The organism is Kitasatospora sp. NPDC093679 (assembly GCF_040683455.1).
Lineage (GTDB): Bacteria > Actinomycetota > Actinomycetes > Streptomycetales > Streptomycetaceae > Kitasatospora > Kitasatospora arboriphila.
Map to the genome: position 1 here is coordinate 179,923 of NZ_JBFBDW010000005.1, position 54,367 is coordinate 234,289.

General features: G+C 73.9%; 58 protein-coding genes. 23 read left to right on the forward strand and 35 right to left on the reverse strand.

What is annotated here, in order from left to right:
• Window positions 1-65: 65 nt before the first annotated feature.
• The 6 genes from AB0O09_RS06855 to AB0O09_RS06880 all read right to left on the reverse strand — a co-directional run bounded on the left by AB0O09_RS06855 (window position 66) and on the right by AB0O09_RS06880 (window position 5,828).
• On the reverse strand, window positions 66-1,010 hold the full coding sequence (locus AB0O09_RS06855; RefSeq protein WP_344621390.1) for a beta-ketoacyl-ACP synthase III: 945 nt from the start codon (window positions 1,008-1,010) through the stop codon (window positions 66-68).
• A 104-nt stretch (window positions 1,011-1,114) separates the two neighbouring features.
• Window positions 1,115-2,050, reverse strand: a complete 936-nt coding sequence (locus AB0O09_RS06860; protein WP_363540520.1) for a hypothetical protein — start codon at window positions 2,048-2,050, stop codon at window positions 1,115-1,117.
• A 236-nt stretch (window positions 2,051-2,286) separates the two neighbouring features.
• Complete coding sequence (gene mqnE / locus AB0O09_RS06865; RefSeq protein WP_363540521.1) at window positions 2,287-3,450, reverse strand: aminofutalosine synthase MqnE; 1,164 nt, start codon at window positions 3,448-3,450, stop codon at window positions 2,287-2,289.
• A 165-nt stretch (window positions 3,451-3,615) separates the two neighbouring features.
• Window positions 3,616-4,578 carry a threonine/serine dehydratase gene (locus AB0O09_RS06870; RefSeq protein ID WP_363540522.1) on the reverse strand — a complete coding sequence of 321 codons (963 nt, stop codon included), beginning with the start codon at window positions 4,576-4,578 and terminating at the stop codon, window positions 3,616-3,618.
• A gap of 27 nt (window positions 4,579-4,605) precedes the next feature.
• On the reverse strand, window positions 4,606-5,067 hold the full coding sequence (locus tag AB0O09_RS06875; protein WP_344621386.1) for an Lrp/AsnC family transcriptional regulator: 462 nt from the start codon (window positions 5,065-5,067) through the stop codon (window positions 4,606-4,608).
• Between the two features lie 119 nt (window positions 5,068-5,186).
• A complete protein-coding gene (locus AB0O09_RS06880; RefSeq protein ID WP_344621385.1) occupies window positions 5,187-5,828 on the reverse strand; it encodes a UbiX family flavin prenyltransferase in 642 nt (213 codons plus the stop codon).
• An 89-nt stretch (window positions 5,829-5,917) separates the two neighbouring features.
• Between AB0O09_RS06880 and AB0O09_RS06885 the strand changes: the two genes are divergently transcribed.
• Window positions 5,918-6,658, forward strand: coding sequence for a cyclase family protein (locus AB0O09_RS06885; protein WP_363540523.1), 741 nt, complete (start codon window positions 5,918-5,920; stop codon window positions 6,656-6,658).
• Window positions 6,659-6,711: 53 nt separating this feature from the next.
• Complete coding sequence (locus AB0O09_RS06890; RefSeq protein WP_363540524.1) at window positions 6,712-7,428, forward strand: MOSC N-terminal beta barrel domain-containing protein; 717 nt, start codon at window positions 6,712-6,714, stop codon at window positions 7,426-7,428.
• 28 nt (window positions 7,429-7,456) lie between these two features.
• Here the strand turns inward: AB0O09_RS06890 and AB0O09_RS06895 are convergent, their stop codons facing one another.
• Both AB0O09_RS06895 and AB0O09_RS06900 read right to left on the reverse strand, forming a co-directional pair.
• Window positions 7,457-8,404: a glycoside hydrolase domain-containing protein gene (locus tag AB0O09_RS06895; RefSeq protein ID WP_363540525.1), complete on the reverse strand. Its 948-nt coding sequence runs from the start codon at window positions 8,402-8,404 to the stop codon at window positions 7,457-7,459.
• An 88-nt stretch (window positions 8,405-8,492) separates the two neighbouring features.
• A complete protein-coding gene (locus tag AB0O09_RS06900; RefSeq protein ID WP_363540526.1) occupies window positions 8,493-8,876 on the reverse strand; it encodes a VOC family protein in 384 nt (127 codons plus the stop codon).
• A gap of 261 nt (window positions 8,877-9,137) precedes the next feature.
• Here AB0O09_RS06900 and AB0O09_RS06905 point away from each other — a divergent pair, with 261 nt between their 5' ends.
• The 6 genes from AB0O09_RS06905 (at window position 9,138) to AB0O09_RS06930 (ending at window position 15,865) form a co-directional block, all read left to right on the forward strand.
• Complete coding sequence (locus AB0O09_RS06905) at window positions 9,138-9,890, forward strand: GntR family transcriptional regulator (RefSeq protein WP_363540527.1); 753 nt, start codon at window positions 9,138-9,140, stop codon at window positions 9,888-9,890.
• 11 nt (window positions 9,891-9,901) lie between these two features.
• The gene (locus AB0O09_RS06910; protein ID WP_363540528.1) at window positions 9,902-10,129 is read left to right on the forward strand and encodes a ferredoxin family protein; all 228 of its coding nucleotides are present in this window, start codon (window positions 9,902-9,904) and stop codon (window positions 10,127-10,129) included.
• A 14-nt stretch (window positions 10,130-10,143) separates the two neighbouring features.
• Window positions 10,144-11,535, forward strand: a complete 1,392-nt coding sequence (locus tag AB0O09_RS06915) for an ABC transporter substrate-binding protein (RefSeq protein ID WP_363540529.1) — start codon at window positions 10,144-10,146, stop codon at window positions 11,533-11,535.
• An 8-nt stretch (window positions 11,536-11,543) separates the two neighbouring features.
• Window positions 11,544-12,395 carry an ABC transporter permease gene (locus AB0O09_RS06920; protein WP_363540573.1) on the forward strand — a complete coding sequence of 284 codons (852 nt, stop codon included), beginning with the start codon at window positions 11,544-11,546 and terminating at the stop codon, window positions 12,393-12,395.
• Complete coding sequence (locus AB0O09_RS06925) at window positions 12,392-13,117, forward strand: ABC transporter ATP-binding protein (protein WP_363540530.1); 726 nt, start codon at window positions 12,392-12,394, stop codon at window positions 13,115-13,117. Before AB0O09_RS06920 ends, AB0O09_RS06925 begins: the two co-directional genes overlap by 4 nt.
• Before the next feature lie 66 nt (window positions 13,118-13,183).
• A complete protein-coding gene (locus tag AB0O09_RS06930) occupies window positions 13,184-15,865 on the forward strand; it encodes a fumarate reductase/succinate dehydrogenase flavoprotein subunit (RefSeq protein ID WP_363540531.1) in 2,682 nt (893 codons plus the stop codon).
• A gap of 44 nt (window positions 15,866-15,909) precedes the next feature.
• Here the strand turns inward: AB0O09_RS06930 and mqnP are convergent, their stop codons facing one another.
• On the reverse strand, window positions 15,910-16,809 hold the full coding sequence (gene mqnP / locus AB0O09_RS06935) for a menaquinone biosynthesis prenyltransferase MqnP (RefSeq protein ID WP_363540532.1): 900 nt from the start codon (window positions 16,807-16,809) through the stop codon (window positions 15,910-15,912).
• Window positions 16,806-18,263: a menaquinone biosynthesis decarboxylase gene (locus AB0O09_RS06940; protein WP_363540533.1), complete on the reverse strand. Its 1,458-nt coding sequence runs from the start codon at window positions 18,261-18,263 to the stop codon at window positions 16,806-16,808. The genes mqnP and AB0O09_RS06940 overlap by 4 nt, the downstream gene beginning before the upstream one ends.
• Before the next feature lie 78 nt (window positions 18,264-18,341).
• On the opposite strand from AB0O09_RS06940, the gene AB0O09_RS06945 reads away from it, so the two are divergent.
• From AB0O09_RS06945 to AB0O09_RS06955, 3 genes are all read left to right on the forward strand, one after another.
• A complete protein-coding gene (locus tag AB0O09_RS06945) occupies window positions 18,342-18,755 on the forward strand; it encodes a PLD nuclease N-terminal domain-containing protein (RefSeq protein ID WP_363540534.1) in 414 nt (137 codons plus the stop codon).
• Window positions 18,756-19,143: 388 nt separating this feature from the next.
• On the forward strand, window positions 19,144-20,745 hold the full coding sequence (locus tag AB0O09_RS06950; protein WP_363540535.1) for an acyl-CoA carboxylase subunit beta: 1,602 nt from the start codon (window positions 19,144-19,146) through the stop codon (window positions 20,743-20,745).
• A gap of 58 nt (window positions 20,746-20,803) precedes the next feature.
• Entirely contained in the window at window positions 20,804-21,010 is a 207-nt protein-coding gene (locus AB0O09_RS06955) for an acyl-CoA carboxylase epsilon subunit (RefSeq protein ID WP_363540536.1), read from the forward strand.
• A 56-nt stretch (window positions 21,011-21,066) separates the two neighbouring features.
• Here the strand turns inward: AB0O09_RS06955 and AB0O09_RS06960 are convergent, their stop codons facing one another.
• From AB0O09_RS06960 to hemL, 7 genes are all read right to left on the reverse strand, one after another.
• Entirely contained in the window at window positions 21,067-21,471 is a 405-nt protein-coding gene (locus tag AB0O09_RS06960) for a hypothetical protein (protein ID WP_344621376.1), read from the reverse strand.
• A gap of 139 nt (window positions 21,472-21,610) precedes the next feature.
• Window positions 21,611-22,744 (reverse strand): c-type cytochrome biogenesis protein CcsB, encoded by a 1,134-nt coding sequence (gene ccsB, locus AB0O09_RS06965; RefSeq protein ID WP_363540537.1) that lies wholly within the window; start codon window positions 22,742-22,744, stop codon window positions 21,611-21,613.
• A gap of 3 nt (window positions 22,745-22,747) precedes the next feature.
• Window positions 22,748-24,487 carry a cytochrome c biogenesis protein ResB gene (locus tag AB0O09_RS06970; protein ID WP_363540538.1) on the reverse strand — a complete coding sequence of 580 codons (1,740 nt, stop codon included), beginning with the start codon at window positions 24,485-24,487 and terminating at the stop codon, window positions 22,748-22,750.
• 2 nt (window positions 24,488-24,489) lie between these two features.
• Window positions 24,490-25,260 carry a cytochrome c biogenesis protein CcdA gene (locus AB0O09_RS06975; RefSeq protein ID WP_363540539.1) on the reverse strand — a complete coding sequence of 257 codons (771 nt, stop codon included), beginning with the start codon at window positions 25,258-25,260 and terminating at the stop codon, window positions 24,490-24,492.
• Window positions 25,257-25,853: a TlpA disulfide reductase family protein gene (locus AB0O09_RS06980; RefSeq protein WP_344621372.1), complete on the reverse strand. Its 597-nt coding sequence runs from the start codon at window positions 25,851-25,853 to the stop codon at window positions 25,257-25,259. The genes AB0O09_RS06975 and AB0O09_RS06980 overlap by 4 nt, the downstream gene beginning before the upstream one ends.
• 199 nt (window positions 25,854-26,052) lie before the next feature.
• Entirely contained in the window at window positions 26,053-26,700 is a 648-nt protein-coding gene (locus AB0O09_RS06985) for a histidine phosphatase family protein (RefSeq protein WP_344621516.1), read from the reverse strand.
• Between the two features lie 23 nt (window positions 26,701-26,723).
• Window positions 26,724-28,100 (reverse strand): glutamate-1-semialdehyde 2,1-aminomutase, encoded by a 1,377-nt coding sequence (gene hemL / locus AB0O09_RS06990; protein WP_363540574.1) that lies wholly within the window; start codon window positions 28,098-28,100, stop codon window positions 26,724-26,726.
• Between the two features lie 493 nt (window positions 28,101-28,593).
• Between hemL and AB0O09_RS06995 the strand changes: the two genes are divergently transcribed.
• A complete protein-coding gene (locus tag AB0O09_RS06995) occupies window positions 28,594-29,082 on the forward strand; it encodes a hypothetical protein (RefSeq protein WP_030267869.1) in 489 nt (162 codons plus the stop codon).
• Between the two features lie 188 nt (window positions 29,083-29,270).
• Here the strand turns inward: AB0O09_RS06995 and AB0O09_RS07000 are convergent, their stop codons facing one another.
• The 3 genes from AB0O09_RS07000 to AB0O09_RS07010 form a co-directional block, all read right to left on the reverse strand.
• On the reverse strand, window positions 29,271-30,017 hold the full coding sequence (locus AB0O09_RS07000) for a Clp protease N-terminal domain-containing protein (RefSeq protein WP_363540540.1): 747 nt from the start codon (window positions 30,015-30,017) through the stop codon (window positions 29,271-29,273).
• Between the two features lie 68 nt (window positions 30,018-30,085).
• Complete coding sequence (locus AB0O09_RS07005) at window positions 30,086-30,283, reverse strand: hypothetical protein (RefSeq protein WP_363540541.1); 198 nt, start codon at window positions 30,281-30,283, stop codon at window positions 30,086-30,088.
• On the reverse strand, window positions 30,280-31,476 hold the full coding sequence (locus AB0O09_RS07010) for a serpin family protein (RefSeq protein WP_363540542.1): 1,197 nt from the start codon (window positions 31,474-31,476) through the stop codon (window positions 30,280-30,282). The genes AB0O09_RS07005 and AB0O09_RS07010 overlap by 4 nt, the downstream gene beginning before the upstream one ends.
• 146 nt (window positions 31,477-31,622) lie before the next feature.
• Between AB0O09_RS07010 and AB0O09_RS07015 the strand changes: the two genes are divergently transcribed.
• Window positions 31,623-32,135: a hypothetical protein gene (locus AB0O09_RS07015; protein ID WP_363540543.1), complete on the forward strand. Its 513-nt coding sequence runs from the start codon at window positions 31,623-31,625 to the stop codon at window positions 32,133-32,135.
• 51 nt (window positions 32,136-32,186) lie between these two features.
• On the opposite strand, the gene AB0O09_RS07020 is transcribed toward AB0O09_RS07015, so the two are convergent.
• Together AB0O09_RS07020 and AB0O09_RS07025 are read right to left on the reverse strand one after the other, a co-directional pair.
• Window positions 32,187-33,842 (reverse strand): RICIN domain-containing protein, encoded by a 1,656-nt coding sequence (locus tag AB0O09_RS07020; RefSeq protein ID WP_363540544.1) that lies wholly within the window; start codon window positions 33,840-33,842, stop codon window positions 32,187-32,189.
• A 318-nt stretch (window positions 33,843-34,160) separates the two neighbouring features.
• Window positions 34,161-34,400, reverse strand: coding sequence for a chaplin (locus AB0O09_RS07025; protein WP_263108057.1), 240 nt, complete (start codon window positions 34,398-34,400; stop codon window positions 34,161-34,163).
• Window positions 34,401-34,743: 343 nt separating this feature from the next.
• Between AB0O09_RS07025 and AB0O09_RS07030 the strand changes: the two genes are divergently transcribed.
• From AB0O09_RS07030 to AB0O09_RS07045, 4 genes are all read left to right on the forward strand, one after another.
• Entirely contained in the window at window positions 34,744-34,986 is a 243-nt protein-coding gene (locus tag AB0O09_RS07030; RefSeq protein ID WP_363540545.1) for a chaplin, read from the forward strand.
• A 300-nt stretch (window positions 34,987-35,286) separates the two neighbouring features.
• Window positions 35,287-35,529, forward strand: a complete 243-nt coding sequence (locus AB0O09_RS07035) for a chaplin (protein WP_363540546.1) — start codon at window positions 35,287-35,289, stop codon at window positions 35,527-35,529.
• Between the two features lie 90 nt (window positions 35,530-35,619).
• Window positions 35,620-35,889, forward strand: a complete 270-nt coding sequence (locus AB0O09_RS07040; RefSeq protein WP_344621364.1) for a chaplin — start codon at window positions 35,620-35,622, stop codon at window positions 35,887-35,889.
• A gap of 116 nt (window positions 35,890-36,005) precedes the next feature.
• The gene (locus AB0O09_RS07045; RefSeq protein ID WP_344621363.1) at window positions 36,006-36,395 is read left to right on the forward strand and encodes a hypothetical protein; all 390 of its coding nucleotides are present in this window, start codon (window positions 36,006-36,008) and stop codon (window positions 36,393-36,395) included.
• An 85-nt stretch (window positions 36,396-36,480) separates the two neighbouring features.
• On the opposite strand, the gene AB0O09_RS07050 is transcribed toward AB0O09_RS07045, so the two are convergent.
• Entirely contained in the window at window positions 36,481-37,131 is a 651-nt protein-coding gene (locus AB0O09_RS07050; RefSeq protein ID WP_363540547.1) for a hypothetical protein, read from the reverse strand.
• 309 nt (window positions 37,132-37,440) lie between these two features.
• Between AB0O09_RS07050 and AB0O09_RS07055 the strand changes: the two genes are divergently transcribed.
• The 3 genes from AB0O09_RS07055 (at window position 37,441) to AB0O09_RS07065 (ending at window position 38,806) form a co-directional block, all read left to right on the forward strand.
• On the forward strand, window positions 37,441-37,785 hold the full coding sequence (locus AB0O09_RS07055; RefSeq protein WP_363540548.1) for a rodlet layer protein: 345 nt from the start codon (window positions 37,441-37,443) through the stop codon (window positions 37,783-37,785).
• A gap of 159 nt (window positions 37,786-37,944) precedes the next feature.
• Window positions 37,945-38,292, forward strand: a complete 348-nt coding sequence (locus tag AB0O09_RS07060) for a hypothetical protein (protein ID WP_030267856.1) — start codon at window positions 37,945-37,947, stop codon at window positions 38,290-38,292.
• A gap of 256 nt (window positions 38,293-38,548) precedes the next feature.
• Window positions 38,549-38,806: a hypothetical protein gene (locus AB0O09_RS07065; RefSeq protein WP_344621361.1), complete on the forward strand. Its 258-nt coding sequence runs from the start codon at window positions 38,549-38,551 to the stop codon at window positions 38,804-38,806.
• Window positions 38,807-38,896: 90 nt separating this feature from the next.
• Here AB0O09_RS07065 and hemB read toward each other — a convergent pair whose 3' ends face one another.
• From hemB to AB0O09_RS07100, 7 genes are all read right to left on the reverse strand, one after another.
• Window positions 38,897-39,895: a porphobilinogen synthase gene (gene hemB / locus AB0O09_RS07070; protein WP_359978109.1), complete on the reverse strand. Its 999-nt coding sequence runs from the start codon at window positions 39,893-39,895 to the stop codon at window positions 38,897-38,899.
• Window positions 39,896-39,941: 46 nt separating this feature from the next.
• Entirely contained in the window at window positions 39,942-41,588 is a 1,647-nt protein-coding gene (locus AB0O09_RS07075) for a bifunctional uroporphyrinogen-III C-methyltransferase/uroporphyrinogen-III synthase (RefSeq protein ID WP_363540549.1), read from the reverse strand.
• Window positions 41,585-42,583: a hydroxymethylbilane synthase gene (gene hemC / locus AB0O09_RS07080; protein WP_363540575.1), complete on the reverse strand. Its 999-nt coding sequence runs from the start codon at window positions 42,581-42,583 to the stop codon at window positions 41,585-41,587. Before hemC ends, AB0O09_RS07075 begins: the two co-directional genes overlap by 4 nt.
• Before the next feature lie 41 nt (window positions 42,584-42,624).
• Complete coding sequence (locus AB0O09_RS07085) at window positions 42,625-43,971, reverse strand: glutamyl-tRNA reductase (RefSeq protein ID WP_363540550.1); 1,347 nt, start codon at window positions 43,969-43,971, stop codon at window positions 42,625-42,627.
• The gene (locus AB0O09_RS07090) at window positions 43,968-44,885 is read right to left on the reverse strand and encodes a redox-sensing transcriptional repressor Rex (protein ID WP_363540551.1); all 918 of its coding nucleotides are present in this window, start codon (window positions 44,883-44,885) and stop codon (window positions 43,968-43,970) included. Before AB0O09_RS07090 ends, AB0O09_RS07085 begins: the two co-directional genes overlap by 4 nt.
• Window positions 44,886-44,986: 101 nt before the next feature.
• Window positions 44,987-45,700, reverse strand: coding sequence for a 3'-5' exonuclease (locus tag AB0O09_RS07095; RefSeq protein WP_363540552.1), 714 nt, complete (start codon window positions 45,698-45,700; stop codon window positions 44,987-44,989).
• A 195-nt stretch (window positions 45,701-45,895) separates the two neighbouring features.
• The gene (locus AB0O09_RS07100) at window positions 45,896-46,171 is read right to left on the reverse strand and encodes a glutaredoxin family protein (protein WP_344621355.1); all 276 of its coding nucleotides are present in this window, start codon (window positions 46,169-46,171) and stop codon (window positions 45,896-45,898) included.
• Window positions 46,172-46,279: 108 nt separating this feature from the next.
• On the opposite strand from AB0O09_RS07100, the gene AB0O09_RS07105 reads away from it, so the two are divergent.
• From AB0O09_RS07105 to AB0O09_RS07115, 3 genes are all read left to right on the forward strand, one after another.
• The gene (locus AB0O09_RS07105; protein ID WP_363540553.1) at window positions 46,280-47,293 is read left to right on the forward strand and encodes an HAD-IB family hydrolase; all 1,014 of its coding nucleotides are present in this window, start codon (window positions 46,280-46,282) and stop codon (window positions 47,291-47,293) included.
• A gap of 550 nt (window positions 47,294-47,843) precedes the next feature.
• Window positions 47,844-48,641 (forward strand): ECF subfamily RNA polymerase sigma factor, BldN family, encoded by a 798-nt coding sequence (locus AB0O09_RS07110; protein WP_363540576.1) that lies wholly within the window; start codon window positions 47,844-47,846, stop codon window positions 48,639-48,641.
• Between the two features lie 255 nt (window positions 48,642-48,896).
• Window positions 48,897-50,102: a DUF5667 domain-containing protein gene (locus AB0O09_RS07115; RefSeq protein ID WP_363540554.1), complete on the forward strand. Its 1,206-nt coding sequence runs from the start codon at window positions 48,897-48,899 to the stop codon at window positions 50,100-50,102.
• 69 nt (window positions 50,103-50,171) lie between these two features.
• On the opposite strand, the gene AB0O09_RS07120 is transcribed toward AB0O09_RS07115, so the two are convergent.
• From AB0O09_RS07120 to AB0O09_RS07140, 5 genes are all read right to left on the reverse strand, one after another.
• On the reverse strand, window positions 50,172-51,185 hold the full coding sequence (locus tag AB0O09_RS07120; protein WP_363540555.1) for a lysophospholipid acyltransferase family protein: 1,014 nt from the start codon (window positions 51,183-51,185) through the stop codon (window positions 50,172-50,174).
• Window positions 51,182-52,240 (reverse strand): NAD-dependent epimerase/dehydratase family protein, encoded by a 1,059-nt coding sequence (locus tag AB0O09_RS07125; protein WP_363540556.1) that lies wholly within the window; start codon window positions 52,238-52,240, stop codon window positions 51,182-51,184. The genes AB0O09_RS07120 and AB0O09_RS07125 overlap by 4 nt, the downstream gene beginning before the upstream one ends.
• Window positions 52,241-52,448: 208 nt before the next feature.
• On the reverse strand, window positions 52,449-52,547 hold the full coding sequence (locus AB0O09_RS07130; protein ID WP_003948845.1) for an AURKAIP1/COX24 domain-containing protein: 99 nt from the start codon (window positions 52,545-52,547) through the stop codon (window positions 52,449-52,451).
• A 119-nt stretch (window positions 52,548-52,666) separates the two neighbouring features.
• On the reverse strand, window positions 52,667-52,876 hold the full coding sequence (locus AB0O09_RS07135; protein ID WP_052390398.1) for a helix-turn-helix domain-containing protein: 210 nt from the start codon (window positions 52,874-52,876) through the stop codon (window positions 52,667-52,669).
• A 269-nt stretch (window positions 52,877-53,145) separates the two neighbouring features.
• A complete protein-coding gene (locus AB0O09_RS07140; protein WP_363540557.1) occupies window positions 53,146-54,345 on the reverse strand; it encodes an acetoin utilization protein AcuC in 1,200 nt (399 codons plus the stop codon).
• Window positions 54,346-54,367 lie beyond the last annotated feature (22 nt).

Sequence of the window (54,367 nt, forward strand, 5' to 3'; positions counted from 1 at the left end):
CGCCGGAATCCGCGGATTCCGGCGCCCCACTGCTGTCCGTCCGGGTCGGACGCGCGCCCGGCGCGCTACGGGCAGCGCACCACCTGGCCGGCGTACGCCAGACCGCCGCCGAAGCCGAACAGCAGCACCGGGTCGCCCGAGCGCAGTTCCCCGCGCTCGACGAGCTTGCTGAGGGCGAGCGGGATCGAGGCGGCCGAGGTGTTGCCGGAGTCCACCACGTCGCGGGCGATCACCGCGTCCGGGGCGGTGCCGAGCTTGGCCGCGATGGCGTCGATGATCCTCAGGTTGGCCTGGTGCGCGACGAAGCCGCGCAGCTCCGACGGGTCCAGCCCGGCCTTGAGGCAGGTCTCGCGGGCCAGCGGGGCGATCCGGGTGGTGGCCCAGCGGAACACCGCCTGGCCCTGCTGGCTGATGGTCGGGTCCCAGCCGGTGATGACCACCGCGTCGCCCTTCGCGGGCTCCGAGCCCCACACGACCGGGCCGATGCCGGCCTGCTCGTCGGGGACGGCCTCCACCACCGCCGCGCCGGCCCCGTCGCCGAAGATCACGCAGGTGGAGCGGTCCGTCCAGTCGATGGTGTCGGACATCCGCTCGGCGCCGATCACCAGGGCCCGGGTGGCCGCGCCGGCCCGCAGCGCGTGGTCGGCGGTGGCCAGCGCGTACGAGAAGCCCGAGCAGACGGTGTTGATGTCGTACGCGGCCGGGGCGGTGATGCCGAGCCGGGCGGCGACCGCGGCGGCGGTGTTGGGGCTGCGCTCGACCGCCGTGCAGGTGGCGACCACCACGAGGTCGACCTCGTGGGCCTGGCGCCCGCTCGCGGCGAGCGCCTTCTGCGCGGCCTCGGCGGCGAGGTCGACGAGCGTCTCGTCGACCGCGATGTGCCTGGTGCGGATGCCCACCCTGGAGCGGATCCACTCGTCGTCGGTGTCGACCAGCTTCGCCAGGTCGTCGTTGGTGAGGACCTTGGGCGGCTGGTAGTGGCCGAGCGCCACGATGCGGGAGGCGGTCATACATCAACTCAACCGGGTTACCCATCAGTCGCCCGGTGACGCACCGGAACAGTATCCGGGGAGTTTGGCTGTAGAAGGGTGACAAATCCCCGCAAACCGCAGGGTCAGACGGCCAGTGCCGCGGCGTCGCCCATCGCGATGACGGGGTGGGCGGCCGGGTCGAGGGCGCGGATCAGCTCGATCATGTTCGCCTCGGGCAGCGAGACGCAGGCGTGCGTGGGGCCGCCGTGGTCGACGTGCAGCCAGACGCCGCCGCCCTTGGCCTTGCCCTCGGGCGACGCGGTGTCCAGCGGGGAGCGGCCGGCCACCCGGTTGTAGTTGATCGCCACCACGTAGTCGAAGGAGCCGGCCAGCGGCTCGCCGTTGAAGCCCTTGCCGCCGACCACGAAGTTCGGGTCCTTGTCGTAGGGCAGCTTGCTGCCCGGGTCGGCCTTGCGGCCGCCGGCGTCGGTGAGGCCGAAGACGCCGATCGGGCTGTGCAGGTCGCCGGACCGCTTCTCCGCGGACCAGCCCTTGTAGCCGTTGTGGGCCGCCCACGCCTGACCGGCCCGCCAGCGGCCGTCCGGGGTGCGCGTCCAGAGCGTGACGACGGTGTCCGCGGAGTCCTTGTCCTTGCCGGAGGCGACCACGACCTGCTTGGTCTCGGCCGGGATCCTGGCGAGGAAGGACGGGCCGAGACCGGGGATCGCCGCGACCGTCCCGTCGGTGCGGTCGGAGCGGTCCGCGGTGGACGGGCCCTCGGTGTGGCCGCCGGCCGACAGCGGGGCGATGTCGGCGTGCGTGGTGTCGGCCTCGGGCCGCTCGGCCGCGCCGGCACTGGTGAACGAGGGGAGGGACCGGCCCTGGCCGACCGTGAACCAGCCGGCCGTGGCGGCCAGCAGCACCGCCGTACCGCCCATCAGGGCCTTGCCGCCGCGGCGCTTCGGCTTGGCCTTCCGCCGGTGTCCGCGCGGCCGTGGTGCCTGACCGTCCGCACTGCTGCGGGGACCCGGCACGTCGGCCGGGTGGACGTGGCTGGTGGCGCGATGGGAACCGGACATGGGGACGATCCTCCCAAAGTCCCGGGCCTGGACGAAACCCGGGGCGTGTGGTGAGCCTGTGAGCATACGCGGTCGGCGGGGCGCCAGTGGAAAGGCTGCGCCGATCGGACAAACCCCGTAGGGGTGTTGTCGCGGCCGGGGCGCGCGGGCGCCGGACACGCGCCGGGGCCCGTCGGCGCGGTGCCGACGGGCCCCGGTGCGGCGGCGCGGCACGGCCGCCCGCGACTGGCGGGGTGTCAGAGGCGCATCGCCTGCGGCGTCTCCCGGCGGGACGGGTCCGGGCCGTCGTACTCGCGGATGACCTCGTAGCGGGTGTTCCGCTCGACCGGGCGGAAGCCCGCGTCGCGGATCAGGTCGAGCAGGTCGTCACGGCCGAGCTTGTTCGGCGTGCCGAAGTTGTCCGCGTCGTGGGTGATCTTGTACTCGACGACCGAGCCGTCCATGTCGTCGGCGCCGTGGCTGAGCGCCAGCTGCGCGGTGGTGACGCCGTGCATCACCCAGAACACCTTGACGTGCTGGACGTTGTCGAAGAGCAGCCGGGAGACCGCGAAGGTCTTCAGCGCCTCGGCCCCGGTGGCCATCTCGGTGCGGTCCATCAGCCGGTTGCGCACGACGCCGTCCTTGGAGTCGTGGAAGTCGTGCTGGTAGCGCAGCGGGATGAAGACCTGGAAGCCGCCCGTCTCGTCCTGCAGCTCGCGCAGCCGCAGCACGTGGTCGACCCGGTGCCGGGGCTCCTCGATGTGGCCGTACAGCATGGTGCACGGGGTCTTGAGACCCTTCTCGTGCGCCAGGCGGTGGATCCGCGACCAGTCCTCCCAATGGGTGGCGTGGTCCACGATGTGCTGACGGACCTCCCAGTCGAAGATCTCCGCGCCGCCGCCGGTGAGCGACTCCAGACCGGCGTCGATCAGTTCGTCGAGGATCTCGCTCGCCGTCAGGCCGCTGATCTTCTCGAACCAGTGGATCTCGGTGGCGGTGAAGGCCTTCAGCGAGACGTTCGGCAGCGCGGCCTTCAGCTCGCGCAGCGAGCGCGGGTAGTAGCGCCAGGGCAGCGTCGGGTGCAGGCCGTTGACGATGTGCAGCTCGGTGAGGGACTCGACCTCCATGGCCTTGGCCAGGCGGACGGCCTCCTCGATGCGCATGGTGTACGCGTCCTTCTCGCCCGGCTTGCGCTGGAAGGAGCAGTACGCGCAGGAGGCGCTGCACACGTTGGTCATGTTGAGGTGGCGGTTGACGTTGAAGTGGACGACGTCGCCGTTCTTCTGCGTCCGCACGTGGTGGGCGAGACCGCCCAGCCAGGCCAGGTCGTCGCTCTCGTAGAGCGCGATGCCGTCCTCGCGGGTGAGCCGCTCGCCCGCGTAGACCTTCGCCTCCAGCTCGCGCTTCAGCCCTGCGTCCATGCGGTGACCCCGCCTCTCGTACCTGCCGAAACAATGCCGGAACCGAGCCTACGCCTCGGTATGCGGGGCCCGGCCACAGGGGCGCGGGAAGCCCGCGGCGCGGCGGCGACCAGTCCGGGGGGCGGGGACATCGGTCCAGGGGCGTCCTGCCCCCTGGGGGACCGCTCAGCGGGCGAGCAGCTCGCCGAGGAGGGCCGGGTCGAGGTTGCCGCCGCTGACCACGGCCGCGGCGACCCGGCCGCCGACCTCGGAGGCGCGGTGGAACCAGGCGGCGGGGGCGACCGCGCCGGACGGCTCGGCGACCAGCCGGCCGCGGCGGGCCAGCAGGGCGACGGTGTCGCGGATCTCGTCCTCGGTGACGGTGACGATGTCGTCCACGTACGCCTGCAGGTGCCGGAAGGGGAGCTTGCCGACCGAGGGGGTACGCAGGCCGTCCGCGACGGTGCGGTAGGTGTCGGCGACCGGCCAGGCGAGGTGCTCGCCGGCCCGCAGGCTGGCCTGCGCGTCGGCGGCGAGTTCGGGTTCGACGCCGACGATCCGCACGCCCGGGCAGGCGAGCTTGAGCGCGGCGGCGGTGCCGGAGATCAGGCCGCCGCCGCTGACCGGCACCAGCACGGTGTCCAGCTCGTCGGGGGCGTCCTCGGCGATCTCCAGGCCGACGGTGCCCTGGCCGGCGATGATGTGGCGGTCGTCGTACGGGGGCACCCAGACGTAGCCGTGCTTCTCGACCAGCTCGGCGGGCAGGGTGTCGCGCTCGTGCGGCGGGACGAGGACGACCTCGGCGCCGAAGCCGCGGGTGTTCTCGACCTTCACCGCCGGGGAGGTGTCCGGCATCACGATGACGGCCTTGATGCCGAGCAGGCCGGCCGCGTAGGCGACCGCCTGCGCGTGGTTGCCGCTGGACTGGGCGACCACGCCGCGCGCCCGCTCCTCGGCGGTCAGCGCCGCGAGCCGGTTGTAGGCGCCGCGGATCTTGAACGCGCCGGTCGGCTGGAGGCTCTCCGGCTTGAGCCAGAGGCGGCGCTCGCCGTCCGCCGCCCACGGGCAGGGCAGCAGGGGGGTCCGTACGGCCACCCCGGCGATCCGCTGCTGCGCGGCGCGCAGCTCCTCCAGTCCGACCAGCGTCATCGTGTCACTCCTCCGTCGTCCGCGGGGTCACTCGCCGGAGCCCAGCGGCAGGTCGCTGACCCGGCTCTCCCACTTGGTGGACAGTACGACGGTCGTACGGGTGCGGGCCACGCCCTTGGTGCCGGAGATCCGCTTGACGACCGATTCCAGCCCCTCCACGTCCGGGACGCGCACCTTGAGCATGTACGAGTCGTCGCCGGCGATGAACCAGCAGTCCTCGACCTCGGAGAGGTCCTTGAGGCGGTGGGCGACGTCCTCGTGGTCGGCGGCGTCGGTGAGCTGAAGACCGATCAGGGCGGTCACGCCGAAGCCCAGCGACGCCGGGTTGACGGTGGCGCGGTAGCCGGTGATCACCCCGGCCTGCTCCAGCCGGTTGATGCGGTCGGTGACGCTCGGACCCGACAGGCCGACCAGTCGGCCGAGCTCCGCGTACGAGGCGCGGCCGTTCTCCCGCAGTGCCTGGATGAGCTGTCTGTCCACTGTGTCCATATACCTGCCAGCGCCCTTCCGAACCTCACCGGACCCGAGATCATTATCCGGATTCGAAGGCGGCGTACGCCCGTCAACCCGGATATCGCAATGAACATACTCTCCCGATCCGCACGGTCTCACTCTGCCTTGGCCGCAGCGCCCAGTTCGCCGTCCCAGCGGCGGTAGAGCGCGTGCGGCACGCCGACCGCGTCGAGCACCCGGCCGGCCACGAAGTCGACCAGTTCGCGGGCGGTGGAGCCGCCCGCGTAAAAGCCGGGCGAGGCGGGCAGCACCACGGCGCCCTGCGCGTCCAGCTCGACCAGGTGCTTCAACGTCACCCCATTGAGGGGTGTCTCGCGCAGGCACACCACCAGCGGGCGACGCTCCTTCAGGGTGACGGCGGCGGCCCGCTGCAGCAGGTCCTTGCTGAGGCCGAGCGCGATGCCGGCCACCGCGCCGGTGGTCGCCGGGACGACCAGCATGCCCTTGGCCGGGTAGGAGCCGGAGGACGGGCCGGCCGCGAAGTCGCCGGCCGACCAGTGGCGGACGCCGTCGAGGTCGTCGGTGCCGATCCAGCGGGCCAGGTCCTCGCGCCAGTGGGCGTCCCGGTAGGCGATGCCGGTCTCGTCGAGGATGGTCAGCCGGGCGGCGCGGGAGACCACCAGGTCGACCGCCTCGCCGGCGGCGAGGAGCGCCCGGATCACCGACGCCGCGTACGGCGTCCCGGACGCGCCGGACACCCCCACCACCCACGGCCTGCGCACCTGCGAATCGTTCATGCTCCGACCCTAGGCCGTGGGGCACCGGGGGCGGGGCAGTGGCCCGGGAGCGCTGCGCCGGGCGGGCCGGGCGGGGCAGGATGGACGGCATGGCGCCGACGCTGATCGACCTCACCCATCCGCTCACCACCGGCATGCCGGTCTACCCCGGCGACCCGGAGGTGGAGCTTCGGCCCGCCCTCACCACCGACACCGCCGGGGTCAACGTGCTGGCGCTGCACCTGGGTTCGCAGGCGGGCACGCACGTGGACGCCCCGTACCACGTGGACGTGACCTGGCCGACGCTGGACGGGCTGCCGCTGGAGCTGTTCACCGGCCCGGCGGTGGTCGCGGACCTGCGCGGGCTGGCCCCGCGCAGCGCGGTGACGGCGGATCAGCTCGCCCCGGCGCTGGCCGAGTGCACGCCGGGCGCGGTGCTGCTGCTGGCCACCGGCTGGCCGCGGCACTGGGGCAGCGAACTGTACCTGGCGCACCCCTACCTGTCCCGGGAGGCCGCGGAGGCGATCGTGGCGGCGGGGGTGCGCACCGTCGGGGTGGACGCGCTGTCGGTGGACCCGACGCCGGAGCAGGGACCGGCCGATCCGGCGGTGGCGGCGCTGCTCGCGGAGCTGGCGGACGAGCACGACCCGGCGGGCCAGGAGCCCTCGCTGGCCGCGCACCGGGTGCTGCTGGGCCGGGACGGCGGCGGGGTGATCGCCGAGAACCTCACCGACCTGACCCCGCTGCTGGCGGCCCGGGAGGCGGGTGCGCCGGTGGAGGTGTCGCTGTTCCCGCTGCGGCTGGCGGCGGCGGACGGCGCGCCCGTCCGGGCGGTCGCGCGGGTGGGCTGACGGTCCGCCAATAGGTCTAGACCACGATCGGGAGGGCCGGATAGGCTCCCGCCATGGCAGAGATCTCCGGTGTCGTGGAGCGCATCTGGCGCTACCCGGTGAAGTCCACCGGCGGCGAACTCCTCGACGCGGTCGAGGTGGACGGGCGCGGCCTGGCCGGCGACCGGCTCTACGCGGTGCGGGACGGCTCCGGCAGGTTCGGTTCCGGCAAGAACACCCGCCGCTTCCGGCGGATGGACGGCCTGCTGCGGCTCTCCTCCCGGCTCGGCCACCGGCTCGACGCCCCGGAGCTCCTCGACCCGCTCGGCAGCCCGGTCGAGGACCCGGACGCCTTCCTCCGCGCCTACCTGGAGCGCGAGGACGTCGCGCTCGCCCGCGAGGACGCCGTCTCGCACTTCGACCAGCTGCCCGTCTCGGTGCTCACCACCGCCACCCTGGACTGGGTGCGCGCCGAGGTCCCGGACGCCGTCGTCGACGAACGGCGCTTGCGCCCCAACGTCCTGTTGCGCACCCCGCCCGGCACCCCGCCGTTCACCGAGGACGGCTGGTTCGGCCGTGAGGGCCGGTTCGGCGACGGCGTCCGGCTGGCCTTCGTCCGGGCCAGCGAGCGGTGCGCGATGGTCGGCGCGCCGCAGCCCGGGCTGCCGCACGCACCGGAGATCCTCCGCGCCGTCGCCCGCGGCCACGACAACCGGCTGGACGCCCTGGCCACCGTGGTCTCCCCCGGCCGGCTGAGGGTCGGCGACCCGTTGGTCCTCACCGCCGGGTAGCGCGGCCGTACGCCGCCGGCGGCACGCTTCAGCCGACGACGGCGACCGGGGCGTCCCAGGCGTTGCGGTCGACGGTCAGCGTGACACCGCCGTGGGTCTCCCTCCGGTCGACCCGGTACTGGTGGCCGCGGCGGTGGCCGGTGAAGAGCCCGGCGGCGAAGGGGAAGCCCGTCACGGTGTCCTCCACGTCGTCGTACTCCGCGTACCAGAGCGCCGTCGGCAGGTCCGGGACGCCGTCCGCCGCCGCCCGGGCGATGCCCGCGGCACCGGAGGCGGCGAAACCGTAGAAGCCCGGCCGGTAGCCGCGCGCCTCCACTGCCCGGTCGAAGGAGCGGGTGTACGCGAGGACGGCCGCCGCGCACGCGGTGTCGGCGGCGTCGTAGGACTCCACGTCCAGGTAGAGGGTGCTGCCGGGCCTCATGCCGAGGGCCCCGGCCGCGGCCACCGCGTCCGCGCCGTCCGCGGACCCGAGGTCGACCGCCGTGCCGGCGGTGAGCTTCTCCGGGTCGCTGCCGCTCCGGCAGGGCGGCTGCGCGCCGACGTACAGCGGGATCAGCCGCCAGCCGGTGGCCGTCACCGAGGCCACCCAGGACAAGGTCAGCTGCGGCTGGGCGCAGCCGCGGTTCCTGCCGCCGATGTAGACCGCCGCCGCGCCGTACGGCGAGGTGCCGTGCCAGGCGTTCATCGCCGACGGTGCGGGGGCGGTGCAGGTGTCGAAGGCGAGGCCGGTGAAGACCGCCGGGTCACCCGTCGGGGCCGCGGCGGAGGCCGACCCCGGCGGGGCCGCGGCGGAGGCGGTGGGCGGGGTCCGTGCGGGCGGCGGCGCGGAGGTCCCGCCGGCGGGGGCGGCCGCGGCCGTCCGGTCGGCCGGTCCGACGACCCCGGCCCGGGCGGTCAGCGCCGCACCGCCGAGCACGGCCACGGCCGCGACGGACAGCGCGGCGGTACGGCGGCGCGGGGATCGTTCCTTCGGCACGCGGGCCCCTCCGGGACGGACGACAGGTGGCACGAAGACCTATCACCCGCCGCCGCGGGGCGCCGCGGCAGGGCCGCTCAGGCGCCGCTCAGGCCGCGCCGCCGCCCGGACCGACCAGGCAGAACGGGTGGCCCGCCGGGTCCACGTACACCCGCCAGCCGGGCTCGGCGGCCTTGCGCACCGCGCCGAGCGCCAGCACCTTCTCCTCGGCGACGTCGAGGTCCTCGACGTCGACGTCCAGGTGCAGCTGCTGCGGGTGGGCCGGGTCCGGCCACATCGGCGGACGGTAGTCGTCGACCCGCTGGAAGCCCAGCACCATGCCGTCGGGGGTGTGGACGGTCGACCACTCGGCGTCCAGCGACCAGCGCGGGTCGGGGCGGTCGATCTCGCCGCCGAGCACGGCCGCGTAGAAGTGGGCCAGCCCGGCCGGGTAGTGGCAGTCCAGGACGACGCACTGCAGCTTGCCGATCATCGGTGACCACTCCTCGGGATAGCGGCGGCTCCTGCCGTCCTCCATGGTCCCCCGCCACTGCCCGCGGCGCCCGGAGCGCGCGGCGGGCGCGGCGGGCGCGGTGGCACTTCGCCCGGGCGCGGCACCGTCATCGCAGGTCGCGGCGGTCACCGACGGTCCGTCAGGTGGCGTAATGCTGCGGCAACCCGGACGCCATCGGGGCGGCCCTATGGTCGTGGCCGACCCCGGCCGTACCACCACCCCGACCCCGGAGCAGCAGCGATGACCAGCGAGAACACCGTCCGCCCCGGTGTGCGGCGGCCGCGCGCCGACCGTGCCCGGCAGGTCGCGGACGTGCTACGGCGCCAGGTGCTGGCCGGTGTGTTCACCGGCGGTGCGCTGCCCCACGAGGAACGGCTGGCCGAGGAGTTCGGCGAGTCCCGGAACACCGTCCGGGAGGCGCTGGACCTGCTGCGCACCGAGGGGCTCGTCCGCCGGGTGCCCGGGTCGGGGACGCTGGTGCTCGCCGACAAGGTGCCGCACGGCCTGAACCGGCTGCAGGGCCTCGCCGAGACGCTGCACGAGCACGGCGAGGTGGTGAACGAGGTCCGCTCCCTCGGCCCCGTCCGGGCGCCGGGTCCGGTCGCCCGGCGGCTCGGCCTGCCGGAGGGCGCCGACGTCGTCTACGTCGAGCGGCTGCGCCGGCTGAACGGGCTGCCGCTCTCGCTCGACCTGACCTATCTGGTGCCGGACCTCGGTGCCGGGCTGGACGCCGCCGACCTGGCGCACACCGACGTCTTCCGGCTGATCGAGGAGGCCGCCGGGCAACCGCTCGGCAGCGCCGAGATCACCCTGGAGGCGGTCAGCGCCGACGCGCACTCCGCGAGCGTCCTGGAAGTCCCGCGCGGAGCCGCCCTGCTGATGCTGGAGCGGCTCACCACGCTCGCCGACGGGCGTCCCGTCGACCTCGAATACGTCCGCTTCCGCGGCGACCGGCTCACCATGCAGGGCCGGCTGCTGCGCGACATCCCGTAGGGAGCCCGCCGATGGCGCTCGCCGACCACCGTTCCGACGTGCCCGTGACGATCGACGCCTCGCTCTGCATCGACGGCTGCACGCTCTGCGTCGAGATGTGCCCGCTGGACTCGCTGGCCGTCGACCCGGACACCCACAAGGCCTACATGCACGTCGACGAGTGCTGGTACTGCGGCCCGTGCGCCGCCCGCTGCCCCACCGGGGCCGTCACCGTCAACATGCCCTACCTGCTGCGCTGAGGAGAGAGCCCGCCATGCCCCGCCCAGGACGCGTCACCCGGCCGCTGCTGGCCGCCGCCCTGTTCGCCGCCGCGACCGCCTGTTCCTCCGCCTCCGCCACCGGCGACGGCACCGTGCAGGTCGTCGTCGGCTACCAGTCGAAGACCATCAACACCGTCACCGCGGGCACCCTGCTGCGCGCCCGGGGCTGGTTCGAGCAGCGGCTGGCCGAGCAGGGGAAGAAGGACGGGAAGAGCTACGAGGTCGTCTGGCAGGACTACGACTCCGGCGCGCCGATCACCGCGCAGATGCTCGCGGACAAGATCGACATCGGTTCGATGGGCGACTACCCGCTGCTGATCAACGGCTCCCGCGCGCAGGAGGCCGGCGGTCCCGGCACCCGGCTGGTCTCGATCACCGGCTACAACCCGCTCGGCGCGCTCAACGGCGTCGTGGTGCCGAACGGCTCGCCCGCGCACACGCTGGCCGATCTCAAGGGCAAGCGGGTCTCCACCTCGGTCGGCTCGGCCGCCGACGGCACCCTCGTCCAGGCGCTGCGGAAGGCCGGCGTCCCCGACGGTGCGATCCAGAAGCAGAACCAGCAGCCGGCCGTCGGCGCCTCCGCGCTGAAGGCCGGCAGCGTGGACGCGCTCGCCCAGTTCGTCGCCTGGCCCGGCGCGGTGGTCTTCGCCGGCGACGGCCGCCTGCTGTACGACGGCGCCGCGCTCGGCCGCCCCACCCTGCACGGCGTGGTGGTCCGGCAGAAGTACGGCGCCGCGCACCCGGAGGTCGTCCGGGCCTTCCTGACCGCCCAGGCCGACGCCACCGCGTACCTCAACGCGCACCCGCTGGAGGCCAGCCGCACCGTCGCCGGGGCGACCGGACTGCCGGCCGAGGTCGTCCACCTCTACAACGGCCCGAACGGGATCGCGACCTTCGCCACCCCGCTGCGGCCCGAGCTGGTCGACGCACTCCGCCAGGACGTGCCCTTCCTGAAGTCGGTGGGCGTGCTCAAGGCCCTCGACGTCGAGAGGTTCGTCGACCCGTCCTACCTGGCGGCCGCCGCCCTGCCGGAGACCGCCCCCGCCCGGATCACCGGCACCGACCCGGTCTGCGGCCGACCGGTCACCGACCCGCGGCAGGCCGGCGAGCTCTGGCTCCAGGGCGAGGAGACCACCCGGCCGGCCGCCGGCCCGGTCTGCCTGCTGCGCGCCGTGAAGGCGGCGGCCGCCGCCGGGAAGAAGCTCCGCGCCGCCTACGTGCCGGACGCCGCCACCGGCACCCGCTGGTTCGCCGACCGGGACCACTGGGTGCAGGACGGCGCCGCCCTGCTGCCCTTCACCACCGAGGACGGCTCCGCCGCCTACCTCGCCGCCCACCCCGGCGCCCGCGCCGTGGGCTGGGACGAAGCCCTGGCGGCGGCGTGAGCACCGCGGTGCGGCCCGCGCCGCCCGCGACCGCCCGCGGGGGCACCGCCCGGCCGCTCCCCCGGCAGGCCGGACGCCGCGCCGTGCGGGCGGCCGCCCTGCTCGGCTTCGTCGGGCTGTGGCAGCTGTTGACGTCCCACCAGGTGCAGCTGTGGGTGCGCTTCGACCACCTGCCGACGGCCCTGCAGGTCGGGCAGGCCTTCGGCCGGCAGCTCGGCACCGGTCAGTACTGGCAGGACCTCGCGGACAGCCTGCGGCGGATCGGCCTCGGCTTCCTGCTCGCCGCCGTCCTCGGCACCGCGGTCGGCGTGCTCACCGCCCGTTCGCGGTGGGCCGCCGACCTGCTCGGACCGGTGCTGGAACTGATCCGGCCGATCCCGGCGATCGCCCTCGTACCGGTCGCGATCATGCTCTTCCCGGAGAACGAGCAGGGCATCGTCTTCATCACCTGCACCGCCGCGTTCTTCCCGATCACGGTGTCCACCCGGCACGCCGTGCGCGCCGTTCCGCCGCGCTGGGAGGAGGCCGTGCGGACCATGGGCGGCGGCCGCGCCCGGGTGTTGGCCTCGGTGGTGCTGCCGGGCGCCCTGCCGGGCGTGGTCGGCGGCCTGTCGGTCGGCATCGGGGTGTCCTGGATCTGCGTGATCTCCGCCGAGATGGTCTCCGGGCAGTACGGGGTCGGCTACCGCACCTGGCAGGCCTACACGGTGCTCGACTACCCCGGCGTCTTCGTCGGGATGGCCACCATCGGCCTGCTCGGGTGGCTCACCTCCGGTGCCGTCGAGCTGACCGGCCGCCGGCTGACCGCCTGGCTGCCGCCGCGTGCCGGCGGCGACGACCCGAGAGGAGGCCGGGGATGACCCTCCGGCTGACCGCCCGGAACCTCGGCCTCGGCCACCCGGGCCACCCGGTGCTGCACGGCGTCGACCTCGACGTCGGCCCCGGCGAGGTGCTCACCGTCGTCGGCCCGTCCGGCGGCGGCAAGTCCACCCTGCTGCGGGCGCTCGCCGGGCTGCTGCGGCCCGACGCCGGCGAACTGCTCGCCGACGGCGAGCCCGTCCTCGGCCCGGGCGCCGACCGCGCCCTGGTCTTCCAGGACGACGGCCTGCTGCCCTGGCGGACGGTGCGGCGCAACGTCGAACTGCCCCTCGCCGTCCGCAGGGTGCCGCGGTCCCTGCGCGGCGCGCCCGCCGCCGAATGGATCGGCCGCGTCGGGCTGGACGGCCTCGCCGACCGGCTGCCGCGGGAGCTCTCCGGCGGGCAGCGGCAGCGCGTCCAGCTGGCCCGGGCCCTGGTCGGCGAGCCGCGGGCCGTCCTGATGGACGAGCCGTTCGGGGCGCTCGACGCCCAGACCCGCGCCGCCATGCAGCGGCTCCTGCTCGCCGTGTGGGAACGGCAGCGCTGCACCGTCGTCTTCGTCACCCACGACGTCGACGAGGCCCTGCTCCTCGGCGACCGGATCGCCGTCCTCGGCGGCGGCACCGTGGCCGCCGTCCACGAGGTGCCGTACCCGCGGGACGGTGCGCGCCGCACCGACACCGCGGTGCTCGCCCTGCGCGAGCGGATCCTCGCCGCGCTGTAGGACGCGGCCGCCACGACCGCACGGGTGCCCCGGACCGACCACCCGGGGCGATCGAAAGGAGAACCGATGGAGATCCCCGACCTCGCGGATGCGCGGCTGCTGGAGTGCGACGTGCTGGTCGTCGGCGGCGGGACCGCCGGCACCATGGCCGCGATCAGTGCCGCCGAGGCCGGCGCGGACGTGCTGCTGCTGGAGAAGGCGCACGTCCGGCACTCCGGCGCCCTCGCCATGGGCATGGACGGCGTCAACAACGCCGTCGTCCCCGGCCGCGCCGACCCGGACGACTACGTCGCCGAGATCACCCTGGCCAACGACGGCATCGTCGACCAACGCACCGTCCGGCAGACCGCGACCCGTGGCTTCGCCATGGTGCAGCGCCTGGAGCGGTACGGCGTGAAGTTCGAGAAGGACGAGTACGGCGAGTACCAGGTCCGCCAGGTGCACCGCTCCGGCAGCTACGTGCTGCCGATGCCGGAGGGCAAGGACGTCAAGAAGGTGCTCTACCGGGTGCTGCGGCAGAAGCACATGCGGGAGCGGATCACGATCGAGAACCGGGTGATGCCCGTCCGGGTGCTCACCTCCGGCGGCCGGGCGGTCGGCGCCGCCGCCTTCGACACCCGCAGCGGGGAGTTCGTCGCCGTCCGGGCGGGCGCGGTCGTCCTTGCCACCGGGCCCTGCGGACGGCTCGGCCTGCCCGCCAGCGGCTACCTGTACGGCACCTACGAGAACCCGACCAACGCGGGCGACGGCTACGCCATGGCCTACCACGCCGGCGCCGAACTCAGCGGCATCGAGTGCTTCCAGATCAACCCGCTGATCAAGGACTACAACGGCCCGGCCTGCGCCTACGTGGCCAACCCCTTCGGCGGGTACCAGGTCAACCGGCACGGCGAGCGCTTCGTCGACTCCGACTACTGGTCCGGGCAGATGATGTCCGAGTTCGCCGCCGAACTGGCCTCCGACCGCGGCCCGGTCTACCTGCGCACAACCCATCTGCCGGAGGAAACCGTCCGGGCCCTGGAAGGCATCCTGCACACCACCGAGCGTCCCAGCCGCGGCACCTTCCACGCCGGACGCGGCCACGACTACCGCACCCACGACGTGGAGATGCACATCTCCGAGATCGGCCTGTGCGGCGGGCACTCGGCCGCCGGGGTCCGGGTGGACGAGAACGCCGCCACCACCGTGCCCGGCCTGTACGCGGCCGGCGACCTCGCCTGCGTCCCGCACAACTACATGATCGGCGCCTTCGTCTTCGGCGACCTCGCCGGCACCCACGCCGCCGCCCACCTGCCGGCCGAACGGGCCGAACTCCCCGAGGACCAGCTGAAGGCCGCCCACGAGCTGGTCTACCGCCCGCTGCGGAACCCGGACGGCCCGCCGCAGCCCCAGGTCGAGTACAAGCTGCGCCGCTTCGTCAACGACTACGTCGCCCCGCCGAAGACCGGCGCACGGCTCTCCGTCGCCCTGGAGCACTTCGAGCGGATGCGCGGCGAGATCGCCGCCATGGGCGCCCGCACCCCGCACGAGCTGATGCGGGCGGTCGAGGTCGACTTCATCCGGGACTGCGCCGAGATGGCCGCCCGCTCCTCGCTCGCCCGCGAGGAGAGCCGCTGGGGGCTCTACCACGAACGCACCGACCACCCCGGGCGGGACGACCGGCGCTGGTTCCGCCACCTCGACCTGCGGAAGAACGCCGACGGCGCGATGGAGTTCCTCACCCGGCCGGTCGCGCCCTACCTCGTCCCGGTGGAGGGGCTGGAGCCGCCGGGCGGTGAGAGCGAACTGATCGGCGAGGTCCACCCGCTCGTCGTCGGCCGCACCGGGACCACCACCGGCGCCTCGGCGGCACCGGCCTCCCCGGGCCCGGCCGCCGCCTCGCCCCGGCTGCTCGACCTGCTCCGGCTCGCCGAGGACGGGCCCGACCCCGCGGCCCTCGCGCCCTACCTCCGGGACGGCTCCGCCGACGTGCGGCGCACCGCCGTCACCGTCCTCACCGAGCACGCCGGCGAAGGGACGGGCCGGGCCCTGGCCGCTGCCCTCCACGACCCCGACGGACGCGTCCGGGCCGCCGCCGTGGCCGGCCTGCGGGAGCTCGCCGACGTGCTCGACCCCGCGCTCGGCCCCGCCCTGGCCTCCGCGGCCGCCTCGGCGGACCCCGTCGTCCGGTCCGGGGTGCTGGAGCTCTCCCGGGTGCTGCGGACGGGCTCGCGCGCCCTGTTCGCCGCCGGGGCGGCCGACGAGGAGGTTCCCGTGCGGCTGCAGGCCGTCCGGGGACTCGTCTCGCTGAACGCCGCGTCGGCCCTGGTCGGTGTCGCCGCGGACCCGGCCCGGGAGGTCCGGGTGGCCGTCGGCGAGGGCCTGGGGACGATCGGCGACCCGATGGCCGAGGGGGCGCTGCTGCGGCTGGCCCGGGACGGCGATCCGCTGGTGCGGGCCGCGGCCCTCGACGGAGCTGCCGGGATCGGCTGCCCGCCGGCCCTCGCCGGGCTGGCCGCCGCCGCCGACCCGGCCTGGCAGGTCCGCAAGGCCGCCGCCGGGGCCCTCGCCGCCGCCGGGCGGACGGCACCGCTGCTCGCCCTGCTGGCCGACGGGAACGCGGACGTCCGCAAGGCGGCCGTCCGCGCCCTCACCCCGACAGCCGCCGAACCCGCCGTCGGGTCGGCCCTCCGCGAGCGCCTCGCCGACCCGGACGCCGACGTCCGCGCCTACACCCGCCTGGCCCTTCGGAACGCTCCCGGCACGTAGGGGCGCCCTCACCGGGACGGCGGAGCGACATCGGGGCCGCCCTGTCAGACGGTCAGGCCCCGGAGGACCAGGTCGAGCAGGGCGAAGCCGAAGAGGGAGATGCCGACGAAGCCGTTCGTGGTGAAGAAGGCCCGGTTGAGGCGGGAGAGGTCGCCGGGCTTGACGATGCTGTGCTCGTAGAGGAAGGCGCCGACGACCACCGCGAGGCCGACCCAGAAGGCGGGGCCGGCGTCGGTGAGGACGGCGTACCAGGCGAGCAGCGCGACGGTGACGGCGTGGCAGGCGCGGGCGCCGTACAGCGCCGCCGCGATCCCGTACCGGGCCGGCACCGAGCGGACGCCCTCGGCGCGGTCCGCGGCGACGTCCTGGCATCCGAAGATCAGGTCGAAGCCGCCGATCCAGACGCCGACGGCGAGGCCGAGCACCACGGCGTCCCAGGACCAGGTACCGGTGACGGCCAGCCAGGCGCCGATCGGGCCGGCGGCCTGGGCGAGGCCGAGGATGGCGTGCGGGAAGTCGGTGAACCGCTTGCCGTACGGGTAGACGACCATCGGCACGACGGCGACGGGGGCGAGCGCCAGGCAGAGCGGGTTGAGCAGGGCGGCCGCGCCGAGGAAGACGACGAGGGCGACGGCGGAGCCGACGTAGGCGGTGCGCAGCGACACCGCGCCGGTGACGAGTTCGCGGCCGGCGGTGCGCGGGTTCCGGGCGTCGATCTCGCGGTCGATGATCCGGTTGGCGGCCATCGCGAAGGTCCGCAGGCCGACCATGCAGACGGTGACGACGAAGAGTTCGCCCCAGTGCACCCGGCCGTCGGCGAGGAACATCGCGGTGAGCGCGGCGATGTACGCGAAGGGCAGCGCGAACACCGAGTGCTCGATCATCACCAGCCGCAGGAAGGACTTGACCTTGCCGGGCGGGACCTCGAAGGCGGCCGTGGTCACAGTCCGTACTCCTTCCAGCGCTTGGTGACGAGGGCGGCGGTCTCCGGGTCGGAGGCGACCATCTCGGGCCAGCCGCCGTCGCGGGTGTAGCCCTCCTCGGGCAGCTTGCGGGTGGCGTCGATGCCGGCCTTGCCGCCCCAGAACTGCTGGTAGGAGGCGTGGTCGAGGTGGTCGACCGGGCCCTCGACGACGGTCAGGTCGCGGCTGTAGTCGACGTTGCCGAGCGCCCGCCAGGCGACCTCCTGGTAGTCGTGCACGTCGCAGTCGGCGTCCACCACGACGATCAGCTTGGTGAGCGACATCATGTGGGCGCCCCAGATGGCGTGCATGACCTTCTGGGCGTGCTTCGGGTACTTCTTGTCGATCGAGACGATCACGCAGTTGTGGAAGCCGCCGGCCTCGGGCAGGTCGTAGTCGACGATGTCCGGGATGATGATCTTCAGCAGCGGCAGGAAGAAGCGCTCGGTGAACTTGCCGAGCGGCCCGTCCTCGGTCGGCGGCCGGCCGACCACGATGGACTGCAGCAGCGGGCGGCGGCGCATCGTGACGCAGTCGATGGTGAGCGCCGGGAAGGGCTCCTGCGGCGTGTAGAAGCCGGTGTGGTCGCCGAACGGGCCCTCGGGGAGCATCTCGCCGGGCTCCAGCCAGCCCTCCAGCACCACCTCGGCGTCGGCGGGCACCTGCAGCGGGACGGTCTTGCAGTCGACCATCTTCACCCGCTCGCCCTGCACGAAGCCGGCGAACAGGTACTCGTCGATGTCGCCGGGCAGCGGCGCGGTCGCGGCGTAGGTGACGGCGGGCGGGCAGCCGAAGGCGATCGCGACCGGCAGCCGCTCGCCGCGCTTGGCGGCGACGGCGGCGTGGTTGCGGCTGTCCTTGTGGATCTGCCAGTGCATGCCGATGGTGCGCCGGTCGTGCCGCTGCAGGCGGTACAGGCCGAGGTTGCGGACGCCGGTGTCCGGGTCCTTGGTGTGGGTGAGGCCCAGGTTGAAGAAGGAGCCGCCGTCCAGCGGCCAGGTGAAGAGGGCGGGCAGCTGCTCCAGGTCGACGTCGTCGCCGGTGAGGACGACCTCGTGGACGGGCGCGTCGGTGGTCTTCACGTTCTTCGGCGGCACGTGGGCCATCGAGGCGAGCTTGCCGAAGGCGTCCCGGAAGCCGGTGAAGCCCTGCGGCAGCTCGGGCCGGAGCAGGCCGGCGATCTTCTCCGAGATGTCGTCGGGGGACTTCAGGCCGAGGGCCTTGGCGAGCCGGCGCTCGGTGCCGAAGACGTTCATCGCCAGCGGCATGGACGCGCCCTTGACGTTCTCGAAGAGCAGCGCCGGGCCCTTGGCCTTCTGCACCCGGTCGACGATCTCCCCGATCTCCAGGTACGGGTCCACTTCGGTCTTGATCCGCTTGAGGTCGCCCTCGCGCTCCAGGGCGCGGAGGAAGGAGCGGAGATCGTCGTATGCCATGCCTGTCAGTATCCGACACCGGTTACCCTGGCCCCGCCAAGAGGGGCCCTGTTCGCCGTTCCGGGGGAGACCGACGCCGTGTTGAGAGTTGTGCCGCCGCTGCTTCTGCTCGCGCTCTGGGTGTGGGCGTTCATCGACTGCCTGACCACGCCGGAGGAGGAGGTCCGCTACCTCCCCAAGGTCGCCTGGGTGATCATCGTGCTGCTCTTCCCGCTGGTGGGGTCGGTCGCCTGGCTGGTGGCCGGGCGCAACCGCGCGCGGTCCCGCGGCCGGGCCGTGCCCTGGCCGGCCGGCGCCACGGCGGGCTTCCCCGAGTACGAGCGGCCCGCGGAGCGCTACGTGGCCCCGGACGACAACCCGGAGTTCCTGGCCTCGTTGAAGAAGGACAACGCGCGGCACGAGGACATGCTCAAGCAGTGGGAGTCCGACCTCCGCCGGCGCGAGGAGGAACTGCGCCGAAAGGACGAGCCGGAGGACGATCCGCGCGGCTGAACCGAATTTGGCGCTTCCCTACCATCCGGGAGCCCGACGGCCGCCGCGCGCCGTAGGAACCGCACGCCCCAGGCCCGCCCCGCGGACCGGGGGCGAGCCGTGCGCGAACGCTCCCCGACACCCGTCCTGACCTGGACGATCGGGGGTCCGGCCACCCCCTGTGACGGGCCCCGCGGACCCCCCGGCCGCACCCTGCGGGACGGTCGGCGCGGTGTGCCCCACTGTGTGCCCTGTACAGCTTCTGGGGCCCGACCTTGTACGGAATCGACGCCGAGCGGCGGCGGCCCTCCCTCGTAGTGTCGTAGGTGAAGAAGTGTTCGCCGGAGCAGCAGCCGCGTACCGCAGGCCGCCTGCCGGGACAGTTCCCTCACACTTGGAGTGGTTCGAGATGACGGTTCTGCACGATGCGCCGGTCGGCGGAGAGATCCCCGCGATCCCGGCCGACGCGCGCGGGCGGGTGGCCGAGCTGCACGAGCTCCGGGAGCAGGTCCGGCGGGGTCCCAGCGAGAAGGCCACCGAGGCCCAGCACGCCAAGGGCAAGCTGACCGCCCGCGAGCGGATCGACCTGCTGCTCGACGAGGGCTCCTTCCACGAGGTGGAGCCGCTGCGCCGGCACCGCGCCCAGGGCTTCGGCCTGGAGGCGAAGAAGCCGCACACCGACGGTGTGGTGGTCGGCTGGGGCACCGTGCACGGCCGGACGGTCTTCGTCTACGCGCACGACTTCCGGATCTTCGGCGGCGCGCTGGGCGAGGCCCACGCGCAGAAGATCCACAAGATCATGGACATGGCCATCGCGGCCGGTGCGCCGCTGGTGTCGCTGAACGACGGCGCCGGCGCCCGCATCCAGGAGGGCGTCACCGCCCTCGCCGGCTACGGCGGCATCTTCCAGCGCAACACCAAGGCCTCGGGCGTGATCCCGCAGATCTCGGTCATGCTCGGCCCCTGCGCCGGCGGCGCCGCCTACTCCCCCGCGCTCACGGACTTCGTGTTCATGGTCCGGGAGACCTCGCAGATGTTCATCACCGGCCCGGACGTCGTCCAGGCCGTGACCGGCGAGAAGATCACCCAGAACGGCCTCGGCGGCGCCGACGTGCACTCCTCGGTCTCCGGCGTCTCGCACTTCGTCTACGACGACGAGCAGTCCTGCATCGAGGAGGTCCGCTACCTCCTCTCGCTGCTGCCGCAGAACAACCGCGAGATGCCGCCGGCCAGCTCCACCGACGACCCGGTGGAGCGCCGCAACGAGAGCCTGCTCGACCTGGTGCCCGCGGACGGCAACCGCCCGTACGACATGCGCAAGGTCATCGAGGAGGTCGTCGACCACGGCGAGTACCTGGAGGTCCACGAGCGCTGGGCGACCAACGTCATCGTGGCCCTGGCCCGGATCGACGGGCACGTGGTCGGCCTGATCGCCAACCAGCCGCAGTCGCTGGCCGGCGTGCTCGACATCAACGCCTCCGAGAAGGCCGCGCGCTTCGTCCAGATGTGCGACGCCTTCAACATCCCGATCGTCACCCTGCTCGACGTCCCCGGCTTCCTGCCCGGTGTCGACCAGGAGCACGGCGGCATCATCCGGCACGGCGCGAAGCTGCTCTACGCCTACTGCAACGCCACCGTGCCGCGGATCTCGCTGATCCTGCGCAAGGCCTACGGCGGCGCCTACATCGTCATGGACTCCCGCTCCATCGGCGCGGACCTGTCGTTCGCCTGGCCGACCAACGAGATCGCCGTGATGGGCGCCGAGGGCGCCGCCAACGTGATCTTCCGCCGCGACATCGCCGCGGCCGAGGACCCGGAGGCGATGCGGGCCCAGAAGATCAAGGAGTACAAGAGCGAGCTGATGCACCCGTACTACGCGGCCGAGCGCGGCCTCGTGGACGACGTCATCGACCCCGCGGAGACCCGCCAGGTGCTCGCCGCCTCGCTCGCCATGCTCCGCACCAAGCACGCCGACCTGCCGAGCCGCAAGCACGGCAACCCTCCGATGTAACCGGTTCTTACGCCGATCGGAACCCGTCAGACTTCACCATGGGGGAGAAACAAGGACCATGAGCGCTTCCGCCGAACCCCTTGTCCGCATCGTCCGCGGCTCGCTGAACGCCGAGGAGCTGGCCGCCCTGACCGCGGTGCTGCTCGCCCGGGCCGCCACCGCCCAGCAGGCCGCCGCCCCGACGGTCGAGCCGATCGCCAGCTGGCAGCGCCTGGAGCGCCGCCCGGCGTACTACTCGCCGGTCAGCTGGCAGCAGGCCGCCTGACACGCACCCGGGCCCCGCACGGTCACCGTGCGGGGCCCGGTTCGTTCACCGACGCGCTACGCGGCTGCGAGGGCGGCCGGACGGCCCTCGTGCATGGTCGACAGGTGCTCGGCGAGCAGCTGCGGGTCCTGGCCCAGCCAGAGCCGGACGGCGGCCCCGAGCACGATGCACGAGGAGCCGAGGCGCACCCCGGTGGTCTGGGCGATCCGGCCCGCCGCCGGGCCGAGCAGGTCGGCCAGGTCGGTCGGCAGCCAGACGGTCTGCGCGCACGGCGCGGGCGCCCGCAGGGCGGCCACCAGGCGGTAGGCGTCCTGGGCGCAGTGCAGGGTCGGCAGGATGTCCAGGAGACCGTCCGCGACGACCTCGGAGACGTCGCTGCGATGGCCCTGGGCCAGCCGGCGGAGCAGTGCTCTCTCCGCAGCGGTGATCCGGACGGTCAGCATGACCTCGTCGCTCTCCATGGCGGCCCCTCCTCGCGGCTGACTGGACGTCCTGGTCAACGACCGGACGGGCGATCCCTCACGGTTTCTTCGGTGGAACGGCACCACCCGGGGCGGCGGCAGGTGGCCGGCCGCCGCCCTCGGGCGTGCGGGCGGCCTCTCAGACGCCGGCGTACGAGTGCTTGCCGGTGACGAAGATGTTGACGCCGTAGTAGTTGAACAGCCAGCAGGCGAACGCCAACAGGGCCAGATAGGCCGCCTTTCGGCCCCTCCACCCCGCGGTGGCCCGGGCGTGCAGGTACGCGGCGTAGGCGACCCAGGTGATGAAGGACCAGGTCTCCTTCGGGTCCCACTCCCAGTACTTGCCCCAGGCCGCCTCGGCCCAGATCGCGCCGGCGATGATGGTGAACGTCCAGAGCGGGAAGACCAGGGCGTTGATCCGGTACGAGAGCTTGTCGAGGGTCGACGCGGCGGGCAGCCGCTCCCAGACCGAGACCGGGATGCGCAGCGGGCCGCCGGGCAGGCCGGCCTCGACCCGGCGCTCGTACGAGTCCTTGCCGAGGTACAGCACGGTGGCCACGAAGGCCGCGTACAGCGCGCCGCCGCAGATGATCGCGGTGGAGACGTGGATGCCCAGCCAGTACGAGTGCAGCGCCGGGACGAGCTGCTCGGAGTCGGTGTAGAGCACCGAGACGGCGACGCCCAGGGTCAGCAGCACGGCCAGCACCACCGGCAGGCCCAGCCAGCGGACCTTCTTGCCGGCCACCAGCAGGCCCAGGTAGGCGAGCATCATGGTGAGCCCGAAGGCGCAGGAGAACTCGTACATGTTGCCCCACGGCCAGCGCATCACCGACAGGCCGCGGGTGAGCACGCCGCCGGCGTGCAGCAGGACGCCGAGGACGGTCAGCGAGACGGCGATCCGGCCCGCCAGGTCGCCCCGCTCGCTGGTGCCCGCGGCGCCGGGGCCGTCGGCCGCCGAGCCGTCGCCGCGGCCGCTGGTGACCACGGTGGCGCCGGCGTCGGCGAGGGCGGTGCGGGTGAGCGTGGTGGTGCCCCCGTCCGCGGTGGCCACCGTGACGGTGACCTTGCGGGCGGCGGACTTGGACTCCTCGGCGGCCAGGGTCGCGGCCAGCCCGCCGGACTGCTCGGCGGAGCGGACGGCGATCGCGCCCTTGCTGCCGAACGTCCACTCGAAGAGGTGGGCGAACATCGCCAGGGTGTACACGGCCATCGCCGAGTAGATCAGCTTGTTGGAGAGGTCGGCCAGATGAGGGTCGACCGAGGCGAGATTCACCGTCTACTCCTTGGAGTCCGGGTCTGCGGGGGTTGCCGGTGCGGGGACGGCGGCGGGCTCCGGCCCGTCCGTCGCGGGGTCGGGTCCGTCCGTCGCGGTGTCCGGGTCGGGCTCGTCGAGGGCCGGGGCGTCGTCCTGGAGGTCGACGGCGAACTCGGCGAGCTCCTCGGCCGTGCGGGCGGACTCGCTGCGGGCGAGGCCGGCCAGCTCGACCAGCGTGCTGCCGTCCGGGGAGGCGGTGGCGCGGACCCAGATCCGGCGGCGCTGCACGAACAGCGAGCCGATCAGGCCGAGGATCGCGCAGACCGCGCCGGCGAGCGCGACCGCGTTGCCCGGGCGGTGGGAGACGTTGAAGCTGGCCCACTGCTGGTAGCCGTCGAAGGTGACGGTGCCGTAGCCGTCCGGCAGCTCCCAGCCCTGGCCGGGCTTGAGCTTGACGCGGGCGATGTCGCCGTCCTGCTTCAGCTGGGTCATGTGGCCGGTGTCGAGCTGGTAGACGTTCTGCGGCAAACCGGAGTCGGTGCCGAGGTCGCCGGCGAAGGCGGTGAGCACCAGCATCGGCTCGGCGGCGTCCGGGAAGAGCGAGATCGGGCCGGTCTTCTCGAAGTTCACCGGCGCGGTCGGCAGGAAGTACCCGTTGAAGCCCAGGTCGACGTCCTTGCCGTCCTTCTTGCCGTAGTCGCTGACCTTGATCACGCCGGTGGAGGTGAGGTTGCTGTCCTGCGGCAGGAAGGGCGTGGGGCCCTTGTAGACGACCTCGCCCTTGGCGTTCTTCACGGTGACGACCGGCGCGTAGCCGTGGCCGATCAGGAAGACCTTGGAGCTGCCGATCTCCAGCGGGTGGTTGACCTCGATGTCGCCCTTGGTCAGCTTCTTGTCGTCGGTGCCCGTCCAGTACCGGATGTGCGCGGTGAACTGGCGGGCGCTGCCGATCTGCTCGCCGGAGGTCTGGTAGCGGGCGGTGAAGCCGTCCAGCTTGAAGCCGAAGGCGTCCAGGTCGTCGACGGTGTAGAAGGCGGAGCCGGTGAAGTCGTCGTACTGGGTGGTGGTGTTGGCGAACCCCTGGCCCTCGATCATCAGCTTGCCGCCCTGGCCGCTGCCCAGGCTGGCCCAGGCGAAGCCCGCGAGCAGGGCGAACAGCGAGAAGTGGAAGAGCAGGTTGCCGACCTCGCGCAGGTAGCCCTTCTCCGCGGCGACCGCGCCGCCGGCGGAGGTGGCCCGGAAGCGACGCTTGCGCAGCAGCCGGTGCGCGGCCGCGTTGACCGCCTCGGGGTCGGCGTCGGTCCGCCAGGCGGCGTAGACCGGCATCCGGGTCAGGTTGCGCGGGGCGGCCGGCGGCCGGGCGCGCAGCACGCCGACGAACTGCCAGGTGCGCGGGACGATGCAGCCGGCCAGCGAGACGAACAGCAGGATGTAGATCGCCGAGAACCAGACCGAGCTGTAGACGTCGAACAGCTGGAGCTTCTCGTAGAGCGGGGTGATGCCCCGGTGGGCGGCCTTCCAGGTCTGCACCTTGAAGGCGTTCTGGCTGTTCTGCGGGATCAGCGAGCCGGGGATCGCCGCCAGCGAGAGCAGGAAGAGCAGGATCAGCGCGACCCGCATCGAGGTGAGCTGGCGCCACGTCCAGCGGACCCAGCCGAGCACGCCGATGCCGACCGGGGCCTCCGCCTCCTCGGGGGCGGTGCTGAGGCGCTCGACGTCGGCCTCGCCGCCGTCGGTGGTCACGGTCCTGGTGTCGCTCACGGTCAGATTCCGATCGTGGTGTCGCCGCTGAGTTGCCGCATGTGGTCGATCAGGACGTCCCACACGCCGGTGACCAGGAGCAGGCCGACCGCGACGAGCATGCCGCCGCCGATCCGCATCACCCACTGGTAGTGCTGCTTGACCCAGCCGAACGCCCCGAGCGCCTTGCGGAAGGCGAGCGCGGCAAGGATGAACGGTACGCCGAGTCCGGCGCAGTACACCGTCATCAGCAACGCGCCGCGCCCGGCGCTGGCCTGGGCGGCCGAGAGGTTGAGGATCGACGAGAGCGTCGGGCCGATGCAGGGCGTCCAGCCCACGCCGAAGACCAGGCCCAGCAGCGGGGCGCCGGCCAGCCCGATCGCCGGGCGGCGGTGGGTGCGCACCTCGCGGTTGGTGAAGCCGGGCAGCAGCCCCATGAAGGCGAGGCCCATGAGGACGGTCAGCGCGCCCAGCACGACGTTGATGGTGCGCTGGTACTGCTGGAGGGTGTTGCCGAAGAAGCCGAAGAGCGCGCCGGTGGAGACGAACACGGCGGTGAAGCCGAGCACGAACAGCAGTGCGCCGAGCAGCATGCGCCCGCGGCGCGCCCCCTTGGCGTCGGCGAGGTCGACGGCGGAGAAGCCGGTGACGTAGCTGAGGTAGCCGGGGACGAGCGGCAGCACGCAGGGCGAGAAGAAGGAGAGCAGCCCGGCGGCGAGGGCGATCGGCAGGGCGAGGACGAGGGCCCCGCTGAAGACCGTCTCGTTGGTGCCGAAGGCCGCGAGCGCGCTCACTTCTGCTCCGCGAGGACCGGGGTGATCATCTTCTCCAGGTCCTCGGTGGACAGGGCGCGCATCGCGCGGGCGGCGAGCCCGCCCTCCCGGTCGACCACGATGGTGGTCGGGATGGACTGCGGGTTGAGGCTGCCCTTGGGGAAGCGCAGGATCTGGGTGCCGTCCGGGTCGTACAGGCTCGGGTAGGTGATTCCGGTCTGCTGCTCGAACCGGATCGCGTTGGCCGGGTCGACGTCCCGGGTGTTGATGCCGAGGAACTGGACGCCCTTGTCCTGGTACTTCTGGGCGACCTCCTGGAGGTTCTTGCCCTCGGCGCGGCACGGGCCGCACCAGGAGCCCCAGACGTTGAGGACGACGACCTTGCCCTTGTAGTCGGCGAGCGCGACCGGCTTGCCGTCCAGGGTCTTGCCGTCGATCGCGGGCGCGGGCGTCCGGGAGCCGGGGGCGGCGGTGGCGATGCCGGCCTTGCCGGTGATGAAGCCGGCCTGCCCCCCGCCGTCGGAGGTGCCGGAGCTGCAGGCGGTCAGTGCGAGCGCGGCGGCGGCACCGAGCGTGGCGGCCAGGCGGGTGCGGCGGCGGGTCGTCCCAGACATGTGAAAAGTTTCGCATGGGACTTTGGGCAGGTTTGAGGGGGTCCGACGTTACGGGTCGAACCCCCTCTGACCTGCAGTTTCTGCACTTATGATCCGCTTATCCCAGGCATTTCACCGCTGTGTCGGCGGTCACTCGGGAATGCGCGGGCGCCCCTGCGGCAGGCCTCCGCGAGAGGGCCTCCGTGAGAGCGCCTGCGCGTCAGGCGCCGAAGCTCTTGCCGACCGGCTTGGACTTGCCGCCCTTGCCCACCAGGTGGGCCGGCAGCAGGTCCCGGGCCGGCTCGCGGTAGCCGATCGAGACGATCCGGTCGCCCTCGTAGGTGAAGCTGGTCAGCGAGGCCAGCGAGCACTGCCGGTTGCGCGGGTCGTGCCACAGCCGCCGGCGCTCGGCGAACGAGCGGACGATCCAGATCGGCAGCTGGTGGCTGACGCAGACCGCCTCGTGCCCGCGCGCGGCGTCCCGGGCCGCGGCGAGCGCGCCCATCATCCGCACGACCTGCTCGATGTACGGCTCGCCCCAGGACGGCTTGAACGGGTTGGTCAGGTACTTCCAGTGGCCGGGGTTCTTCAGCGAGCCGTCGCCGACGCCGAAGGTCTTGCCCTGGAAGATGTTGTCCGCCTCGATCAGCCGCTCGTCGACGGCCACCTCCAGGCCGTGCGCCTTGCCGATCGGCTCGGCCGTCTCCTGGGCGCGCTCCAGCGGCGAGGCCACCACGTGGGTGATGTCCCGGTCCGCGAGGTGCTCGGCGACCCGGTCGGCCATCTGCCGGCCGAGCTCGGAGAGGTGGTAGCCGGGGAGGCGCCCGTAGAGGATGCCCTCCGGGTTGTGCACCTCTCCGTGGCGCATCAGGTGGACGACGGTGGTCTCGCTCACGCGGCCTCCTCGGTGGCCTCGGCGGCGGCCCGGGCGGCCGCGGGCAGGGCGGCGGCGATCCGCTCGATCGCCCGCTCGTCGTGGGACGACGAGACGAACCAGGACTCGAAGGCCGAGGGCGGCAGGTAGACGCCCTGGGACAGCATCGAGTGGAAGAAGGAGTTGAAGCGGAACGCCTGCTGGCGGCGGGCCGCGTCGTAGTCGGTGACCTGCTCCTCGGTGAAGAACACCGAGAACATGCTCCCGGCCTTCTGCAGCCGGTGCGCCACGCCCTCCTTGGCGAGCGCCTCGGCGACCAGACCGGAGACCTGCTCGGCGACCCGGTCGACGGCGGCGTACACCTCGTCGGTGCAGTTGCGCAGCTGGGCGAGGCCCGCCGCGGTGGCGATCGGGTTCCCGGAGAGCGTGCCGGCCTGGTAGACCGGGCCGGCCGGGGCCAGGTGCGCCATGACGTCGGCGCGGCCGCCGAAGGCCGCGGCCGGGAAGCCGCCGCCCATGACCTTGCCGAAGGTCAGCAGGTCCGGCGCCCAGCCCTCGTGCGCGGCCTCCAGGCCGTACCAGCCGGCCTTGGAGACGCGGAAGCCGGTCATCACCTCGTCCGAGACGAACAGCGCGCCGTCGGCCCGGCAGAGCTCGGCCAGGCCCCGGTTGAAGCCGGGCAGCGGCGGGACGACACCCATGTTGCCGGGCGAGGCCTCGGTGATCACGCAGGCGATCTCGCCGGGGTGCGCGGCGAAGGCCTGCCGGACGGCCTCCAGGTCGTTGTACGGCAGCACGATGGTGTCGCCGGCCTGGGCGCCGGTGACACCGGGGGTGTCCGGCAGGGCGAAGGTGGCCACGCCGGAGCCGGCGGCGGCCAGCAGCGCGTCCACGTGGCCGTGGTAGCAGCCGGCGAACTTCACGACCTTCGAACGGCCGGTGAAGCCGCGCGCGAGCCGGATCGCCGACATGGTCGCCTCGGTGCCGCTGGAGACCAGGCGGACCTGCTCGACCGGTGCCACCCGCGCGGTGATCTCCTCGGCCAGCTCGACCTCGCCCTCGCCGGGGGTGCCGAAGGAGGTGCCGCGGACGACCGCCCGCTGCACCGCCTCGATCACCGCCGGGTGCGCGTGGCCGAGGATCATCGGGCCCCAGGAGCAGACCAGGTCGACGTACTCGCGGCCGTCGGCGTCGGTCAGGTAGGGGCCGCTGCCGGACACCATGAAGCGGGGGGTTCCGCCGACCGCCCGGAAGGCCCGGACTGGCGAGTTCACGCCACCCGGGGTGACGACGGAGGCGCGCTCGAACAGCGACCGGGACTGCGGAGCCTCGTACGGATAGCTCGGGGGACTGGTCCGCGGGTCGCCATCGGACCCGCTCTCGGGGTTGCTCACGGGGTTGGTCACCTGAACATGCTCTCAAATCGTGTCCTTGCTCTTCGCATGCCGGACCCGATCATCTGGAACGATGATCCGTGTGCTGCTGCCTCGGCAGGGGGTTCGGACTGTACGGTTGTCCGTGCGACCGTCGCGAAGGAGTCCGGCCGGCGGGCCGGAAGTCCTGGGCACAGCGGGGCGCACGTCCCGGATCGGGCCGACGGACGCCGGGGGGCGACCGTTCGAACCGGCCCGGCGGACCGCGGCGACGCGGTCACGGACGCTGCGTTCGCGGTGTGTACGGCGGCACGAGACGGGTAAGTGGCACGTTCGGAGGGACACCGGGCGTGTGGGGGTCTGTCGATTCCGGCGAATTCCGGTGAGGATGGTCCGAGTGTCCGAGGCGCAGGACGGCTTCGAGGAGGCCGCGGGTGGCACCCGTCCCTCCGCGGAGGCCGCGCACGGCGGGGGTACGGGTACAGGCGGCAGGGGAAGGCGGGGCGAGGGACGCGTGGGAGTCACCTACAAGTACTTCGGCGCACCCGACCGTGCCACCGCGGCGAGAGTCCCCACCGCGCTGGGCCCCGGCGGTCTCGGCCTGGACGCCGGGGAGCTCGGTGCGCTGGGCCGGCTCGGCGACCTGATGGAGACGAGCGGCTCGCTCAACGGCCACCTCTCCACCAAGATCAAGCCCGAGACGATGAGCGCGATGGTGCTCACCGGCATCCAGGGCGTTCCGCTGCACCAGGTCCCGCCGCTGGAGCTGGTCGTGCTGCACCCCGACTACGCGGTCGTGCAGCTGCCGCACAACGTGGTCGAGCCGCTGCGCAAGGCGGACGAGACCCAGCTCGGCGCCGCCGCCTTCATCTGGTCGACCGTGCCGGACCGGCGCGGCCCGCGCGACGCCTTCGTGATCTACCAGATGCTGCACGAGTGGCAGGACTTCGCCAACCGCCTGCACGACGCCGGCCACCAGCTGTACTGCCTGGTCTGGCCGTAGGCACCCTCCTCCGGGGCCGGAGCCCGGCCCCGGCGGGTCCGGGCGTCCCTCGGCGTGCCGCCCCGTGAGCACCTGCAGTGCGTCGGCACGCGACAGGGGGCGCGCGAAGGCTCCCGGCAGCCGGGTGATGCCTCCCCACGCCCCCTACGGGCGGCCGGTACCGCGTGGCCGGTACCGTGCGGCCGGTCCTACTCCTCGGCCGGCGGCCGGGCGGCGGTGAAGGCGGCGAGCGCCTCGGCGATCAGCGACTCCGCGGCCGCGCGGTCGACGCCGAGCCCGGAGAGCGGGCCCTCGCCGTCCTCCAGCTCCAGCAGGGCGAAGAGGATGTGCTCGGTGCCGATGTAGTTGTGGCCCAGCCGCAGGGCCTGACGGAAGGTCAACTCCAGCGCCTTGCGCGCCCGGGCGTCGTACGGGACGAGCTCGGGCCGCTCGTCCGCCGCCGGCGGGAGGGCCGCCGCGGCCGCCTCGCGGACGGCCTCCGGAGTGACCCCCTGGGCGGCGAGCGCCCGGACGGCGAGACCGTCCGGCTCGGCGAGCAGGCCGAGCACCAGGTGCTCCGGGGTGACCTCGGCGTTGCCGGCGGTGCGGGCCTCGTCGTGGGCGGCCGCCACGGTGTTGCGGGCCCGCGGGGTGAAGCGGCCGAAGCCCTGGCTCGGGTCCAGATCGGAGGGCCCGCCCGGATCCTTCGGCACGAAGCGCTTCTGCGCGGCCTGCCGGGTGACACCCATGCTCTTGCCGATGTCGGTCCAGGAGGCGCCGGAGCGCCGGGCCTGGTCCACGAAGTGGCCGATGAGGTGGTCCGCGATCTCGCCGAGGTGCTCGGCGGCGAGGACGGCGTCGGCGAGCTGGTCGAGCGCGCCGGTGTGGACCTGCTTGATGGCCTCGATGAGGTCGTCGAGGCGGACGGGATGCGTCAACTGGACCGGATTCACCATGCGTCAACCTTAGGTTGACAGTCCAGGGGTGTCAACCTGAGGTTGACACCCCTGCCGCATGTCCGGCCCTACCAGGACACCGGGATGCCGAGCAGCTGCCGACGCGCCTCGACCAGGTCCACGGCGGCGCGGAGCCCGGGGCGCTCCCGGCCGGGGCTGTCGTCGAAGTCGTCGCGGACGGCCTTGATCGCATGGATGACCTGCCCGCGGGCCAGTCGGGCGTCCACCTCCGCCCCGGCCCCGGCGCTGAGGTCCGCCCAGGTCACCACGCCTCCTCGTCCTCCTCCTCGTCCCACTCCTCCTCCTCGGGCTCGTACGGGTCCGGCTGCTCCACCCAGCCCGCCGCCAGCACCAGCCGGGAGGTGCGGTGCACGGCGAGGAAGCCGAAGGGACGGTCCGTGGTGAACTCCACCCGGCGGACCCGGTACGGCGGTGGCGCCGGCGCACTGCCCACGACCGCCCCCAGTACGGTGACCGCCGCGGCGCGGAAGCCCAGCGCGCCGAAGGTCGCCGTCGCCGACTGCGCGGCCACCCGGACTTCGAGCGGCGGATCCGCACAGATCCCCGGGAGATGGCCGCTGCCGTCCGGCTCGCGCCGGGAGACCGTACCGAGCCCGAAGCGGTCGGCGTCCGCCAGCAGATCGTGCTCGGCCGTCACCGTGAACCGGGCGACCTCCGCCATCAGTTGATGCCGTGGAACCTCGCTGCGGACGGCGCGGACCCGGAGCCCGGGACCGGCCTCGCCGTACGGCAACAGATCCCCCGTCACCCGGCGGTGCCGGCCCGCGAGGATGCCGAGCCCACCGCCGAGCACTTCGCCCGGGCGGGCGCTCTCCTCGCCGACGAGCAGGTGGACGTCGATCCCGCCGGCCCCCAGGACCCGCAGCTCGGAGACCTGCCCGGCGGGCGTCCCGACCACGGCGACCCGGTCCAGCAACGAGGTGAACCGGTAGAGGCCGGCGAACTCCCGGTCGGCCCACGGGCCCGCCCCGGGGCACAGCATGCCCGCCTTGAACGGGCGGATCCAGTCGGTGCGGACGGCGAGCGCCGAGGCCAGCAGGAGGATCGTGTCCGGCTGGACCCGGAGCGGGAACTCCTCGATCTGCCCGTTCGTGTGGCGGGCCGCCCAGGCGTCCAGCTGCGGCTGGATCTCCGGGCCGGTGAGCGGCTGGTGGAGGTGGGCCGGGAGGCCGGCCGTCCACTCCGGGGAGACCTGCAGCGCGGGCGCCGTCCACAGCCCGACCGCCGCAGCCACCCCGGGCAACCGGCCCAGAGCGCCCAGCAGTTCACGGGCCCGCTCGGCAGCCGACGCGGCCGGCACCCCGAGCGCGTCTGCCAGCTCCTTGCCCGCGGCCCCGTCCGCCCCGGAGGCGAGCGCGGCCAGCAGCGGCCACAGCCCGGCCGCGGTGAACACCGTGCCCCCGGCCGTCGGAACGCCCCGCGCCCAGCGCTCGGTCAACGAATTGACGGACCGTACCGTCGTGGTCGAAAGCATGCTCCCCGCCCTGCCGCACCGATGGTGCGCCGCAGCCTAGGCACCCCCCGCGAACCTGACCACCGGATTTCCGGGTGCACGACGCCCCGGCCGCACCTACCGTGCCGCGCATGACCAGGCCCTACCGGTACGTCGGACCGCCGGACATCGCTCGGAAGGCCCGGACCGCACCGCCCGGGGTGCCCGTCCGGACGACGGAGGAGCTCGCCGACTGGCTGGGTGGCCGCGAACCGGACGAGTTGCGCGAGCCCGTCACCTTCGTGGTGGACGAGCGGGGTGTGCTGCTGCTCGCACCGCGGCGCAGCGAGCACGTGGCCTGCGCGGGCGGACGACCCGTCCTGGCGGCGGGCGAGATCGCCTTCGTCCGTGGCTCGGGCGGCGGTTGGGAGGTCTCCTCGGTCACCAACCAGTCCACCGGCTACGCCCCTGGGGGCAGGTGCTTCCCCTCGGTGGCGGCGGCCGTGGCGGCGCTGGGGCTGACACCGCCGGACCGCTTCGACCCGGTGTTCGTGTTCCGCCGCTGCCCGGTCTGCCGGGACCTCAACGTGGTGCGCGAGGAGGACTTCCACTGCGCGCCGTGCGGCTCCGCCCTGCCGCACGCGTGGAACGTGGACGGGCACTGAGCCGGGCTGTGGCGGACGGGACACGGCCGTGCCCCGTCCGCCGACCGGTGGTCAGTTCGGGAGGTAGGAGATGCCGAGCTTGTCGAGGCGCCAGAGCTGGTCGGGGGTGCCGGTGTCCTGGGCGAGGGCGAGGATGCGGTGGCCCTGGGGGTCGAGGGTGGTGGTGGCGGTGACGAGCTCGGTGCGGTCCTGGGAGTCGGCGATCCGGTAGAGGCCGTCCGCGGCGGGCAGCAGCAGCCAGTGCTGGTTGCCGCCGCCGTGGCAGTGCCACTGGACGAGCCGGGTGCCGGGGGCGGTGGAGCCGCCGGTGGCGTCCAGGCACATGGACGTGTTGGCGGTGGAGGCGAGTTCGAAGCTGCCGCCGGCCGCCGCGCGCAGCAGGAAGGACTGGTTGAGGCCGCCGGTCGGCCGGTAGGTGATGGCGGCCCGCCCGTCGGTGGCGTCGCCGTAGGTGCCGCCGCCGGCGATGTCGAGGGCCTGGCCGGTGGCCGCGTCGGTGAGCCGGTACCAGGAGCCGTCCTCGGGGGTGTCCGGGAAGAGCTGTCCGGCGGTCAGCGGGGCGATCGAGGTGGTGTTCGTCCGGTCGAGCGAGCAGTAGGCCTGGTCGAGCGCGGGCCGGCGGTAGAACTGGGCGAGGCAGGCGGCCTCGCCGCGGTAGCCGGCCACCCGCAGGTGGTACGACTGCCGGACCATGTTCATGCACACCCCGGGGATCCCGATCTCCTGGTCGCAGCCGTTGCGGGTGCGCTCGGAGACGTCGATGACGTCGCCGTTGGTGTACTCGTACGGCGAGCTCGTCCAGCGGGCGCAGACCTCGTGGCCGTAGCCGACCCGCCGCTGGTCGAGGTAGCGCACGCCGGGCACCCGGCCGGCCGCCTCGCGCAGCGCGTCGCTGAAGGCCGGGACGACCAGGTTGTGGCCCCAGGCGAGGTCCTCGGGGAAGGCCGGGCAGCCGTCCGCGATCTTGCCGAGGTAGTCGTTGCGCCGGATGTCGGGCGTGATCGGCGTGAAGTACGACTGGTAGACCAGCTGGTAGGAGGAGTCGGCGTAGCCGGCCCGGCGCATGGTGGCCCGGACGTTCGTCAGCGCGGCGGCGACCTTGGGCTTGACCCGCTCGGCGCGGGCGGCGATCTCGGCGGTGCCGATGGTGTCCCGGCAGCCCTGCGACTTGGGCACCGGGAAGTACTGGCCGAGGCAGGCGAGCATGATGCCGCTGAAGTCGAAGTCGTCGTTGGCGCCGATCGTGACGACCACCATCTTCACGTCGTACTCGGCGGCGGCGTCGGCGAGTTGGACGTCCTGCTTGGGCTCGCCGAAGTCGCCGCTGCCCGGTCCGGTGATCTTCGCCAGCTCGGGGTCGCTGACCAGGTCGCCGGTCTGTGCGCCGGAGCAGGCGAGGTCGAGCGGGACGAGGTCGGGGAGTCCGGTGAGGAAGATCTCCGACCTGGTGGAGCGGTGGCAGTAGTTGCCGGGGGTGTCGGTGCCGGGCACGTAGTCGTCGCCGGTGTCGGTGCCGGCGCCCTCGCCGGAGATGGCGCTGTCGCCGAGGGCGACGATCGCGGCGGGGCGGGCCCCGGTGCCGTCGGCGGCCCGGGCGGGGGCGGCGGCCGGAAGTCCGGCGAGGCCGAGGACGGCGGCGAGCAGGGCGGCGGCCGGAAGTCCGGTGGTGCGGCGTCTGCGGAGGCCGGGCAGGGGTGAGCTTCTCACGCGTGACTCCTGTGGGGGTGGGGCCGCACGGCGGGGGGCCGGGCGGTGGAGCGGTGCGTGGTGCCGGTGGTGCGTGCTGGCGCTGGTGCGTGCTGACGGTGTGCCGTCCCGCGGCGCCGCGGTGGGGGCGGGCGCGGAACTCCGCTGCGGGGCACAAAATGTGAGCCTGACTCACATACTAGGAACTGACACCTCGTCCAACAAGCCTCGGCGCACGACGGAACGGGCCGCCGCCCGGCCCCAGGAGGAAGGGGCGCGGGCGGCGGCCCGGTGCGTGCGGACCCGGCCGGCGGACCGGCCGTCGGGCGTGGGACCCGGTCAGCCGACGTTCGCGCAGGAGTTGCCGAACGCCGGGTTCAGCAGGCCGATGACGTCGATCGAGTTGCCGCACAGGTTGACCGGCACGTGCACCGGAACCTGGATGTTGTTGCCCGAGGCGACACCCGGGGAACCGGCCGCGACGCCCTCGGCGCCGGCGCTCGCCATGGCGGTGCCGGCACCGGCAGCGACGATGCCCACAACGGCGGCGCCGACAGCGGCGGCCTTCTTGACGCTCATATGAGTCTCCTCGTAGTTCAGGTCTTCCATGGGCCGCTCGGGTGGACCGCTCGGGCTCCGCACGGAAGGGCACGGGGCGTGCACCGGGCCCAACGAGGCCTGATCGGTGCGGTACCGAACAGACCGGCACATTCACCCGGACGTAGTAGTGAAGGCATTCGGGTGATCGTGGGATCAGCCCGTTTCCCCCGGCGGCTGCGGTCGTTCTTCCCTGCGTACCGGCTCGACCGGTCCGGCCCGGGGATCCCTGTCCGGCCGGCCCCTCCCGCCCGGGCGGGCCCGCGGCGCCCCACGGCCCGCGGCACGCCAGGCGCGGGACTCGCGAACAGAAAGAGACTGCACCATGCGCAAGATCGCCTACGGCGCGCTCGGCACCGCGGCCGCGGCCGCCATGCTGTTCGGCGGCGCGGCCACCGCGTCCGCCTCGGGCGCGACGGCCGAGGGCGTCGCCACCGGCTCCCCCGGTGTGCTGTCCGGCAACCTGCTCCAGGTCCCGGTGCACGTCCCGGTCAACGTCTGCGGCAACACCGTCAACGTGATCGGCCTGCTGAACCCCGCGTTCGGCAACGCCTGCGCCAACATCTGACCCCGGGCCGCCCTCCGGCGGCCCCACCGGCCCACGGGCCGACCCCAGGACTCCCAGGAGCAGCCGCGAGGCGCCTCCTGGCGGCGCCGCGGTGCCACCGGATTCCCGGCCGTGCGGGAACCGGTGACGGCGCACACGACCGCATGCGGCCGACGGCTCGCCCAAGCCACGGGCGACACGCGCCAGTTGAGCCGCGGGGCGACAATCACGGAGCATCCAGAAAATGTCGGGCGATGATTCCGATTCGCCCGGCGCCCGGCCTCCACCAGGAAATCCGGGCACGAACCTAAGGACAATTCCATGCGCACGTTCAAGAAGGCCACCGTCCTCACCGTCGCCGCCGTCGGCCTGGTCGCCTCCGGCGCCGGCGTCGCCGCCGCCAGCTCCGGTGCCGAGGGCGTCGCCACCGGCTCCCCCGGCGTGCTGTCCGGCAACCTCGTCCAGGTCCCGGTGCACGTCCCGGTCAACGTCTGCGGCAACACCGTCAACGTGATCGGCCTGCTGAACCCCGCGTTCGGCAACGCCTGCGCCAACGCCGGCTGACCAGGCATCGGCTGACGCCGTGTCCGCGCCGCACCCGGCCCCGCCGGGTGCGGCGCACCCTCCCCGTGTGTGATTAGGAGATCGACTCCCATGCAGAACGTGAAGAAGGCCGCCGTTCTCACCGCCGCGGCCGGCATCGTGCTCGGCGGCGCGGGCGCCGCCAGCGCCAGCTCCGGCGCTCAGGGCGTCGCGGCGGGCTCGCCCGGTGTGCTGTCCGGCAACCTGCTCCAGGTGCCGGTGCACGTGCCGGTGAACGTCTGCGGCAACTCGGTCAACGTGGTCGGCCTGCTGAACCCGGCGTTCGGCAACACCTGCGCCAACGTGGACGCGCCGCCGGAGGTCAAGGAGGAGGACTGCTGATCACCACGATCGGCACGACTCGTGCGTCTGCCCCCCGGCCGCCGGCCGGGGGGCAGTTCGCGTAGCCGCGGGCGGACCGGCCGGCGGCCACCCATCCCACCGACAGAAGGATCCCCATGGTGCTGAAGACGGCCCGAACCGGACTGCTGGCCGCGCTCGGCGCGGCCGCCGCGGTGGGCGCGGCGGCCGGCCCGGCCGCTGCCGCCGAGCAGACCGCCCCGGCCGGACTGCCCCGGCCCACCGCCCAGTTGCAGTCCCCCGACACCGGGCAGGTGGTCGGCGGCACGACCGGTGCGCTCGGCTACGCGGTGGCCCCGGTGAAGAACCTGCGGCTCGACCCGTGGGCGCAGTCCTCCGCGGACGTGCTGAACAACGGCGTGGCCGTCCAGCCCGACAACGGGGTGCCGGCGGTGGGCACCGCGCCGCTGACCTCGCCGCTGAGCGCGGGTGGCGGCCCGCAGAGCCTGCCGGTGGTCGGCCCGGCGCTCGGCCTGCTGCCCGGCTGAGCGGCGGCCGTCCGCGGACACGGCGGAACGGCGGGAGCCCGGCGCCCTCGGGGGGTGCCGGGCTCCCGGCGTTCCGGCGCGCGGATCAGAACGCGGGCTGCGCCAGCACGTCGGAGGAGAGCGCCCCGGTGGCGGCCGCGGTCAGGTTGCCGACGGTGTCGGTGACCGAGACCCGCTGGTCGTCGCCGCCGAGCGAGGCCTTGGCGCCGGGCACCGCCTGCACCGGCGCGGTGACCAGCTGCGGGTCCAGCTCGCCGAAGGAGAGGGCGCCGTCCGCGAACTCGCCGCTGTGGTCGGTCGCATAGCGCAGCGGCTGGCCGAGCTCCAGGGCCGGGCCGGCCGTCCGGATCGGGGCGGCGGGCACGTTGAGGACGGCCTGGCCGAGCTCGGCGCTCCGGTCGGCGGCGGGCAGCGGCACCACCGCGTCGACGGCCGGGCCGACCCGGCCGGCGTTGACCGCGGGGACGATCCGGTCCGGGACGAGCTGGGCGCCCGGGTGCTCCTCGGGCACCGGCGGCTGCAGCGGCGAGGCGGGCAGCCCGCCGGAGAGCGTTCCGGTCTGGGTGAGCAGCGGCAGCGGCACGTTGAACGGCACCTCCTGGCCCGCCAGGCCGTTCTCGACGGCCGCCACCTCGCCGGGGGTCATCGGCCGGGCCTCGGCCGCGCCCTGCGCGGAGACGACGCCGGCACCGACCGCGAGCAGCAGGGCGCCGGTGGCCCGCTTGGAGAGCTTCATGCAATTCACCGTTCTGTCCGAGTGCGTTCTACCGGGGCGGTTCCGCGGGAAGAGCCCCGCGGAAAAGCAATCTGCGCAACGACCGACCACCGGCGGGATTGCGTCGGTTAACCGGTACGGGCTAATAGTCGGACTGGAATACCGCCGAGCTGATGATCAATCAGACGCCTGCGAAGAATCTGCGTAACTTTCCCGCCGGTCATTCTTTGAATGGGATGTCGCAGCTCGACGGCGACGCGACCGGATTCCATCGACACCGGACACGGCCGCCGAGCCGCCGCACCCGAGCATTTCAGAGAGGTATCTCCCATGCTGAAGAAGACCTTCGCTGGCCTCGGCCTGGCGGCCGCCGCCCTCGCCACCGCCGCGGCCCCGGCCGGCGCGATCGGCAACACGGACGGCTCCGCCGGCTCGATCCAGGGCAACGGCGGCACCAACGCCACCGGCACCTGGGGCAACCACAGCCCCAACTTCCACTTCGCCGACAACCCGAACGTCTGCCTCCCCGAGATCCACAACATCGGCGTGGCCGTGCTCGGCGTGGCGGTCCCGGTCGAGGTCGACGCCCTCAACAACCAGCCCAAGCAGACCTGCGTGGTCGGCCAGGGCACCCTCGGCAGCGGCGACGGCGGCGTCTCCCACCTGATCGGCTGACGCCCGCCCGCTGCGCCCCGCGGGGCCCGTGCGCGCCCCGCCCCCGCACCTCCCGGTACGGCCGCTCCCCCGGTCGCACCGGCGCAGAACGGCCGGCGTGAGCCACCCGCCGGACCGAGGCTCCACTCCCTATCGAAGATCCCACGAAGGAACGCAGAAATGATCAAGAAGGCTCTCGCCGCCGCCGGCGTCGCCGCCGCCGGTGTCGCCATGGCCGCCGCCCCCGCGATGGCGATCGGCGACGCCGACGGTGCCGCCACCTCCATCCAGGGCAACGGCGGCACCAACGCCACCGGCACCACCGGTGACCACAGCCCGAACTACCACACGTTGGACAACCCGAACCTCTGCCTGCCCGAGGTCCACAACATCGCGGTCGGCGCGGTCGTCGGCCTCGCCGTGCCGATCGAGGTCCCGGTCCTCAACAACCAGCCGCAGCAGACCTGCGTGGTGGGCCAGAACACCGTGGGCAGCGGCGACGGCGGCGTGTCCCACCTGATCGGCTGATCCTGCCGGTCCGATCTGCCGCCGGGCCCGGGGGAGCCGCTCCTCCGGGTCCGGCGGTTGCCGTTCCCCGGCCGGGCGTCCACCGGCCGGGCCGCGGCCACCCCTCCCCGGCCGTCCGCCGGGACCGCTCCGCACGGCGGTCCCGGCGGGGCGTCCGGGTGACGGTGTGTCGTACCGGGCGCGTGGTTGCCGGGCCGGGGCGGCTTGTTGTGATCAGTTGAGTCCGCATCACCGTCGTAGAGAGGACCCCTCCATCATGAAGAGCATGCTCGGCAAGGCCCTGCTGACCGCCGTCGGCGCCCTGGCCGTGGCCGGTGTCGCGGCGCCCGCCCAGGCGCACGTGGACGCGGGCGGCGGCGCCCACCTGGTCGCCACCGCCGACGACCCGTTCGTCGCGGGCGAGGGCCACGGCTGGGCCGAGACCAGCAACATCTCCGTGATCGGCCAGGAGTGGGGCTGGGCCACCAGCACGGCCATCGGCGGCGGCGCCGACGGCGAGGCCCACATCGGCTGACCCGGCCGTACAGGCACCGGAGGCCGGGCCGCGGGGATCCCGCGGCCCGGCCTCTTCGGGTGCACCGCAAGGGGCGCGTGGGGGCGGCTCCTAGCGCAGCATCCCCGCGGCCTCGACCGCCCAGTAGGTGAGGATCTGCTCGGCGCCGGCCCGGCGGATCGAGGTGAGGGTCTCCATGATCATCCGCTCGCGGTCGACCCAGCCGTTGGCGGCTGCGGCCTCGACCATCGCGTACTCGCCGGAGACCTGGTACGCGGAGACCGGCACCGGGGAGGCGTCGGCGATCTGCCGCAGCACGTCCAGGTAGGCCATGGCCGGCTTCACCATGACCAGGTCGGCGCCCTCGGCGACGTCCAGCTCCAGCTCGCGCAGCGACTCGCGGGCGTTCGCCGGGTCCTGCTGGTACGCCTTGCGGTCGCCCTTGAGCGAGGAGCCGACCGCCTCGCGGAACGGCCCGAAGAAGGCCGAGGCGTACTTGGCGGTATAGGCGAGGATGCCGGTGTCCTGGTGGCCGGCCTCGTCCAGGGCCCGCCGGACCACGCCGATCTGACCGTCCATCATCCCGGACGGCCCGACCAGGTGGACGCCGGCGTCGGCCTGCACCACGGCCATCTCGGCGTAGCGCTCCAGGGTGGCGTCGTTGTCGACCGAGCCGTCCGCGGCGAGCACGCCGCAGTGGCCGTGGTCGGTGTACTCGTCCAGGCAGAGGTCGGACATCACGATCAGCTGGTCGCCGACCTCGGCGACCACGTCGCGGATGGCCTGCTGCAGGATGCCGTCCGGGTTGGTGCCCTCGCTGCCGACGGCGTCCTGCACCTCGGGGACGCCGAACAGCATGATGCCGCCGAGGCCTGCCTCGGCGGCCTCCACGGCGGCCCGGCGCAGGGTGTCCCGGGTGTGCTGGACGACGCCCGGCATCGAGGTGATCGGCTTCGGCTCGGTGATGCCCTCGCGGACGAAGGCGGGCAGGATCAGTTCGGCCGGGTGCAGGCGGGTCTCGGCGACCAGCCGGCGCATCGCCGGGGTCGAGCGGAGGCGGCGCGGGCGTACGGTCGGGAATTCGGCGGACAACTGCTGCTTCTCTCTCACGACACGAAACCGCCGGGGAGGCTCGGGGCCTCCCCGGCGGCGGGGTTCAGCGGGCGGCCTTGCGGCGCGACCCGGGGCGGCGCTCGCTCGGCCGGTAGACCGGTTCGCCGGCGGCGACCGCGGTGTCCCGGCGGCGGGCACCGAATTCGGCGAGGGCCTGGGCCAGCGCGGCGGCGGACGGCGCGGGCGCCATCACGTCGACCCGCAGGCCGTGCTCCTCGGCGGTCTTGGCGGTGGCCGGGCCGATGCAGGCGATCACCGTCACGTTGTGCGGCTTGCCGGCGATGCCGACCAGGTTCCGCACGGTGGACGACGAGGTGAAGAGGACCGCGTCGAAGCCGCCGCCCTTGATCGCCTCACGGGTCTCGGCCGGCGGCGGCGAGGCGCGCACGGTGCGGTACGCCGTGACGTCGTCGACCTCCCAGCCGAGCTCGACCAGGCCGGCCACGAGCGTCTCGGTGGCGATGTCGGCGCGCGGCAGCAGCACCCGGTCGATCGGGTCGAAGACCGGGTCGTACGGCGGCCAGTCCTCCAGCAGGCCGGCGGCGGACTGTTCGCCGGAGGGCACCAGGTCGGGCTTCACGCCGAAGTCGACCAGCGCCTGGGCGGTGGTCTCGCCGACCGCCGCGACCTTGATGCCGGCGAAGGCGCGGGCGTCCAGGCCGTACTCCTCGAACTTCTCCCGGACGGCCTTGACGGCGTTGACCGAGGTGAAGGCGATCCACTCGTAGCGGCCGGTCACCAGGCCCTTGATCGCCCGCTCCATCTGCTGCGGGGTGCGCGGGGGCTCCACCGCGATGGTCGGCACCTCCTGCGGGACGGCGCCGTAGCCGCGCAGCTGGTCGGAGAGGCCGTGCGCCTGCTCCTTCGTCCGCGGGACGAGGACGTTCCAGCCGAACAGCGGCTTGGTCTCGAACCAGGAGTGCGAGGCGCGGTGGGCGACCTGCTCGCCCACCACGGCTATCACCGGCGTCGCCGGGTCGACCGGGGCCGACACCGGGGAGGGCAGCACCCGGGCCGCCTTCAGGTCAGCGGCGATGCCGGCCAGCGTGGAGGTGAAGGTGCGCTGTCGGGTGGTGGTGCCCGACAGGGTCGCGGAGAGCGCGGCCTCCGGCTTGCGGCCGTTGGCGACCAGCGCGTTGGCGGTCGCCGGCAGCTGGCCGAGGGTGGTGCGGACGACCAGGGTGGTCTCCAGCGCGCCCAGGTCGACACCGGCGCCGCCGAGCAGCGCCGCCGCGTCGACGAAGCGCACGTCCGCGCCCTGGCTGCTGCGCAGCGGCACACCGGCGTAGGCGGGGACGCCGACCGACTGGGCGACGCCCGGGATCACCTCGAAGGCGATCGCCGCACCCGCGCAGCCGAGCATCTCCTCGGCGGCGCAGCCGTCCAGGCCGGGGTCGCCGTCGACGGTGCGCACCACGTGCTTGCCGGCGCGGACGGCGTCCGCGACGAGCTTGGCGACGTCGAGGCCCGTCTCCTCGGCGGGGTTGTGCACCTGGACGCCGGCCGGGCAGTGCGCGCGGACGGCGGCCGCGGTGAGCGGGTCGGCGATCAGCACGTCGGCGGAGGCCAGCACGTCGACCGCGCGGAGGGTGAGCAGACCGGGGTCGCCCGGGCCGGCTCCCAGGAAGGTGCAGCGGCCGGACGGCTGGGCCGGGCCGTTGGAGGGGCTGGTGGCGGCGGTGGGGCTCATCGGTTTCGCTCCCCCATCAGGCCGGCCGCCCCCTGGTCGAGCAGCCGGGCAGCGAGCGCGCGGCCGAGGGCCGCCGCCTGCTCCTCGGCCGTCCCGTCCAGGACGAGCGGGCCGGTGGCGGTCATTCTCAGCAGAGTGGCGCCGTCGGTGGTGCCGACCACGCCCTCCAGCCGCAGTTCGGTGCCGGCCCAGGTGGCCAGCGCGGCGACGGGCGCCGAGCAGCCGGCCTCCAGGGCGGCGAGCAGGGCGCGTTCGGCGACGACCGCGGCCCGGGTGGGCCGGTGGTCGAGCTCGGCGAGCTGCGCGGCGAGCGCGGCGTCCGTGCACTCGACGGCGAGGGCGCCCTGGCCGGGGGCCGGGACCATCAGCTCGGCGTCGAGGTGCTCGGTGATCTCGGCGCCGCGGCCGAGCCGGTTGAGGCCGGCGGTGGCGAGGACCACCGCGTCCAGCTCACCGGAGGCGACGTAGCCGATCCGGGTGTCGACGTTGCCGCGTATCGCGACCGTCTCCAGGGCGGTGCCGCGGGCGGCGGCCCAGGCGTTGAGCTGGGCCGTCCGGCGCGGGGAGCCGGTGCCGACGCGGGCGGTGCGGCCGCTGCCGGCGAGCTTCTCGACGAGTTCGCCGAGCGTCAGGCCGTCCCGGGCGACGAGGGCGTCGCGGGAGTCCTCGCGCTCCGGCACCGCCGCGAGCAGCAGGCCGGCCGGGGCGGCGGTGGGCAGGTCCTTCAGGGAGTGCACGGCGAGGTCGATGCGGCCCTCCAGGAGGGCGTCGCGCAGCGCCGAGACGAAGACGCCGGTGCCGCCGATCTGCGCCAGCGCCTCGCGGGAGGTGTCGCCGTAGGTGGTGATCTCCACCAGTTCCACCGGGCGGCCGGTGACCCGGCTCACCTCGCGCGCGACCATGCCGGACTGCGCCATGGCGAGGGCGCTGCGCCTGGTGCCGAGGCGCAGCGGCTGCTCGGGGGCGCCCGGGGGGCTGCTCAGTTGACCATTCATGGGGTGCTCGTCCAGGTCGTGCCGGTGGGGGTTGACGGGGTTCATCCGGCCGCTCCGCCGCGGGGGGCGTGGCCGGTGCCCGGCGAGGCTGCCGGGGTGCCGGAGACGGCGTGCACGGCCGCCGGGTCCAGGTCGAAGAGCTCGCGCAGCGCGTCCGCGTAGGAGGCGCCGCCGGGCTCCGCGGCGAGCTGCTTGACCCGCACGGTGGGGGCGTGCAGCAGCTTGTCGACGACGCGGCGGACGGCCTGGCCGATCTCGGCGCGGGAGCGCTCGTCGAGGTCGGGCAGCCGGGACTCCAGCCGGGCGAGTTCGCCGCTGACGACGTCGGAGGCCATCGAGCGGAGCGCGACCACGGTGGGGGCGATCCGGGCGGCGCGCTGGGCGGCGCCGAAGGCGGCCACCTCGTCGGCGACGATGCCGGTGACGGCGTCGACGTCCGCGGCGCCGGGGCCGTCGGCCGAGTGCGCGTGCGAGAGGCTCTCGATGTCGACCAGCAGGGCGCCGGGCAGCTCGTGGACGTCGTGGTGGACGTCGCGCGGCATCGCCAGGTCGAGGAAGGCGAGCGGGCCGTCGCCGGTGCGGGCGCCGACCGCGGCGGCGACCTGCTCGGCGGTGACGACCACGCCGGCCGCGCCGGTGCAGGAGACCACCAGGTCGACGTCGGCGAGCGTCTCGGGGACCTTGGCGAAGTCGACGGTGCGGCCGGTGCCGAGGATGGTGACCAGCCGCTCGGCGCGTTCGGCGGTGCGGTTGGCGATCAGCAGGTCGGTGACGCCGGAGCGCACCAGGGTGGCGGCGGCGAGCGAGCTCATCGAGCCGGCGCCGACGACCAGGACGCGCTTGTCGGCGATGGCGCCGGCGCCGGCGGCGACCTGCTCCAGGCCGAAGGTCACCAGGGACTGCCCGGCCTTGTCGATGCCGGTCTCGCTGTGGGCCCGCTTGCCGACCCGCAGGGCCTGCTGGAAGAGCTCGTTGAGGCCGCGGCCGGCGGTGTGCTCGTCCTGGGCGCGGGCCAGGGCGTCGCGCAGCTGGCCGAGGATCTGGCCCTCGCCGACGACCATCGAGTCCAGGCCGCAGGCCACCGAGAAGAGGTGGTGGACGGCGCGGTCCTCGTAGTGGACGTAGAGGTGGGCGGTGAGCTCCTCCAGGTCGACGCCGCTGTGGTGGGCGAGCAGCAGGGAGAGCTCGGCGACGCCGGCGTGGAACTTGTCCACGTCCGCGTAGAGCTCGATCCGGTTGCAGGTGTTGACCAGGGCGGCCTCGGCGACGGTGGCCGAGGCGGCGGCGTCGTGCAGCAGGCGGGTGGGGACCTCGCCGGTGAGGGCGGCGCGCTCCAGCACGCCGACCGGGGCGGTGCGGTGGCTCAGTCCGACGACGAGCAGGCTCATGCCGGCATCACCGCCGAGAGGTCGCCCTCGCCGCCGGCGGGGGTGGCGCCGCCGGCCGGGGCGGCGGTCTTGGCGGCCCGGCCCTGGGCGGACCGGTCGGTGCCCTTGGCGGGCTCCGCCTTGGTCGCGCCGCCCGCGGCGCGGCGCAGCTTGGCGGCCGCGGCGCGGACCGGGCCGGGGGCCCGGTCGAGGACGGAGTCGCCGCCGCCGGGCTCCTCGCCGGCCTTGCGCTGCTCGTGGAAGGCGAGGATCTGGAGCTCTATGGAGAGGTCGACCTTGCGCACGTCCACGCCGTCCGGGACGGTCAGCACGGTGGGGGCGAAGTTGAGGATGCTGGTGACGCCGGCCTCGACGAGCCGGTCGCAGACCTGCTGGGCGGCGCCGGGCGGCGTGGTGATCACGCCGATGGAGACCTGCTGGCTCTCGACGATGGACTCCAGCTCGTCCATGTGCCGCACGGGCAGGCCCGCGGCGGTGGTGCCGACGACGCCGGGGTCGGCGTCGAGCAGGGCGGCGACCCGGAAGCCGCGGGAGGCGAAGCCGCCGTAGTTGGCGAGGGCGTGGCCGAGGTTTCCGATGCCGACGATGACGACCGGCCAGTCCTGGGTGAGACCCAGCTCACGGGAGATCTGGTAGACCAGGTACTCGACGTCGTAGCCGACGCCGCGGGTGCCGTAGCTGCCGAGGTAGGAGAAGTCCTTGCGGAGCTTGGCGGAGTTCACGCCGGCGGCGGCGGCCAGCTCCTCGGAGGAGACGGTGGGGACGGACCGCTCGGAGAGCGCGGTCAGGGCCCGCAGGTAGAGGGGGAGGCGGGCGACGGTCGCCTCCGGGATACCCCGGGCACGCGAGGGTCGGCGCGCGGCGCCGGTGTCGGGCGCCTGCGAACTGCTCTGGGTGGGTCGGCCGATTGCCACGGTGCTCCCGAGGGTGAAGCTGGGCTTAGGCAGCCAGGCTATGCGTTTGTGAACGTGTGCACAAAGATGGTGTCCGATTTGTCCCTCCACAGTGATGCGCATCACTCACCTCCCTGCGGGGCCGCCGCCGATCCGGGGGCCACCGGAGCGCCTGCCCCGTGACCGGCCGCACCCTGCGGCCACGGGCCGGGCGCGGTCTCCCGGCGCAGCAGCGGGACGAGCTCGCCGCCCGCCAGCGAACGGGCCCGGCCGAGCCGCGGCCAGGGCACCGGCGCGGTGTCCCGGGGCGGCTCCGGGCGGTCGGCGGGCGGCAGCGCCCCGGCCCGGGCGTAGTGGCGGAGCAGGTCGGCACAGGCCCGGGCGTCCCCCATCGCGGTGTGCGCCGGGTACCAGCCGAGGCCGGCCTCCCGGACGCAGGCGGTGAGGCCCCAGCCGACGGCGGCGGGCAGCCGGGTACGGGCCATGCGCATGGTGCACAGCAGCGGGACGGGCGGCAGCGGCACCCCGATCCGGGCGTACTCGCGCTCCAGGAAGGCGTGGTCGCAGGTGACGTGGTGGCCGACCATGACCCGGTCCGCGAGCAGGTCGAGCAGGTAGGGGGCGACCTCGCGAAAGCGCGGGGCGCCGACCACGTCGTCCTGGGTGATCCGGTGCACGTGGGTGGGCCCGACCGGCCCGCCGGGGTCGATCAGGGTGGAGAAGGTCTCCTCGGTGCGGAGACCGTCGTCCAGCAGGACGACGGCGACCTCGACGACCCGGTGCCGCCAGGGGCTGCGGCCGGTGGCCTCGACGTCGACGACGGCATAGCCGCCCATCGCGCTCTCTCCTTCGCCTGCGGCCCCCGGCGGACACGAAACAGGCTCGATCGTAAGCCGACGAATTCACCGATTCGGCGGGTGATCTCTATCGGGTCGGCAACGATTCGGCTCCGCACCCCCGCCGATCGGCGGGGGTGCGGGCGGGCGCGACGGCGGGCGGCGGTGGCGGACGGTGCGCGGACGCCGGCCGGATCAGGCGCCGAGGGCGGCGCGCAGACGGCGCTCGTCCACCCGCCAGAAGTCGTGCTGGCGGCCGTCGATCAGGGTCACCGGGATCTGCTCGGCGTACTGGTGGTACAGCGCCTCGTCCTGGGTGATGTCCTTCTCCTCGAAGGCGGCGCCGAGTTCGCCGGTGACCCGGACGAGGATCGTGCGGGCGTCGTCGCACAGGTGGCAGCCGGGCTTGCCGATCAGGGTCACCACCCGGTCGGCGGGCTTCTTGTTCTTGTCGCGTCGCAGCAGGCTCACCCGGCCATTGTGCGCCCGTGGCGCGGGTCACTGCGCCGATGCGCACCGTTAACGGCTCCTGCACGCGGGCGTCACGGGAACCCCTTCCCGGCTGGCTATGCTCGGTCCATGGCCGCGCTACGAAGGCTCCACCTCGCAAGGCGTTCCCCCGACGAGCGGACCGCGCTGGCGGGCGAGGCCGCCGCCGACGCGGCCGAGGCCGGCCTGATCGCCGCCACCGGGCGGCGCACGGACGGGGCCGGGACGGCCGCGGTCACGCAGAAGAGCGCGGAGAAGGCCGAGAAGACGGAGAAGGCCGGACGCGGCAGGAAGGCCCCCGCCGAGGACCACACCCCGACGCCCGACGACCCCCGGGCGGCCGCTTTCTTCGACTGCGACAACACGATCCTGCGCGGCGCCGCGATGTTCTACCTCGGCGTCGGACTGTACCGGCGGCGGTTCTTCACCCGCCGCGACGTGGCCCGCTTCGTCTGGCAGCAGACCTGGTTCCGGCTGCACGGCTCGGAGGACCCGGCGCACATCGCGGACGCCCAGGACACCGCGCTCGGCCTGGTCGCCGGCAAGCGGACGGCCGAGCTGGAACAGATCTGCGAGGAGATCTTCGAGGAGGTCATCGCGGACAAGGTCTGGCCCGGCACCCGGGCGCTCGTCCAGATGCACCTCGACGCCGGGCAGCGGGTCTGGCTGGTCACCGCCGCCCCGCAGGAGATCGCCCGGATCATCGCCCGCCGGCTGGGCATGACCGGCGCCCTGGCCACCGTCGCCGAGACCTCGAACGGCGAGTACACCGGCCGGCTGGTGGGCGGCCTGCTGCACGGGCCGGCGAAGGCGGCCGCGGTGCAGGCGCTGGCCCGCCGCGAGCAGCTGGACCTCTCCCGCTGCGCGGCGTTCAGCGACTCCGCCAACGACATCCCGATGCTCAGCCTGGTCGGCCACCCCTACGTGGTGAACCCGGACGCCTCGCTGCGCCGACACGCGCGGACGCACGGCTGGCGGGTCCGCGACTTCCGGACGGGCCGCAAGGCCGCCAGGGTCGGGCTGCCGGCCGCCGCCGGGCTCGGCGTCGCGGCGGGTGCCACGGCCGCGGCCCTGGCCGCCCACCGGCGCCGCCGCACCGCCTGAGCCCGCGGCCGGAACCGACCCCTCGTCACATGCGCCCTGGTCCGGGGCGGTTGCCGGGGCGTCCACCCGCGGCCCGTCAACTCCTCACACGTGCGGGCGACATCGGGCGGACGGCTGCGGTTCGCGCCCGCTTCACTCTTGACCGGATCCGATCGTTCGGCCCCTCGGGAAAGTTGTGGGTTACCGGGCCGCGAGGCAGGGAAAGCGCCCGCCCTTCACTCGAATCGGTCACACCGGGTTGCCATTCGATCACCCGGAGCGCGCCCCGACCGGCCACCGGCGATCAGTACCGGCTGAATATACGCGCCATCCGGATCCCAAACGACCAGTTCCACCACAGGGTGTAGCCGTCATTGCACAAAGCGTTATCCTCTCCTGGATGCACGGCACCTGCGTGTCCCCCGGCGGGGGCATGGGGACGTGCTCTCCGCGCAGGCGGAGGTGACCCGTCCACAGTTCTGCCTCTGGGAGTCCCGTGTACCCACCCGTCCGGAACGACGCGCCCACCACCTCCAGCCCGTCGACCGCCACCCTGCGCACCGGCGCCCGACTGGACCGACTGTGGGCCGCCATCCGCGAGTTCCAGGTGCTCGTCCCCCAGCCCGCCCTCGCCGGTGCCGGCGCCCCCGTCGTGCCCGGCCCGCGTGCCCTCCCCGCCGCCCGCCTGGCCGCCACCGGCGCCCTGCTGCGCTCCACCGCCACCAGCGGCACCGCCGCGGGCGGCACCACGACCGGCACCCGCCGCGGCGTCGGCGCCCCGGCCCGCAGCCGCCCGCGCACCGACCGCGACACCGAGACCGAGCACAACCCGGTGATGGAGCTGGTCGAGCGCGCCCAGGCCGGCGAGAGCGAGGCCTTCGGCCGGCTCTACGACCAGTACTCGGACACCGTCTACCGCTACATCTACTACCGGGTCGGCAGCCGGGCCACCGCCGAGGACCTCACCAGCGAGACCTTCCTGCGGGCGCTCCGCCGGATCGGCACTTTCACCTGGCAGGGCCGGGACTTCGGCGCCTGGCTGGTGACCATCGCCCGCAACCTGGTGGCCGACCACTTCAAGTCCAGCCGGTTCCGGCTGGAGGTCACCACCGGCGAGATGCTGGACTCCAACGAGTGCGAGCGCAGCCCGGAGGAGTCCGTCCTGGAGTCGCTGGCCAACGCGGCCCTGCGGGACGCCGTGCGGCGGCTCAACCCCCAGCAGCAGGAGTGCGTCAACCTCAGGTTCCTGCAGGGGCTCTCGGTCGCCGAGACGGCGCGGATCATGGGCAAGAACGAGGGCGCCATCAAGACCCTGCAGTACCGCGCGGTGCGGACGCTGGCCCGCCTGCTGCCCCCGGACGCGCGGTGAGCCTGCTGCCGTGACGCCCCCAACCGACGGACCGTCACCCGGGCCCGTGCTCCGACACGGGCGGGTGAATGCGCGATCACATGATCAGTCGTGCGTAACCGACTCCCGGCACCGCTCGTTGGCCAGCCTGGAAACCCTCAACGGGCGTGCGGTCAAGCAGGTTCGGACCGCATCACCCGATGGTGTGGTTTCGGCCCGCCGAGACAACCCTCCGGCAGGCCACGGTGTCGACAACGACGAAGGGAGGTGTGGCCCGTGACGGCAAACGTGCTGGAGCACCGGCGGGCGAAGGCCTTCGCCGAGGCATTGGAGGCCCACCGGACGGACAACTCACCCGGCGGGGACGGACCCGACGGGAGCACGCCGGGCGGTGCCCACCGCGCCGGATCGACCGCGATGGCCGAGCTGCTGGCCGTGGCGGACACCCTCGGGGAACTGCCCGTACCGGAGTTCTCCGCGGAGGCCAAGGCGATCCAACGGGCCCAGCTGATGGCCGCGTTCGAGCAGGCCTTCGCCGGGGGCGGCACCCCGGCGGTGCCGCGGCAGCGCGGGCACCGGGCCGCCCGGGCGGCCCGCGGGCGCTGGGGCCGCCGGCTCGCGATCGGCGGGCTGGTCGCGGGCGTCGCGGTCGGCGGTTTCGCCGGCGCCGCGGCCGCCAGCGGCGGTGCCCTGCCGGGCGACGCCCTGTACGGCGTGAAGCGCGGCCTGGAGGGCCTCCGGCTGGACTGGGCCGGGTCCGACTCCGAGCGCGGCGCGCTGCTGCTGGAGCAGGCGACCACCCGGCTGGACGAGGCGCAGAGCCTGCTCCAGCGGTCCGGCTCGCCGGACACGCTGAGCCCCGACACGGTCGAGCAGGTCCGGCAGGCGCTGGACGACATGCACGCCGAGGCCCTCCGAGGCCGCGACCTGCTGCGTTCGGTGTACCGGAGCAACGGCTCGCTGGCGCCGATGCGTCAGCTCGCCACCTTCGCCTCGGGCCAGGACGACCGCTGGACGCGGCTGCACGACCGGCTGCCCGGCCAGCTCGGCCCGCAGGCCGACAAGGTCGACGAGCTGTTCGACGACATAAGCGAGGACGTCGCACCCCTGCACCTGGAGAAGCCCGGTCCGGGCGGCCAGCAGGGCACGGGGGCGGGCGACGGTCAGACCTCGGGGCAGGCGTCCGGCGGCGCCGTCCAGGGCGCCACGCAGGGCGGTTCGGGTGCGCCGACGGCGCACGGCACCGGCACAGCCCCGAACGGTGCCGCGCCGAGCACGGCCCCGCAGGGCGTCGGCGGTCTGGTCGACGGCCTCACCAACGGCCTGGGCGGCGGGCAGAGCGGCGCACCGGCCACCGGCGGCACGACCGGATCGGGCGCCTCCCCCGCCCCGAGCGGTTCGGCCACCGGGTCGTCGGAGGGTCAGGGGATCACCATCCCGCCGCTGATCCCCGGTCTGCTGCCCGGTCTCACGCTGGGCTGAGGCCGGCTCCGTCCCGAGCGGCCGTGGGATTCCCGAGCTCCCACGGCCGCTCCGGCGTCGGTGCACCGGTCAGAAGAAGACCGATCGCCGCTGCACCAGCAGCTTGTACAGGGTGTGCTGGATGGTCTCGCGGACCTGGTCGGCGAGGTTGAAGACCAGCATCGGGTCGTCCGCGGCCTCCCGCGGGTACCCGTCGGTCGGGATCGGCTCGCCGAACTGGATCGTCCACTTGGTCGGCAGCGGGATCGCGCCGAGCGGCCCCAGCCAGGGGAAGGTCGGCGTGATCGGCACGTACGGCAGGCCGAGCAGCCGGGCCAGCGAGCGGAAGTTGCCGATCATCGGGTAGGTCTCCTCGGCGCCGACGATCGAGCAGGGCACGATCGGGACACCCGCGCGCAGTGCGGAGGAGACGAAGCCGCCGCGGCCGAAGCGCTGGAGCTTGTACCGCTCGGAGAACGGCTTGCCGATCCCCTTGAAGCCCTCCGGCCAGACCCCGACCACCTCGCCGCGCTCCAGCAGCGCCTGGGCGTCCTCGTTGCAGGCGAGGGTGTGGCCGGCCTTGCGGGCCAGCTCGCCGGCGACCGGCAGCAGGAAGACCAGGTCGGCGGCGAGCATCCGCAGGTGGCGCCGGTGCGGGTGGTGGTCGTGGATCGCGACCTGGGTCATCAGTGCGTCGAGCGGGATGGTGCCGGAGTGGTTGGCGACGATCAGCGCGCCGCCCTCGGCGGGGATGTTCTCGACGCCGAGGACCTCGACCCGGAAGTACTTCTCGGCGACCGGGCGGAGCAGCGAGAGCAGCACCTCCTCGGTGAGCTCCCGGTCGAAGCCGAACTCGTCGACCTCGTAGTCGCCGGTGATCCGGCGGCGCAGGAAGGCCAGGCCGCTGGCGGCGCGGTCCTCCCAGCCCTTGCCGAGGACCTTGGTGGCGGTGGCGCCGAGCTGTCCGGCGAGCGCGCCGCCGACGGCGTCGGCCAGCCGGTCCGCGAAACCGCCGCCCTCCGGGCTGCCGGCGTGCCAGCTGGGCGCGGACTCGATCGGGATGACCTTGGCGTCGGCCGGCTCGGTCTTGCGGGCTGCGGTCATCGTGGCATCGGCTCCTGGGTGGGGCGGTCGTCCTGGCCGAGCAGGGCGGCCAGCCGGTCGGTGACGGCGGCGAGCCGCTCCGGGGGCAGCAGGCCGGCCCGCTGGGCGGCGACGAAGTCGGCGAACGCCTCGGCGGTGGTGAAACGGGGGGTGTGGCCGAAGGTCTCGCGGAGCTGCGTGGTGTCCACGACCCGGCCGTGGGTGAGCAGTTGGATCAGCTCGGGCGAGATGTCGGCCAGCCGGGTCTGCCGGACGAGCCCGGCGACCGCGCCGAGCGCGGGCCTGAGCAGCGGCACGGTGGGCCGGCCGAGTCGGCGGGCGCACTGCGAGAGCAGCAGGACGCCGTCGCCGGCCACGTTGAAGGTACCGGTGTTGGTGGTGCCCGGACGGGGGTCGAGGGCGGCGAGCCGGAGCACCTCGACGGCGTCGTCCTCGTGGACGAACTGCAGGCGCGGGTCACGGCCGAGCACGGTGGGCAGCACGGGCAGGGTGAACCAGGCGCAGAGCGGGGTGTCCCCGACCGGGCCGACGATGTTGGCGAAGCGCAGCACGGTGACGGCGACGTCGGGCCGGCGGCGGGCGAAGCCGCGGACGTAGCCCTCGACCTCGGCGGCGTCCCGGGCGAAGCCCCCGGCGGGCAGCTCCTTGGGCTGCATCCGCTCGTGGAAGACGGCCGGGTCGCGCGGGGCGGAGCCGTACACGCCGGTGGTGGACTTCACCACCAGGCGGCGCACCCCGGGGGCCTTCTGGCAGGCACCGAGCAGCTGCATGGTGCCGATGACGTTGGTCTCCTTGACCGTGGAGCGGCCGCCCGGGCCCATGGCGGAGACGTTGAGGTGGACGACGGTGTCGACGCCGTGATCGGCGATCACCCGGGCGACGGCCGGGCGGCGCAGGTCGACCCGGGCGAAGTCGACCCCGGGCGGCAGGTCCTCGGCGGGGGGTTGGACGTCGACCCCGACGACCTTGTCGACCCCGTGGGAACGGGCGATCCCGGCGGCGAACCGGGCACCGAGGTGCCGGGCCACACCGGTGACGAGTACGGTCCTGCCCACGCTGCTGCGGCCTCCTCGTGTCGCCCTGAGTGCACCGTACCGTGCGGATGTTTCCGGACCGTAGCGGCGCCACACCCGCGGGCTGCGGAGACACCACTGCCCGCCCGGGCAGCGCCCGGGCGGGCAGTTCGGACACCTGGTGCGCGCGAGGCGGCCGTCGGTGCAGCGGCTGGCCCCCCGCGTGAGCGGGAAGTAGTCCGGCCGCGGGTTACTTCTTGTTGCGACGCTGCACGCGAGTGCGCTTCAGAAGCTTGCGGTGCTTCTTCTTGGCCATACGCTTGCGACGCTTCTTGATGACAGAGCCCACGGAACAACCCTCGCTCACTCGGACCCCGTCCATGGGAGACGGGTGTCCATACGACTGACGGAGGGCCTAGCCTACCGTCCGCCCGGGGTAACCAGTAATCGTGCCCTGCCGTGTCAGGCCTACGCGCTCTCGAGCCGCACGTAGGACTCCTTCAGGTACGCGTGGACCGCCTGCTCCGGGACGCGGAAGGAGCGCCCGACCCGGATCGCCGGCAGTTCACCGCTGTGCACCAGGCGGTACACCGTCATCTTGGACACCCTCATGACCGAGGCCACCTCGGCCACGGTCAGGAAGACGACTTCCTGCAGGGGGCGTTCGCCTGAACTCATGACCATCACCGACCCTTACCCGTGTGCAAGGCACCGGCTTCCCCTCCGGTGACTCCACCGGCACACGTGTATGCCCAGAGTAGTTATGGGTGGTACCAGTGGGAAGAGGGGGATGCCCAGTCCTTGTACGGTGAGGCATCCCCCGATTGCAGTACGTAGCCGATCGGCGTATGGCGCAGGCGGACCGGCCGGTCGGCGCCGGCGGGGCGCTCGGGAGCACCGGCCCGGCGCGCGCGGCGCGGGCGCCGCGGCCGGGGACGGGCAGCAGGTCAGGGCAGCAGGCCGTGGTACGGGTAGACGGCGCGGCGGGCGGCGAGGATCGCCTGGTCGAGGCGGGAGGCCGGGTCGTAGCCGTCGTGGAAGTCCCGCCAGTCGGGGGCGGCGCCGTCGGTCATCCGCAGCGGTGCCTGCTGCCGGGTGCGGCGGTAGACCTCGGCGCGCCACTCCTCGGGGGTCTCGGCGGCCGGGTCGAGCGGGCGGCCGGCCGCGGTGGCGACCAGGTGGGTCCAGGTTCTGGGCACCACGTCGACCACCGCGTAGCCGCCCCCGCCGAGGGCGATCCAGCGGCCGTCGGCGTGCTCGTGGGCGAGGCCGTGCAGCGCCTCGGCGACGAGGCGCTGGGCGTCGAGGCTGACCGCGAGGTGCGCGAGCGGGTCCTCGACGTGGGTGTCGGCGCCGTGCTGGGTGACGAGCACCTGCGGGCGGAAGGCCGCGAGCAGTTCGGGGACCAGGGCGTGGAAGGCGCGCAGCCAGCCGGCGTCGCCGGTGCCGGCCGGCAGCGGCAGGTTGGCGGCGCTGCCGGGGGCGTCCGGCCCGCCGGACTCGGTGGACCAGCCGGTCTCCGGGAAGAGCGTCGCGGGGTGCTCGTGCAGCGAGACGGTGAGCACCCGGGGGTCGTTCCAGAACGCCTGCTGGACGCCGTCCCCGTGGTGCACGTCGACGTCGACGTAGGCGACCCGCTCGGCGCCGAGCTCCAGCAGCCGGGCGACGGCGAGCGCGGGGTCGTTGTAGACGCAGAAGCCGGACGCCCGGTCGGGCATCGCGTGGTGCAGTCCGCCGGCGAAGTTGACGGCGTGCCGGGCCTCGCCGCGCCAGACCGACTCCGCGGCGGCGACGGACTGCCCGGCGATCAGCGCGGAGGCGGTGTGCAGGCCGGGGAAGGCCCAGTTGTCGTCGGTGCCGAGGCCGTGCCGCAGGTCGGCGAGGTCCGGGTCGGCCGCGACCTTGCGGACGGCCGCGATGTACTCGCCGGTGTGCACCAGGCGCAGGGTGGAGTCCCCGGCGGCCGGGGCCGAGCGGACGGTGACGCCGGGGCCGCGGTCGAGCCCGAAGGCGTCGACCAGGTGCTTGGTGAGGGCGAGCCTGGTCGGGTCCATCGGATGACCGGGGCCGAAGTCGTACGCGGTCACCGCGTCGTCCCAGAAGAGGTGCAGGCCGCAGGGGTTGTCGTCGCGCTCGGCGTCGGGCATGCCTCCACCGTAGTGGGTGGCC

What these genes read in the sequence shown, in the direction of transcription:
- hemC (WP_363540575.1), bottom strand. Translation starts at nt 42,583, where the DNA reads ATGAATGGTCAACTGAGCAGCCCCCCGGGCGCCCCCGAGCAGCCGCTG.
- AB0O09_RS06930 (WP_363540531.1), top strand. Translation starts at nt 13,184, where the DNA reads ATGGAGATCCCCGACCTCGCGGATGCGCGGCTGCTGGAGTGCGACGTG.
- AB0O09_RS06960 (WP_344621376.1), bottom strand. Translation starts at nt 21,471, where the DNA reads ATGGAGAGCGACGAGGTCATGCTGACCGTCCGGATCACCGCTGCGGAG.
- AB0O09_RS07120 (WP_363540555.1), bottom strand. Translation starts at nt 51,185, where the DNA reads ATGACCGCAGCCCGCAAGACCGAGCCGGCCGACGCCAAGGTCATCCCG.
- AB0O09_RS07040 (WP_344621364.1), top strand. Translation starts at nt 35,620, where the DNA reads ATGCAGAACGTGAAGAAGGCCGCCGTTCTCACCGCCGCGGCCGGCATC.
- AB0O09_RS06890 (WP_363540524.1), top strand. Translation starts at nt 6,712, where the DNA reads ATGGCAGAGATCTCCGGTGTCGTGGAGCGCATCTGGCGCTACCCGGTG.
- AB0O09_RS06915 (WP_363540529.1), top strand. Translation starts at nt 10,144, where the DNA reads ATGCCCCGCCCAGGACGCGTCACCCGGCCGCTGCTGGCCGCCGCCCTG.
- AB0O09_RS06910 (WP_363540528.1), top strand. Translation starts at nt 9,902, where the DNA reads ATGGCGCTCGCCGACCACCGTTCCGACGTGCCCGTGACGATCGACGCC.
- AB0O09_RS07015 (WP_363540543.1), top strand. Translation starts at nt 31,623, where the DNA reads ATGACCAGGCCCTACCGGTACGTCGGACCGCCGGACATCGCTCGGAAG.
- AB0O09_RS06900 (WP_363540526.1), bottom strand. Translation starts at nt 8,876, where the DNA reads ATGATCGGCAAGCTGCAGTGCGTCGTCCTGGACTGCCACTACCCGGCC.
- AB0O09_RS07000 (WP_363540540.1), bottom strand. Translation starts at nt 30,017, where the DNA reads ATGGTGAATCCGGTCCAGTTGACGCATCCCGTCCGCCTCGACGACCTC.
- AB0O09_RS07105 (WP_363540553.1), top strand. Translation starts at nt 46,280, where the DNA reads ATGGCCGCGCTACGAAGGCTCCACCTCGCAAGGCGTTCCCCCGACGAG.
- AB0O09_RS06955 (WP_363540536.1), top strand. Translation starts at nt 20,804, where the DNA reads ATGAGCGCTTCCGCCGAACCCCTTGTCCGCATCGTCCGCGGCTCGCTG.
- AB0O09_RS07060 (WP_030267856.1), top strand. Translation starts at nt 37,945, where the DNA reads ATGATCAAGAAGGCTCTCGCCGCCGCCGGCGTCGCCGCCGCCGGTGTC.
- AB0O09_RS06980 (WP_344621372.1), bottom strand. Translation starts at nt 25,853, where the DNA reads ATGTCTGGGACGACCCGCCGCCGCACCCGCCTGGCCGCCACGCTCGGT.
- AB0O09_RS06870 (WP_363540522.1), bottom strand. Translation starts at nt 4,578, where the DNA reads ATGACGCTGGTCGGACTGGAGGAGCTGCGCGCCGCGCAGCAGCGGATC.
- AB0O09_RS07030 (WP_363540545.1), top strand. Translation starts at nt 34,744, where the DNA reads ATGCGCAAGATCGCCTACGGCGCGCTCGGCACCGCGGCCGCGGCCGCC.
- AB0O09_RS06880 (WP_344621385.1), bottom strand. Translation starts at nt 5,828, where the DNA reads ATGAACGATTCGCAGGTGCGCAGGCCGTGGGTGGTGGGGGTGTCCGGC.
- AB0O09_RS07135 (WP_052390398.1), bottom strand. Translation starts at nt 52,876, where the DNA reads ATGAGTTCAGGCGAACGCCCCCTGCAGGAAGTCGTCTTCCTGACCGTG.
- AB0O09_RS06855 (WP_344621390.1), bottom strand. Translation starts at nt 1,010, where the DNA reads ATGACCGCCTCCCGCATCGTGGCGCTCGGCCACTACCAGCCGCCCAAG.
- AB0O09_RS06875 (WP_344621386.1), bottom strand. Translation starts at nt 5,067, where the DNA reads ATGGACACAGTGGACAGACAGCTCATCCAGGCACTGCGGGAGAACGGC.
- AB0O09_RS07075 (WP_363540549.1), bottom strand. Translation starts at nt 41,588, where the DNA reads ATGAGCCCCACCGCCGCCACCAGCCCCTCCAACGGCCCGGCCCAGCCG.
- AB0O09_RS06950 (WP_363540535.1), top strand. Translation starts at nt 19,144, where the DNA reads ATGACGGTTCTGCACGATGCGCCGGTCGGCGGAGAGATCCCCGCGATC.
- AB0O09_RS06860 (WP_363540520.1), bottom strand. Translation starts at nt 2,050, where the DNA reads ATGTCCGGTTCCCATCGCGCCACCAGCCACGTCCACCCGGCCGACGTG.
- AB0O09_RS06940 (WP_363540533.1), bottom strand. Translation starts at nt 18,263, where the DNA reads ATGGCATACGACGATCTCCGCTCCTTCCTCCGCGCCCTGGAGCGCGAG.
- AB0O09_RS06885 (WP_363540523.1), top strand. Translation starts at nt 5,918, where the DNA reads ATGGCGCCGACGCTGATCGACCTCACCCATCCGCTCACCACCGGCATG.
- AB0O09_RS07065 (WP_344621361.1), top strand. Translation starts at nt 38,549, where the DNA reads ATGAAGAGCATGCTCGGCAAGGCCCTGCTGACCGCCGTCGGCGCCCTG.
- AB0O09_RS07045 (WP_344621363.1), top strand. Translation starts at nt 36,006, where the DNA reads ATGGTGCTGAAGACGGCCCGAACCGGACTGCTGGCCGCGCTCGGCGCG.
- AB0O09_RS07055 (WP_363540548.1), top strand. Translation starts at nt 37,441, where the DNA reads ATGCTGAAGAAGACCTTCGCTGGCCTCGGCCTGGCGGCCGCCGCCCTC.
- AB0O09_RS06985 (WP_344621516.1), bottom strand. Translation starts at nt 26,700, where the DNA reads ATGCGCCACGGAGAGGTGCACAACCCGGAGGGCATCCTCTACGGGCGC.
- AB0O09_RS06925 (WP_363540530.1), top strand. Translation starts at nt 12,392, where the DNA reads ATGACCCTCCGGCTGACCGCCCGGAACCTCGGCCTCGGCCACCCGGGC.
- AB0O09_RS07050 (WP_363540547.1), bottom strand. Translation starts at nt 37,131, where the DNA reads ATGAAGCTCTCCAAGCGGGCCACCGGCGCCCTGCTGCTCGCGGTCGGT.
- AB0O09_RS07035 (WP_363540546.1), top strand. Translation starts at nt 35,287, where the DNA reads ATGCGCACGTTCAAGAAGGCCACCGTCCTCACCGTCGCCGCCGTCGGC.
- AB0O09_RS07025 (WP_263108057.1), bottom strand. Translation starts at nt 34,400, where the DNA reads ATGAGCGTCAAGAAGGCCGCCGCTGTCGGCGCCGCCGTTGTGGGCATC.
- AB0O09_RS07085 (WP_363540550.1), bottom strand. Translation starts at nt 43,971, where the DNA reads ATGAGCCTGCTCGTCGTCGGACTGAGCCACCGCACCGCCCCGGTCGGC.
- AB0O09_RS07095 (WP_363540552.1), bottom strand. Translation starts at nt 45,700, where the DNA reads ATGGGCGGCTATGCCGTCGTCGACGTCGAGGCCACCGGCCGCAGCCCC.
- AB0O09_RS07140 (WP_363540557.1), bottom strand. Translation starts at nt 54,345, where the DNA reads ATGCCCGACGCCGAGCGCGACGACAACCCCTGCGGCCTGCACCTCTTC.
- mqnE (WP_363540521.1), bottom strand. Translation starts at nt 3,450, where the DNA reads ATGGACGCAGGGCTGAAGCGCGAGCTGGAGGCGAAGGTCTACGCGGGC.
- AB0O09_RS06905 (WP_363540527.1), top strand. Translation starts at nt 9,138, where the DNA reads ATGACCAGCGAGAACACCGTCCGCCCCGGTGTGCGGCGGCCGCGCGCC.